A 57671-nucleotide genomic window follows, 5' to 3' on the forward strand; every position below is an offset into this window, starting at 1 on the left:
CAGTGCCGGCAACGTCGTTTCAGGCGGCTGTGCGACAGATACCCCACTGACTAATTTCCTGGCCGGCACTCGACGCTCCGCCACCAACGCCTGGACGTGCACTTACTCTTGCGCCGACTCAAATCAGATGACGGCGGAAGCCTACTGCCAGTGATCGGGGTGAATGAGCGGATAGTGCCGCCATTTCGTGATCCCAGTGCTATCGGCACTCGTTCCAAGGTGAGTGGCTCGGGCATCTGCCTGAGCATGATCGTGAAGAACGAGGCACCGGTGATCACGCGGTGCCTGTCTTCTGTGTTGCCGTTCATCGACCACTGGGTCATCGTGGACACGGGCTCCACGGACAGCACGCAGGACATCGTTCGCCGTTTCATGCAGGACATTCCCGGCACCCTGCACGAGCGGCCGTGGAAGAACTTCGCGCACAACCGCAACGAGGCCCTGGAGCTGGCCCGGCCGCACGCCGACTACCTGCTGTTCATCGACGCCGATGAGCAACTGCGCATGCCGGCGCAATACCGGTGGCCGGCACTGGATGCCGACGGCTACCTCTTCCAATGCCAGATGAACGGCTGGGAATACCAGCGCAACAGCATGGTGGCCACGCGCGTGGACTGGCGCTGGGAGGGTGTGCTGCACGAATACCTCACGGCCCCCTCGCACGGCCCATGGCAGACGCTGGCGGGCCCCGTCATTGAGGTGGCCCACGACGGCGCGCGCGGGCGCGATCCCGACACCTACCTGCGCGACATCGCGGTGCTGGAGCAGGACCTGCGCGAAGACCCGGACAACACCCGCAACGTGTTCTATCTGGCGCAAAGCTACCGCGATGCAAACCGCCTGCAGGACAGCCTGGAGTGGTACCGCCGCCGCGCCGGCATGGGCGGCTGGGAAGAGGAATCGTGGTACGCGCTGTTCCAGGTGGCGGTGCTGACCGAGCGCCTGCAGATGCCCGACAACGCGGTGCGTGACGCCTACCTCGCCGCCTACGCGCAGCGGCCTCAGCGCGCCGAACCCCTGTGCGAGCTGGCGCGCTATCACCGCCTGCGGTCGGAGTTCGCGCTGGCACACCTGTATGCCCAGCAGGCGGCACGCATCCCGAAGCCGGCGGACATCCTGTTCGTGGACGGCGCGGTGTACGCCTGGCGCGCGTTGGATGAGTTGGCCGTCAGCTCCTTCTATGCCCCCGGTGCGCAGGATCAGGGCCGGGACGCCTTGCGGCAACTGCTGCGGGAGCAGCGCTTTCCGGCATCGGAGGCCGCGCGCATGCAAGCCAATCGGACTTTCTACGGGCTGTAACGCCGGGCCGAACGCGTGTACCGGCTTGGCGGCGACGAGCCAGCAACCATGCACCGCGTAGCCTAACCGCGCGGCACCGTTCGCTATATTTTTTATAGCTACCAGCGCTTATCACATAAGCGCTAGAGCCTCATTTGATTCAAAATCCGCCGACACCGACTAGATCAGTGCGTGCCGGACCCTGATCGTGGTGCCCGCGCTGCACGCCGCCGTTCCACCCACGCGATCAGCTCACCCATGATGCCGCGGCGGAACGCCAGCACGCACACCACGAAGATCAGGCCGGTGACGATGGTGACCGATTCGCCCAGCGTGCGAAACCATTCCACTCCGCTGACGGCCGCCAGCAGGTTGCCCAGCTCGCCGATCTTGTTTTCCAGCAGCACCACCACGGCCGAGCCCACCAGCGGGCCGCTGAGCGTGCCCAGCCCGCCCACCAGCGTCATCAGCACGACGTGGCCCGACGATGACCAGTGCACGTCCGACAGCGTGGCAAAGCCCAGCACCAACGTCTTGAGCGCACCGGCCAGGCCGGCGATGGCGGCGGAGATGACGAAGGCCAGCAGCTTGAAGCGGTTGGTGTCGTAGCCCAGCGAGATGGCGCGTGGCTCGTTTTCCTTGATGCCCTTGAGCACCTGGCCGAAGGGTGAGTGGATGGTGCGCACGATGACCAGGAAAGCCACCACCACAACCACCAGCGCCACGTAATACATGGTCAGGTCGCTGGCCAGGTCGATCACACCGAAGAGCTTGCCGCGCGGCACGCCCTGCAGGCCGTCTTCACCGCCCGTGAAGGGTGCCTGCAGGCAGGCGAAGAACAGCATCTGCGCCAGCGCCAGGGTGATCATGGTTGAGTAGATGCCCTGGCGGCGGATGGCGAAAAAGCCCATTACCAAACCCAGCAGCGCGCCGGAGAGCAAACCGGCCAGCAGGCCCAGCTCGGGCGTGGCGCCCCAGGCCTTGACCACATGGCCGGTGACGTAGGCCGAGCCGCCCAGAAAGGCGGCGTGCCCGAACGACAGCATGCCCGTGTAGCCCAGCAACAGGTTGAATGCGGAAGCAAACAGCGCGAAGCACATCAGCTTCATCACGAAGACGGGATAGGCGCCCAGGAACGGCGCGGCGACCAAGCCGACGAGCAGCAGGCTGTAGCCGATGAGGGTGAGGTTCTTTTGGTTCATGCGATGGCCTCTTTTTATTTCTCTTTGCCGAAGAGGCCGGCGGGACGGATGAGCAAAACGATGACCATGATGACGAACACCACGGTGGATGAGCCTTCCGGATAGAACACCCTGGTGAACCCTTCGATCACACCCAGGCCCAGCCCCGTGAGGATGGAGCCCATGATGGAGCCCATGCCGCCGATCACCACCACCGCGAACACCACGATGATGAGGTTCTGCCCCATCAGCGGCGTGACCTGGTAGACCGGCGCGGCCAGCACGCCGGCGAAGGCCGCCAGCGCCGCACCGAATGCGTAGGTCAGCGTGATCATCACCGGCACGTTGATGCCGAAGGCTTCGACCAGGCGCGGGTTTTCAGTGCCGGCGCGCAGATAGGCGCCCAGCTTGGTCTTCTCGATGACGTACCAGGTGGCCAGGCAGACGACGATGGATGCCACCACCACCCAGGCGCGGTAGTTGGGCATGATCATGAAGCCCAGATTGGTCGCGCCTTCCAGCAGCTCTGGCGTGTCGTAACCCAGCCCCGACACGCCGTAGATGGAACGGAATACGCCCTCGATCAGCAGCGTGAGCCCGAGCGTCAGCAGCAGGCCGTACAGATGATCGAGCTTGTAGATCCAGCGCAGCAGCAGCCGCTCGATCACCACACCCAGCAACCCCACCACCAACGGCGCAACCACCAGCATCACCCAATAGTTCACGCCCAGATAGGTCAACCCCATCCAGGTGAGCAGCGCTCCCAGCATGAAGAGGGCTCCGTGCGCGAAGTTGATGACGTTCAGCAGCCCGAAGATCACCGCCAACCCCAGGCTGAGGATGGCGTAGAACGAGCCGTTGACCAGCCCCAGCAGGAGCTGGCTCAGCAAGGCCGGCAGGGAGACACCGAAGATTTCCATGGGATGGCGCGGGTGATGAAGGAAAGGGTCAGGTCAGATGAGCGGGTGCGAACAAGGCTGCAGCGGCGCGGCGTCCTACTTCCACAGCGCGCACTTGCTTTCGGCCTTGGTGGTGAACACCGTCTCGCCCGGCAACTTCTTGACGAGCTTGTAGTAGTCCCAAGTGCCGCTTGACTCCGATGGAGCCTTCACCTGCATCAGGTACATGTCGTGCACGTAGCGGCCATCGCCACGGATCGATCCCGAGCCGAAGAAGTCGTTCATCTTGGTGCCGCGCCAGGTTTCCATCACCTTGTCGGCATCGACCGTCTTGGCCGCTTCAACGGCTTTCAGGTAATTCATGGTGGCCGAATAGTCAGCAGCCTGTACTTCGGTCGGGCGACGCTTGGTCTTTTCCATGAACTTGTCGGCGAACTTTCGCGTCTCGTCGTTCAAGTCCCAGTACCAGCTGGTAGTGAACTGCAAACCCTCGGTGTTGCGCAGGCCCAGGCTGTGGATGTCGCTATAGAAGATCAGCAGGCCGGCCAGCTTCATGCTCTTGCCGATGCCGAATTCTTTCGCTGCCTTGATCGAGTTGACCGTGTCGCCACCCGCATTGGCCAGGCCCAGCACCTGGGCCTTGGAGTTCTGCGCCTGTAGCAGGAACGAGGAGAAGTCCGACGCATTGAGCGGATGGCGCACCGAGCCCACCACCGTGCCGCCCTTGGCCTTGACCACGTTGCTGGTGTCGGCTTCCAGTGCGTGGCCGAAGGCGTAGTCGGCCGTCAAGAAGAACCAGCTCTTGCCTCCGCTGTCGACCACGGCCGCGCCGGTGCCCTTGGCCAGCGCCACGGTGTCGAACGCGTAGTGCACGGTGTAGGGACTGCACTGCTCATTGGTCAGGGCCGAGGTAGCCGCGCCGTTATTGATGAACACGCGTTTCTTTTCCTGCGCCACCTTGGCCATGGCCAGCGCCGTACCCGAATTGGTGCCGCCAAAGACCATGGTCAGGCCCTGCGTGTCGATCCATTCGCGCGCCTTCGACGCCGCGATGTCGGCCTTGTTCTGGTGGTCGGCGGTCAGCAGCTCAATGGGCATGCCGAGCACCTTGCCACCGAAGTCGTCGATGGCCATCTGAATGGCGACCGCACCGTTCTTGCCTTCCACGTCGGCATACAGGCTCGACATGTCGGTGATGAAGCCGATCTTGACCTTGTCCTGCGCCTGGGCGGCGGACGCTGCGGCCAAGCCCATGGCGGCTACCAGCGCCAATCGTGTGAATTTCTGGTTCATGTCTTGTCTCCTGCTTGTGGTTTTATCGAGCCCGGCCGCGCTTTACTTCCAGAGCGCACACTTGCTGTCGGCCTTGGTGGTCCACACCTGATCGGCGGGCAGCTTGGCGACGACCTTGTAGTAGTCCCATGGCTCCTTGGATTCAGCGGGTGCCTTCACCTGCATCAGGTACATGTCGTGCGCAAAGCGCCCATCGGGGCGGATGGTGCCCTTGGCGTAGAAGTCGTCGATGGGCGTGGACTTGAGCTTTTCCATCACCTTGTCGGCATCCACGGTCTTGGCGGCATCGACGGCCTTGAGGTAGTTGATGGTGGCCGAATAGTCTGCCGCCTGGATGTCGGTGGGCATGCGCTTGGTCTTGGCGAAGAACTTGCGGCCGAACTCGCGCGCCTTGTCGTTCAGGTTCCAGTCCCAGCTGGTGGTCAACAACAGGCCTTCGGTGTTCTTCAGGCCCAGGCTGTGGATGTCGGTCAGAAAGACCAGCAAGCCCGCCATCTTCATCGTCTTGTTGATGCCGAACTCACGTGCGGCCTTCAGCGCATTGATGGTGTCGCCACCCGCATTCGCCAGGCCCAGGATCTGTGCCTTCGAGTTCTGCGCCTGCAGCAGGAACGAGGAGAAGTCCGACGCGTTGATCGGGTGCTTCACGGTGCCCACCACACGGCCGCCCTTTTCCTTGACCACCTTGGCGGTATCGGCCTCCAGGGCCGCACCGAAGGCGTAGTCGGCCGTCAGGAAGAACCAGTCTTTGCCGCCCTGCTGCACGACAGCGCCGCCGGTGCCTTTGGCCAGGGCCACGGTGTCGTAGGCGTAGTGCACGGTGTAGGGGCTGCACTGCTCGTTGGTCAAGGCCGATGTGCCAGCGCCGTTGACGATAAAGACGCGCCTTTTCTCCTGCGCCACCTTGGCCATGGCCAGACCGGTGCCGGAATTGGTACCGCCGAACAGCATGGTCAGGTTCTGCGTGTCGATCCACTCGCGGGCCTTGGACGCAGCGATGTCGGCCTTGTTCTGGTGGTCTGCAGTGACCAGTTCAATCGGCAGGCCCATCACCTTGCCGCCGAAGTCGTCGATGGCCATCTGGATGGCGACCGCGCCGTTCTTGCCTTCCACGTCGGCGTACAGGCTCGACATGTCGGTGATGAAGCCGATCTTCACCTTGTCCTGCGCGTGCACGGCCGAAGCGGCCAGGCCCAGCGCGCCCAGCACCATCACCAGCCGGGTGAGTTGGTTCTTTTGCATGTTGTTGTCTCCTTGAGGTGTGGATGGGTGGAATAGGGTGATCGATGGGTGCAGGAAATCACACGCCCAACAGTTCGTTGAGCACGGGCATGCGCGCTTCAAGCTCGGCAGCGCCGAACTGCAGCGCGATGCGGCCATGCTCCATCACGTAGAAGCGGTCGGCCAGCGGCGCGGCGAAGCGGAAGTTCTGCTCCACCATCACCACCGTGTAGCCCTTCTGACGCAGCGTGACGATCATGCGGGCCAGCGCCTGCACAATCACCGGCGCCAGGCCTTCGGAAATCTCGTCGAGCAGCAGCAGCTTGGCGCCGGTGCGCAGAATGCGCGCCACGGCCAGCATCTGCTGCTCGCCGCCCGAAAGACGCGTGCCCTGGCTATGGCGGCGCTCTGCCAGGTTGGGGAACATGGCATAGATCTCATCGACCGACATAGCCTGCGTGCCGGTCTTGAGCACCGGCGGCAGCAACAGGTTTTCTTCGCACGACAGGCTGGAGAAAATGCCGCGCTCTTCGGGGCAGTACCCCACGCCCAGGTGCGCGATGCGGTGGGTTGCCATGCCGATGGTTTCGACGCCATCGATCTTCACCGAGCCCTTGCGGGCGCCGGTCAGGCCCATCACGGCGCGCATGGTCGACGTGCGGCCGGCGCCGTTGCGGCCCAGCAGCGTGACCACCTCGCCGGGCTGCACCACGATGTCCACGCCGTGCAGCACGTGCGACTCGCCATACCAGGCTTCGAGATTGCGGATTTCGAGCGCGGGCTGGCCGCTGGTTGCTTGCGGGGCGGCCATCAGTGCGCTCCCTGCAATTGGCCGTCGGTGGTGCCCATGTAGGCCTCCATCACCAGCGGGTTGTTGGAGACCTCTTCGTACGGCCCTTCGGCCAGCACGGCGCCGCGTTGGAGCACGGTGATGCGGTCGGCGATGGTGGCGATGACCTTCATGTTGTGCTCCACCATCAAAATGGTGCGGCCCGCCGAGACCTTCTTGATGAGCTGGGTGACGCGGTCCACGTCTTCGTGGCCCATACCCTGCGTGGGCTCGTCGAGCAGCATCAACTCGGGTTCCATGGCCAGCGTGGTGGCGATCTCCAGGGCGCGCTTGCGGCCGTAGGGTAGGTTCACCGTCATCTCATCGGCCAGATCTTCCAGACCGACTTCACCCAGCAGTTGCATGGCGCGGTCGTCGAGCTGCCGCAGGCTGCTGGCGCTGCGCCAGAAATGAAACGACGTACCCAACTGGCGCTGCAGGCCGAGCCGCACGTTTTCCAGCAGGGTGAGATGCGGAAACACCGCAGAGATCTGGAAAGACCGGATGATGCCGCGCCGCGCGATCTGCGCCGGGTGTTCGCGGGTGATATCTTCGCCATTGAAGTGGATGGTGCCGGAGGTGGGCTCCAGGAACTTGGTCAGCAGGTTGAAGCAGGTGGTCTTGCCCGCGCCGTTGGGGCCGATCAGCGCGTGGATCGAACCCCGCCGCACGGCAAGGTTGACATCGCTGACCGCCGTGAAGCCCTTGAACTCTTTGGTCAGGCTGTGGGTTTCGAGAATGACGTCGCTCATGCGCTTGGGGCGGCTCCGTGGTGGGCGTTGACGGCGACCGGCCAATGAGCCGAAACGCTGTCCCCGCGGGGATGTTGCAGCGCATCGTAAGTCCGGCGCCCAAGGCCGGGACATGGGGCAAATGCCTATGTAGAAACGCTATGCTCGCCAACCCTGCCGGGGCTCAAATTCAGCGTGAGGCCCGGTGTCACGGCCAGCACAAAAGCGGATTCGTCTACGCTGAGTATCACCCGTGCGCGGGTGCGCAAGCCGCTGCCGGCAACAGCAAACCCCACCATCTGCACACCCGCATCCAGTTGCGCGGACACCTCGTCGCCTGCTTTGCCGCGCGACACGCGGGTGACGCGCCCAACCCATTCGTTCGGGCCGGGTTGCGCCCCGCCGCCCGCCGCCGCAGCCACCCGCACCGCGGTGGCCTTGCACAGCGCCTGCACCGGCAAACCCGGCGCCAGCCCCAGCAGTTCGGCGCTTTCACGGGTGATGCGCGAGCGCACGTCCAATGCCTGCGCCGCTACACCGTCGCCCCGCAGCTGCACCAGTACGATGGGCCCATGCATTTCCAGCGAAACCACCACGCACGGCCACTGGTTGCGCATGCTGGTGCGCACGGCCAGGCGGGCGACGGCCTGCGTGCCGCCCGCCTGGCCGGCGTCGATCTGCGCCAGGGCCTTGCGGCGGGCCTGCTCTACCGCATCGGCCGCCGTAAGCAGCTGGCGCCCCGCGTCAGTCAACCGCGCACCGCCGCCGCCTGAGCCGCCCACCAGCCGCTCCACCAGCGCCATGCCCGCCAGGTTGGTCAGCGTGTCGATGGCCTGCCATGCCGCCTTGTAACTCACGCCGACGGCGCGGGCGGCTTGGGAAATAGAACCGTCCTCACCGATGCGGCGCAGGATGTCGATGCGCCGGTCCGCCATGCCATGGCCCAGCGCGTCGGAGAACGCGACTCGTTTTTCTTGCATGCGCCCATCATGCCGCCACGGCCGACGCTCATGCGCGGGTGGGTCGGCGGATGGCTCGTTCAGCGGGGCGCTCCGGGGTTTCGGGACTGAAGCGGTGCATCCGCCCCACCACCGGGCTGACAGCACACCAGTTTGGTGCGCCGCACCAGTACGGTGGCGGCTGCCCCGCCCTGCCCCAGCCTCTGCTACGGGAAGATCGGCCGGGCACGAATCCTGCTGAAGCTACCGCGAAGCCCGTGGCAGTGCCGCCGCTGGCCTCGCAGCCTCCGCCAACGACGGCGGAACCCGAGCCAGCGCGGCTACCAGCCGCTTTGGCGATCGGCCGTTCCCAACCGACTTCATCCGCGTTCCGCGGGGGCCCCTGTCGCACGCCACTCCCTTCCAGCGGAGTCCAGCGCTGCGAACTGCAAGCCCTCGCGGTGCCAGGAAATGCAGGAATCCCACATGAAAATCATCGTAGTAGGCCACGGCATGGTCGGCCACAAGCTCCTGGAAGAGCTCGAGCAACTGAAGGTCAACGCCGAGGTGACCGTGCTGTGCGAGGAGCCGCGCCCCGCCTACGACCGTGTGCATCTGTCCGAATTTTTTGCCGGCAAGACGGCCGACGAGCTGTCTGTCGTGGAGCCCGGCTTTTTCGAGCGCAGCGGCTTCAAGCTGCGCCTAGCCGCACGTGCCGCATCCATCGAGCGCCGCAACAACACCGTGACGACGATGGACGGTGAGGTGCTGGAATACGACAAGCTGGTGCTGGCCACCGGCTCGGTGCCCTTCGTGCCGCAGGTGCCGGGGCGTGATCGGCCCCACACCTTCGTCTATCGCACCATCGAAGACCTGGAGGGCATGCGGGCAAGCGGCGCCCATTCCAAGACCGGCGTGGTCGTGGGTGGCGGCCTGCTGGGCCTGGAATGCGCCAAGGCGCTGCGCGACCTGGGCCTGGAAACGCATGTCGTCGAATTTGCCCCGCGCCTGATGACCGTGCAGGTGGACGACGGCGGCGGCCGCGTGCTGCGCACCAAGATCGAAGAGCTGGGCGTGCACGTACACACCGGCCGCAACACGCTGGAGATCACCGACGGCGCCATGGCGCGCCACCGCATGGTGTTTGCCGACGGCACGCACCTGGAAACGGACATGATCGTGTTCTCCGCCGGCATCCGCCCGCGCGACGAACTGGCGCGCCAGTGCGTGCTGGCACTGGGCCCGCGCGGAGGCGTGGCGGTGGACGACCACTGCCGCAGCAGCGACCGTGACATCTACGCCATCGGCGAATGCGCGTCGTGGAACGAACAGCTCTTCGGCCTGGTGGCGCCCGGTTATGACATGGCCCGCGTGGTGGCACGCCACATCGCCGGCCAGACGGACGCCGCCTTTGCCGGCGCCGACATGAGCACCAAGCTCAAGCTGATGGGCGTGGACGTGGCCAGCATCGGCGACGCGCAGGGCAAGACGCCGCACAGCCGCAACTACCAGTACATCGACGAGCGCAAGCAGATCTACAAGAAGATCGTGGTCAGCGAAGACGGCAAACAGCTGCTGGGCGCCGTGCTGGTGGGCAACGCCGACGAATATGGCACGCTGCTGCAGATGGCGCTCAACGGCATTGAGCTGCCCGACGAGCCTGAATTTCTGATCCTGCCCTCCAGCGACGGCAAGGCCAAGCCGGGCCTGGGCGTGGAGGCCCTTCCCGACACGGCCCAGATCTGCTCGTGCAACAACGTCACCAAGGGCGACATCTGCGCCGCCGTGGGCGATGGCACCTGCACCATCGGCGAGATGAAGGCCTGCACCAAGGCAGGGGCGACCTGCGGCGGCTGCGTGCCGCTCGTCACCCAGGTGATGAAGTTCGAGATGGCGCGGCGGGGCATGGCGGTGAACAACCACATCTGCGAACACTTTCCGCACTCGCGCCAGGAGATCTATCACCTGGTGCGCGTGGGCAACATCAAGAGCTTTGAAGACCTGTTGGCCCAGCACGGCAAGGGCCTGGGCTGCGATATCTGCAAACCCGTGGCAGCCAGCGTGCTGGCCTCGTGCTGGAACGATTTCGTGCTGAAAAAGGAACTGGCCGGCCTGCAGGACAGCAACGACTACTACCTGGGCAATATCCAGAAGGATGGCAGCTACTCCGTGGTGCCCCGCATGCCCGGAGGCGAGGTCACCCCCGACGGCCTGATCGCCGTGGGCCAGGTGGCCAAGAAGTATGGCCTGTACACCAAAGTCACGGGTGGTGCCCGCGTGGACATGTTCGGCGCACGCGTAGAGCAGCTGCCCGCCATCTGGGAAGAGCTGATCGCCGCGGGCTTCGAGTCGGGCCACGCGTATGGAAAATCGTTGCGCACCGTGAAAAGCTGCGTGGGCTCGACCTGGTGCCGCTACGGCGTGGACGACAGCATCGGCCTGGCCGTAGAGCTGGAAAACCGCTACAAGGGTCTGCGCGCGCCGCACAAGATCAAGTTCGGCGTATCGGGCTGCACCCGCGAGTGCGCCGAGGCGCAGGGCAAGGACATCGGCATCATCGCCACCGAAAAAGGCTGGAACCTCTACATCTGCGGCAACGGCGGCATGAAGCCGCGCCACGCCGAGCTGTTTGCCACCGACCTTTCCAAGGACGCGCTCATCCGCATGATCGACCGGGTGCTGATGTTCTACGTGCGCACCGCAGACCGGCTGCAGCGCACCAGCACGTGGCGCGAGAACCTCGAGGGCGGCCTGGACTACCTCAAGGATGTGCTTATCAAGGACAGCCTGGGCCTGGGTGCAGAACTCGAGAGCCAGATGCAGCACGTCGTGAACACCTACCAGTGCGAATGGAAGACCGCCGTGGCCGACCCGGCCGTGCGCCAGCGGTTCCGCTCGTTCGTCAACAGCGACAAGAAGGACGAGCACATCGTGTTCGTGGAAGAGCGCGGCCAGATCCGCCCCGCCCGCGCCGACGAGCGCAGCGATGCCGCCCTGGAAGAAGACGCCACCGCATGACACATGCCGGGCGCGTGCCTGACGCGCCCGCAGCCCCACAGGAAACCGCATCTATGACCACAGAAACCCTGCAGCTCACCGACGTCTGCGCCGCCGCCGACATCGTGCCCAACACCGGCGTCTGCGCGCTGGTGGAAGGCCGCCACATCGCCATCTTCCGCATCGGGCAAGACCAGTTCCATGCCATCGACAACGTGGACCCGCAGTCGGGCGCCAGCGTGCTCTCGCGCGGGCTCATCGGCAGCCTGGGCGAGCGCGTCGTCGTGGCGTCGCCGCTTTACAAGAACCATTTCGACCTGCGCACCGGCGAATGCGTGGAAGCTCCGCAGAACTCGGTGCGCGCGCACACGGTACGTATCGACGACGGACGCGTGCTCGTCGCGCTGTCTCAATGACCTGCCCTTCAATGCGCTCCCCTTCACCTATTTTTGATTGACCACACCATGGCCTATCTCGCTCCTTCCGAGTTCGTCGCCAAAATGGTGGACGCAGGCGAATCCAAGCTGCTGATGTCCACCCGCGACACACTCATCCGTTCCTACATGGCGGGCGCCATCCTGGCCCTGGCCGCCGCCTTCGCCGTGACGGTGACGGTGAACACGGGCAACGCCCTCGTCGGCGCGATGCTCTTTCCCGTCGGCTTCATCATGCTGTACCTGCTCGGGTTCGACCTGCTGACCGGCGTGTTCACGCTGGTGCCGCTGGCCGTGTTCGACAAGCGCCCGGGCGCCACCTGGGGCGGCGTGATGCGCAACTGGAGCCTGGTGTTCTGCGGCAACTTCGCCGGCGCCTCACCGTGGCGGTGTTCATGGCGATCATCTTCACCTTCGGCTTTTCAGAGGCGCCCAACCTGGTCGGCCAGAAGATCGGTCACATCGGCGAAGGCCGCACCGTGGGCTATGCCGCGCACGGAGCGGCGGGCATGCTGACGCTCTTCATCCGGGGCGTGCTGTGCAACTGGATGGTGTCCACCGGCGTGGTGGCGGCCATGATGTCCACCACCGTGTCGGGCAAGGCCATCGGCATGTGGATGCCGGTGATGGTGTTTTTCTACATGGGGTTCGAGCACTCCATCGTGAACATGTTCCTGTTCCCCATCGGACTGATGCTGGGCGGCAACTTCACGCTGATGGACTACCTGATCTGGAACGAGATCCCGACCGTGCTGGGCAACCTGGTGGGCGGCCTGACCTTCGTCGGCGCCACGCTGTACTCCACGCACTACAAAACCGCGCCCAAGCGCCGGTTGAACTAAGCCCACTTCTCCACGATGGCTCACGGCCTGCGTGTCACGCTCGGCCAGCACTCGCTGGCCGGTCCGCATGGCGCCAACCAGGACTTTCACGGCGCGCTGCTGCCCACCGGGCTCCTGCTCGCCAGCAAGGGCATCGCACTGGCGCTGGCCGACGGCATCAGCTCCAGCGATGTGAGCCAGGTGGCGGCACAGGCAGCGGTGCGAACTTTTCTCGACGATTACTACGCCACGTCTGAAGCCTGGTCGGTGCGACGCGCGGCTCAGCGTGTGCTAGGCGCCACCAATTCGTGGTTGCACGCCCAGACGCAGCGCGGCGAGGGCCGGTTCGAGAAAGACAGAGGCTACGTCTGCACCTTCACGGCGCTGATTCTCAAAGGGCGGCAGGCCCACCTGCTGCACGTGGGCGATGCGCGCGCATTTCGCCTGCACCGCCAGGCGCTGGAGCAACTGACCGACGACCACCGCGTGCGCATGTCATCGGTGGAGTCGTACCTGGGCCGTGCGCTCGGCATCGGCGCGCACGTCGAGATCGACTACCGCAGCTGGCCCGTCGATGTGGGCGATTTCTACGTGCTGGCCACCGACGGCGCCTATCAAGGCCTGGAGGCCGCCGACGTGCACACCGCGCTGGCCCTGCACCCGCACGACCTGGATGCGGCTGCCGCGTGGCTGACCGCACAGGCGCGCCAACGCGGCAGTGCGGACGACGCGACGCTGCAGCTGCTGCGCGTGGACGGCCTGCCCGCAGCCGATGCGCCCCTGCCGCACGCGGCGCGCGAAGGCCTGTCGCTGCCGCCTGCGCTGGCGCCGCGTGCCGTGTTCGAGGGCTTCACCATCGTTCGCGAGCTGCAGGTCAGCGCGCGCAGCCACGTGCATCTGGCGGTGGACGGAGCAAGCGGCCATGCGGTCGTGCTCAAGACCCCGTCGGTGGACCTGCGCGATCAGCCCGCCCATCTGGATGCCTTCGTGCTGGAGGAATGGGTGGCGCGCCGCATCGACAGCCCGCATGTGGTCAAGGCCTGGGCCGGCGAGCGGCCACGCAGCCACCTGTTCGTGGCGCTGGAATACATCGAGGGCCAGACGCTGGCGCAATGGATGATCGACCACCCCCGGCCCACGCTGGCCAGCGTGCGCGCGCTGGTCGAGCAGATGGCGCTGGGCCTGCATGCGCTGCACAGCCGCGAAATGCTGCACCAGGACTTGCGGCCCGAAAATGTGATGATCGACGCGCATGGCACCGCGCGGCTCATCGACCTGGCGGCGGCGCACGTCGCCGGGCTGGCGGAAAGCAGCACGGGCCAGCGCGCAGCCCCGGCGCCAGGCACGCTGCAGTACATGGCGCCCGAATACCTGCTGGACCGTGGCGGCAGCCCGCGCGCCGACCTGTTCTCGCTCGCGGCCATCGCCTACCAGATGCTGACAGGGCAGCTGCCCTACGGCCTGAACACATCGCGCGTGCGCTCGCCGCAGGATCTGCGCCGTCTGCGCTACATCCCTGTGCGCCACTTGCGGCCCGACCTGCCGGAATGGGTGGATGGCGTGCTCGCCAAGTCGCTGCACCCCGACCCGGCAAAGCGGCAGGAGGCAGCTTCTGAGCTGGCGCATGACCTGCGGGCACCAGCGCAGGCCTTCATGGGCCGGCGCAGCACGCCGCTCATCGAACGCAACCCGGTTTTGTTCTGGCAGGGCCTGAGCTTGTTGCTGGCACTGGGCTTGCTGGCGATGGCAGGCTGGCGTGTGCTGGCCGGCTGATTCGCAGCGGCGGGCAGGCCCACTGCGCGCACCCTGCTCTTTAAGCCGTATCGCGGGGCTATCGCAGCGTGCCGCCACACCCTCCTATGATTTGCCGCAATACAGAACAAGCTCCGAGAGGAAATCCACACATGCCAGCCAGCCTGCCGCTCACCCTTCCGGCCTCTTTCGCCGTCCCTTTTCCGCAGTGGCAGGAAGCGGGGGCTTACTGGGTTTTCGCCTCGTTGGTCGTGGTGATGTGCCAGCGCCTTGTGGAACATGCCGCCTCGGCGGTGGACTGGTCCAGCCGGCATATCAATGGCGCGCGCGCCGGCATGGCAATCGGCTGCATCGTGTGGGCGATGGACGTCGCGGGTTTCTTCATGTACGAAAGCGTGACTCCGCGCGGCCTGGACCTGGGCGCTGCGCTCGCATCGCTTTTGGTGATGGTGGCGAGCTGCAGGCTCACGGTGCCCGCGCTGAGCAGCAGCTCCAGCAAGCTGCACACGGCCGGCGCAGGCATCGGTCTGGCAGTGGGCGCCACGCTGGCTCACTGCGTGTTGGCCTACCCTTACGTCGAAGACTTCACGGCGCTGAACCCGCTGGCGGCTACGCTGTCCCTGGCACTGGCTGGGGCCATTTCTGTCTGCACGGCGCTGCGGCACCGGTCGGCGAAATTGAACGGCCTGACAGCCACCGGCGCCGCAGCCCGCGCCGCCGACTGGGTGCTGTGCGGCGGCGCCATCCTGGTGCTGCACTGGTTGCTGTGCAACATGTTTGCCATCCAGCTGGAACCGCTGGGCGTTGCCACGGAGACAGACCCGCTGCTGCTGGGCTGCGTGGTGCTGTTTGCTGCGATGCTGGCGCTGGACCAGCTGGTGACCATCCGCCACGACAAAGGCCGCCAGCAATTGCTGCGACAGGGCCTGCGCATGATGCGGGCGTCAAACACGCCGCTTACGCCGGAGCGCGATGCGCAGCTGTCACTCATTGCCGACCACCTGCGTGAACTACTGGTGCCGCGCCAGCTGGCCCTGCATTTCCAGCCCATCGTCAACCTGCGTGAAGAAACGCTGCACCTGGAGGCGCTGCTGCGCCTGCAACACCCGCGCCTGGGCGCCGTGAACCCCGAGCTGTTCTTTCTGGTGTGCGAACTGCATGGCGTGACCGCACAGGTCGACCGGCTCATTTTGCGCAACGCGCTGGACCACGCACGCGACTGGCAGCAGCGCAGCGGCCAGCAAGCCGTCATCAGCGTGAACGTGGCGCCGGTCACCTTGCTGGCGCCCGATTTCTCTGCGTGGCTGGCCAGGGAGATGGCCCAGCGCGGCCTGCCAGAACACTTGCTCAAGCTGGAGCTGACCGAGCACGCCATCATCGCCAGCGGCCCGGGCATGTCGCATGCCATAGGCCAGCTCAGCTCTGCCGGGGTGCACGTGGTAATGGACGACTTCGGCGCCGGCTATTCGTCGCTGGGCGTGCTGGCCGACCTGCCCATTGCCGGCATCAAGTGCGACCGGCTCTTCCTGCGCAAGATCCCGCAGGATCTGCGCCGCCAGGCGCTGCTGCGCCACGTGGCGGCCATGGCCCGCGAGCTGGGCCTGCCGGTGATTGTCGAAGGCGTGGAAACGGTCGAAGAACTGCGCATCGTGCTGGCCAGCGGCATCGACAGCATGCAGGGCTACCTGTTCGCCCGGCCGATACCGGCCGCTGATATTCCCCACTGGCTGGACCACACCGCGCCGGCCCGGATGGAAGCGATGGCAGAGCTGATCCACAACAAACCCGCGCTGAGCCAAGCCCCGCAAGAGACCCGCGTGCCCAGCGCCCTGGGCGTCGCCGGCAGCCTTTCGGCCGGCTGGTGAACGGAGCGGCCCCAGCGCACCGCATCGCATCGGCCGAGGCGGCGCAGAGCGGAAGACTTCAGACAGATCGGCTTTGCAGCGCGGCGACGACGCCGCGCCAGGCCGGCCTCAAGCCGCGCAGAATGCTCATCGTTTACCCTAATAGCTATAATATTGATAGCGTCAAACATAGACCGGATCAAGGGATTACACCGTCACACTCCCGTCAGACTCGCAATAGAGTGCTCCGTAGAATCTTGCGCTTGTAAAAGTTTGTCCGGCCCTCGCGGCGACCCCGCTGAACGACCGGCGTTATCTGTCCGAGCCTTTTTATTGGAGACACCATGCAGGCTTTACTACGCGTATCGCGAGGGATTGACTGGCTCAACACCTTCGTTGGCAAGTACGTCATCTGGCTCATCCTCGCTTCGACGGCCATCAGCGCCGTCAATGCAGTGGTTCGCAAGATGTTCAACATGAGTTCTAACGCGTTCCTGGAAGTGCAGTGGTATCTGTTCGCCGCGTCATTTCTGCTGTCGGCCGGCTACACCCTGCTGCAAGGCGAGCACGTCAAAGTGGACGTGGTCTCGAGCAGGCTCACCAAGCGCAAGCAGATCTGGATCGACATCTTCGGTTTCGTGGTGTTTTTGACACCCATGTGCCTGGCAGTGCTGTGGTTCAGCATTCCGTTCTTCATTAGCGCACTGAATTCTGGTGAGATGTCCAGCAACGCGGGTGGCCTCATCCGTTGGCCGGTGTACCTGATGCTTCCGCTGGGATTCACCTTGCTCTTGCTGCAAGGCTGGTCCGAGCTCATCAAGCGCATCGCATTCCTGAAGGGCTTGATCGAGGACCCCACCATCAAGGCGGGTGAAAAAAGCGCAGAAGAGGAATTGGCCGAATCCATTCGCAACCTGGCGGCAGCCGCCAAGGGCGCTGGAAAAGGCCAGGGCGCCAGCGTCCAATAAAGCGGCGGAGACACAACACCATGGAATTCCTGACCCATAACCTGGCCCCGATCATGTTCGCGGGCTTGATCTGCTTTTTACTGATCGGCTTTCCCGTGGCGTTCAGCCTGGGTGCCTGCGGACTGTTCTTTGCGTTCATCGGTGTCGAACTGGGCGTGCTGCCCGAGGCACTGCTGCAGGCCATGCCACTGCGCATCTTCGGCATCATGCAGAACGACACCTTGCTCGCCATTCCGTTCTTCACCCTCATGGGGCTGATCCTGGAACGCAGCGGTATGGCCGAAGACCTGCTCGACACGATTGGCCAGCTCTTCGGCCCGATCCGCGGCGGGTTGGCCCTGGCGGTGATCTTCGTGGGGGCTCTCCTCGCAGCCACGACCGGCGTGGTCGCCGCGTCGGTGATCTCGATGGGCCTGATTTCGCTGCCCATCATGTTGCGCTATGGCTACGACCGGCGCCTGGCCGCAGGCGTCATCGCTGCATCGGGCACGCTGGCACAGATCATCCCCCCATCGCTCGTGCTGATCATCATTGCCGACCAACTGGGCCGCAGCGTGGGCGACATGTACAAGGGCGCTTTCGTGCCGGGGCTGATGCTGACGGGCTTCTATGCTCTGTATGTCATCTTGCTGGCCTTCATCAAGCCCCAGTGGGTACCAGCGCTGCCTCCCGAGGCGCGCACCATGCGCCAGGACAACGGCAACAGCGGCGTGCCTTCCCTGCTGGTGCTGACCACTATCTGCGTAGTCGCATCGATCTACGTCGGCAAGCACATGCCTGAACTGCACACATGGTGGACAGGCGAGGCGGTGGACCGCGTTGCCCTCGACGAAACCATCGTAGTTGCCATGTGCTTCGGCGTGGGCCTGGCGTTCGTCGCCGCCATGATCAACAAGGTCACCCGCCTGGGCCTGCTGTCGCGCATGGCCGAACGGGTGACGTTCGTGCTGATCCCGCCGCTGCTGCTCATCTTCCTCGTACTCGGCACCATCTTCCTGGGCGTTGCCACGCCCACAGAAGGTGGCGCCATGGGAGCGATGGGGGCCTTCATCATGGCGCTGATACGCCGCCGGCTGACCTTCAAGCTGCTGCAACAGGCGATGTACACCACCACCAAGCTGTCGTGCTTCGTCGTGTTCATCTTGATCGGCGCCACGATCTTCGGTTTGACGTTCCAGGGCGTGGACGGCCCGCTGTGGGTGGAGCACCTGCTGACCGGGCTACCCGGAGGCCAGCTCGGGTTCCTGATCGTGGTGAACATCATGGTGTTCTTCCTCGCGTTCTTCCTCGACTTCTTCGAACTGTCGTTCATCATCGTGCCGCTGCTGGCACCGGTGGCGGACAAGCTCGGGATCGACCTGATCTGGTTCGGCGTGCTGCTGGCGATCAACATGCAGACCTCGTTCATGCATCCGCCTTTCGGCTTCGCACTGTTCTATCTGCGCAGCGTGGCGCCAGCAAAAGCCTACATGGACAAGATCACCAAAAAGATGATCGAGCCTGTGACCACCATGCAGATCTACTGGGGTGCCGTGCCATTCCTGTTCATTCAGATTCTGATGGTGGCACTCGTCATCGCGTTCCCGACCATCGTGTCGAGCGGGCTGGACGAAAAGGTCGTCTATGACCTGGACAAAGTGCGCCTGGAAATGGAAGCCGCCATGCCAGACCCGGTCTTCAACGATGACCCGACCAGCAACATGGATGGCGCCGCTCCCCCCGCGTCCGAGCCTGGCGCGGACGCCGACGACCCCATGAAGGCGATGGAAGAAGCGCTGTCGAACTCCGAGAAGAAGTGATCGCCACCGCCCTGATCTGAGCGCGCCGCCTCGGTTGTGCGCTCTGCAATTAAAGCCCCCGCCAGCTCCTAGCTCGCGGGGGCTTTTTGCATGCGCTGGCAAGACATTCATGCATTCGGTCCAGATCGGCCACTGCTGGGTGCACGGGTCACTGCACCCGTCACTGGCGTGGGCGGTTAGCGGCGCTTTGCCCTCCTGCGCACGCCATGCCGCGCCTGGACTGCAACCCTCGGCCCTGCGCAGCTCCTCCACCACTCCACCGTACAGAGACCCTCGAGCACAGGCACTACTTACTTTCGGCCGGCAAAAAAACAGGGCATGCCGCTGACGCGACATGCCCTGAAGAGATTGGGACGGTTCGCCCGGGCAGCCAGCCCGGGGCTCCAACACCCTGGCGGCTTACAGCTTTTGGGCCGACATGAAATTATCAAACCGCGCTTCGGCGAAGCGGAACCACAGGATCTGGTCACGCTGGAAGTTGCGGTAGTCGCCGTAGATCTTTTTCCAGTGCGGATTCTTCTCGGCGAGTTCGGCGTACACCTCCATCGATGTCTTGAACGAAGCTTCCAGCACGCTCTGCGGGAACGGTAAAACCTTGGATTTCGCTGCCACGAGTTGCTTGAGCGCGCCAGGGTTGCGCGCGTCGTAGCGGGCCTGCGTCGTCACATGGGCCTCATGGGCAGCCGCTTGAACAATGGCCTTGTTCTCTGCCGACAGCCCATCCAGCGCCTTCTGGTTGATGTAGAAATCCAGATTCAGGCTGCCTTCCCACCAACCGGGGTAGTAGTAGAACGGCGCAACCTTGTTCAGCCCCAGCTTCAAGTCATCGTAAGGACCGATCCACTCGGCCGCGTCGATCGTGCCTTTTTCCAGTGCCTGGTAAATCTCACCCCCGGCGATGTTCTGTGGCACGCCCCCCATGCGCTCGATCACACGTCCAGCGAAGCCGCCCACGCGGAACTTCAGACCCTTGATGTCCGCAGGCGTCTTCACCTCCTTCCGGAACCATCCACCCATCTGCGCGCCAGTGTTGCCACCCACAAAGTTGACGATGTTGTACTGCGCGTAGAACTCGCGCATCAGCTTGGTGCCGTTGCCGTCGATCATCCATGCGGTGAGCTGCCGCGAGTTCATGCCGAAGGGAATGGCCCCACCAATGGCAAACGCCTCGTTCTTGCCGAAGAAATAGTACGGCGCAGTGTGGGCCATTTCCACGGTTCCGTTCTGCACACCGTCGACCACGCCGAAGGCGGGCATCAGCTCGCCAGCCGCATGGACCGAGATTTCAAACTTGCCGCCCGACATCTCCTTCACGGCTTTGGAAAACACGTCTGCCGATCCATAAATGGTGTCGAGCGATTTCGGGAAGCTGGAGGCCAAGCGCCACCGCACTGCAGCTTGCGCATGCACGGCAGGTGCGACGCCAGCGGCCAACACACCGGCAATGCCGGCATTCTTGATAAGGGAACGACGATCCATGAGAACCTCCTGGGACTAAGAAAATAAAACGAGTGCCGGTCACGCGCTGTGGCGTATGGCGGAGCACTGACAAACAGGTAACGACATCCGTTGACGCAATGGAAGGCCTGCGCGCCATCACGGCGACACAACGAAATCCCGCCCGATTGAAACCTCGACACGTTGCGCGGGCGACCCCATGATGTATTCAGGCGGCGCCTCAGCGCTCAAGTGAACCAGCGCAGATCTTGATGCCGCAGGTCCTGAGTAAGCGCCATGGCTTACAGCTTCACGCCGGTCATGTAGTTGTCGAAGCGCAGTTCCGAATAGCGCGCCCACAGCAGCTGGTCGCGCTGGAAGGCCCGCATGTCCTGGTGGATCTTCTTGAACTCCGGCGACTTGGCTTCGTGTTCGGCGAACACTTCCATCGAGGCTTTGAAACCCGCGTCCATGACGTCCTTGGAAAAGGCTTTCAGCTGAGTCTTGGCGGCCACCAGTCGCTTGAGCGCAATGGGGTTGAACGCGTCGTACTTGGCCGTCATGTCGCGGGCGGCAACGGCCGTGGCAGCATCGACAATGGCCTGGAACTCGGGCGAAAGCGCCGCGTAGGCCTTGGAATTGATGAAGAACTCCAGCTCGGCGCTGCCTTCCCACCAGCCGGGGTAATAGTAGTAAGGGGCCACCTTGTTGAAGCCGAGCTTCTCATCATCGTAGGGCCCGACGAATTCGGTGGCGTCGAGCGTGCCCTTTTCCAGCGCCTGGTACACGTCCCCCGCCGGCATGTTCTGCGCGACAACGCCCAGCTTCTGCATTGCTTCGCCGAACAAGCCGCCGCCCATCCGCATCTTCAGACCCTTGAGGTCGGCAACTGTCTTGATTTCCTTGCGATACCAGCCGCCCATCTGCGTGCCGGTGTTGCCTGCGCTGCGGCTCTTGATGTTGTAGTTGGCATAGAACGCATCCATCAGCTTGCGGCCGTTGCCGTGCTCCATCCAGGCATCCATTTGCCGGGCGGTCAGCCCGAAGGGAACAGCACAGCCGAAGGCGAAGATGGAATCCTTGCCAGTGAAGTAATAAGGAGCGGTTTGCGCCATCTCGATGGTGCCGTTCTGGATCGCATCCACCACGCCGAAGGGAGGCATCAGCTCACCCGCGGCATGCACGGACACCTCAAATTTTCCGCCCGACAGCGCCTTGACGGTCTTGGCGAACATTTCCGCACTGCCAAAAATCGTGTCCAACGATTTGGGGAAGCTCGAGGCAAGGCGCCAGCGCACTGCGGTCTGGGCGTGCACTGCAGGTGCAGCGCCAGCAGCGAGCACGCCTGCGATACCAGCACTCTTGATGATGGAACGACGATCCATGGGGGTTATCTCCGGAAAAAAATGGCGTCCGCTCTGTCGCGCCATTGCGCGTGCCCAGAGGGTATGAGTGCTCTTGATGAGAAACCCATTGTAAAAACGGGCTCAGCCACAGCCGTTGCGGGTTTTCCCGCGAAAGGTGCCGGGAGCCTGACATGGCTCAGCTTTCTGCAAGCAATTGCGGCCCTCAGCACTGCGGCTGGCCTGCTGCAGCCACCGGCCGATGCATCGGCCGACGATGGCCGCGCATAAAAAAAAACCGGCGATGGCGCCGGTTCTGTCGAGGGATGCCGCAAAGGCGCAGGCGCTCAGAGAGAGCGCTTCGCCACCTCGCCGCCCCCCGCGAAGCGGGCGGTGATGGAGCGCTCGATGCCTGCCGCATCCAACCCCTGCAGCGCCAGCAGTTTGGACGGCTCGCCGTGCTCGATGAACGTATCGGGCAGTCCGAGTTGGAGTACCGGGCGCAGCACGCCCGCTGCGTGAAGCGCCTCGGTCACCGCGCTGCCTGCTCCACCCGTGATGGCGCCCTCTTCCACCGTCACCAGCGCTTCGTGGCTCTCGGCAATCTGCAGCAGCAATGCCACATCGAGCGGCTTGGCCCAGCGCATATTGACCACCGTGGCGTCCAACGCCTCGGCCGCCTGCAACGCGGGATACAACAACGTGCCAAACGCCAGGATTGCGATGCGCTGCCCCTCGCGGCGCACCTCGCCCTTGGCAAAGGGCAGGCCCTCCAGGCCTGCCAACGGCGCCACGCCTGCACCGCTGCCACGCGGATAGCGCACGGCCACGGGATGATCCTGCTCGAAAGCGGTGGTCAGCAGCTGGCGGCACTCTCGCTCATCGGCCGGGCATGCCATGCTCATGTGGGGAATGCAGCGTACGAACGGGATGTCGTAGGCGCCCGCGTGCGTGGCCCCGTCCGCGCCCACCAGGCCCGCGCGGTCGAGCGCGAAGACCACCGGCAAATTCTGCAGGGCCACGTCGTGAATCAGCTGGTCGTAGCCGCGCTGCAGGAAGGTGGAATAGATTGCCACCACGGGCTTGACGCCCTCGCAGGCCATGCCGGCCGCGAAGGTGACGGCGTGCTGTTCGGCAATGCCAACGTCGAAGTAGCGGGCGGGGAAGCGCCGCTCGAACTCGACCATGCCTGAGCCCTCGCGCATGGCGGGCGTGATGCCGACCAGGCGCTCGTCTTTCTCGGCCATGTCGCAGAGCCATTGGCCGAACACCTGCGTGAAGGTGGGCTTCGAAGCCGTGGCAGGTTTGACGATGCCCACGCTGGGGTCAAACTTTCCTGGGCCGTGATAGGCCACCGGGTCGGCCTCGGCCAGCTTGTAGCCCTGGCCCTTCTTGGTCACCACGTGCAGGAACTGCGGGCCCTTCAGACCCTTGATATTTTCCAGCGTGGGAATGAGCGAATCGAGGTCGTGTCCGTCGATGGGGCCGATGTAGTTGAAGCCGAACTTCTCGAACAGCGTGGCCGGCACGACCATGCCCTTGGCCTGCTGCTCCAGCCGCTTGGCCAGCTCCAAGAGCGGCGGCGCGTTCTTCAGCACGCTCTTGCCGACGTCGCGCGCCTTGGCATAGAACTGCCCGCTCATCAGCTGCGCGAGGTAGCGGTTGAGCGCGCCCACCGGCGGGCTGATGCTCATGTCGTTGTCGTTCAATATGACGAGCAGGTTGGCGTCGGCCACGCCGGCGTTGTTCAGCGCCTCGAAAGCCATGCCGGCCGTCATCGCGCCGTCGCCGATGATGGCGATGGCATGGCGGTCTTCGCCACGGTGGCGCGCCCCCAGCGCCATGCCCAGCGCGGCGGAAATGCTGGTACTGGAGTGCGCGGTACCAAACGTGTCGTACTCGCTTTCGGCGCGCTGCGGAAAGCCCGACAGCCCGCCCATCTGGCGCAGCGAGCCCATGCGGTCGCGCCGCCCGGTCAATATCTTGTGCGGATAGGTCTGGTGGCCCACGTCCCACACCAGCCGGTCGCGCGGCGTATCGAACACCGCATGCAGCGCCACCGTAAGTTCCACCGTGCCCAGGTTGGAGCTGAGGTGCCCGCCCGTCTGCGACACGCTGTGCAGCACGAAGGCACGCAGCTCGGCGGCCAGCTCCTTGAGCTCAGCACGCGACAGCCGGCGCAGGTCCGCGGGGTCATTCACCGTCTGCAGCAGAGGAAAGGAAGTCGTGGACATATGCTACTTTTTTTATAGCTGCCAGCGCTTATTGGATAAGCGCTAGAGGCCAATTTGATTCAAAATTCACACCAGAACAGTGGCGGTCGCCGTGCGCCGTCCAAGACAGGTCGCGCAGGGCCGGCCCCTTCGTCGCACGCTGTATTCACATCTTCTCAATGCGACCGGTTGACCACCATGTCAGCCAACGCCGCCATCGCACGCGTGTCGGGCAGGCCGCTATCTTGCAGCGCAGTGCGCGCTTCGGCCAGCAGCTCGTCGGCATGTGCGCGGGCGCGGTCCAGGCCTAGCAGCGACACGTAGGTGGGTTTGTCGCTGGCCGCATCCTTGCCGGCGGTCTTGCCCAGCGTGGCGGAATCGGCGATCACATCGAGGATGTCGTCCACCACCTGAAACGCCAGTCCCAGCGCGGCACCGTAGCGCATCAGCGACTCGAGCGCCGGCGCAGCGGCTTGGCCGCAGGCCGCGCCCATCACCACGCTGGCCTGCAGCAGCGCGCCGGTCTTCAGCCGGTGCATGTGGCGCAGCTGCGCTTCATCCAGGCCCACGCCGACGCTGGCCAAGTCGATGGCCTGGCCGCCGGCCATGCCTCCTCTGCCGGCCGCCCGCGCCAGCAGGCGGCACAGGTGTGCCTGCATCGCCGGGGGCACGCCGTCTTCGGGCGCCAGCAATTCAAACGCCAGCGCCTGCAGCGCGTCGCCAGCCAGCAACGCCTGGGCTTCGCCGAACTGCACATGCACAGTGGGTTTGCCCCGGCGCAGCACGTCGTTGTCCATGCACGGCATGTCGTCGTGCACCAGCGAATAGGCGTGAATCAGCTCCACCGCGCAGGCAGCGCGCAGCGCCGCTTCGGGCAGGCCGCCGACCGCGTCGCTGGCGGCCATCACCAGCAGCGGGCGCAGGCGCTTGCCGCCGTCCAGAACGGCATAGCGCATGGCCTGGCCCAATCCGGCAGGGGCTTCGCCGCACACCCAGCGGGACAAGGCAGCTTCCACGCGCTGCAGTTGCTGTGTGCTCCAGGTGTTCAGGTCGAAATCGGTCTTCGTCATCGCGCTCGCGCTCATTCCTGCGTCCACGGCTGCAGTGCGCCTTCGTCAAGCACCTTGATCTGGTCCTGCACGGCTTCCAGGCGGTTCCGGCAGAACGTCAGCAAGGCGGCGCCCCGCTGGTAGCCCGCCAGCATCTGGTCCAGCGGCAACTGGCCCGACTCGATGCGGCCCACGAGCTGCTCCAGCTCCTCCAAAGCAGCTTCGTAGCTGACCGGATCAGGACTGGGGGCGGGCTTGGGCGATGTGGCAGGAGCCTTGGGCATGGAGGGTGGAGGCGGCGGGGCGGCGCACTGTCAAAAAACGTTCGATTCTAGGCGCTGCACTCGGGGCGGAGCACCTGAGCGCGCGCTCTGGCGACACGACGCCCCAGCAGCGCCGCGCGCTGCCTGTGCAATACACATACCCTTCGGGCGGAAATAACCCCACCGGCTACAATCCCATTTCTTTCCATCGAACCGGCTGCGGGTGTTTTGCTCGGCCGGTTTCGCTTTTTTCACGTGCGCACCCGCACCTCCCTGTGGGGAGTCTTTAGGTCAGGTCTCGATGTCTGATTTAAGTCTTCAACTGCAGCAGGCCGCAAGCCAACTACCAGTTTCAAGCTACTTCGACGAAGCGCTTTTCCAGCGTGAGCTGGAAACCGTCTTCCAGCGCGGGCCCCGCTATGTGGGGCACGAGCTTTCCGTGCCCCATGCGGGCGACTACTATGCCCTGCCGCAGGAAAAGGAAGGCCGCGTGCTCGTGCGCAACGCCCAGGGCGGTGTCGAGCTGCTCTCCAACGTGTGCCGCCACCGCCAAGCCGTCATGCTCAAGGGCCGCGGCACGCTGCACGGCCAGGGCAAGGGCCACGCCGGGGGCAACATCGTCTGCCCGCTGCACCGCTGGACTTACGCGCCCAGCGGCGAATTGCTGGGTGCGCCGCACTTCTCGCACGACCCTTGTCTGAACCTGAACAATTACGGGCTGCGTGAGTGGAACGGCCTGCTGTTCGAAGACAACGGCCGCGGCATTCACGCCGACCTGGGCGAAATGGGCCCGCGCGCGCAACTCTCGTTCGAGGGCTTTTCGCTCGACCGCGTGGAACTGCACGAGTGCAACTACAACTGGAAGACCTTCATCGAGGTCTATCTGGAGGATTACCACGTCGGCCCCTTCCACCCCGGCTTGGGCAACTTCGTCACCTGCGACGACCTCAGCTGGGAGTTTGGCAAGCACTACTCGGTGCAGACAGTGGGCGTGGCCTCGACCTTCGCCAAGCCGGGCTCCGACGTGTACAAGACCTGGCACGACGTGCTGCTGAAGTACCGTGAAGGCAAACTGCCCGAGCGCGGCGCGATCTGGCTGACCTACTACCCGCACATCATGGTGGAGTGGTATCCGCACGTGCTGACCGTATCTACGCTGCACCCCGTCAGCCCCACGAAGACGCTGAACATGGTGGAGTTCTACTACCCGGAAGAAATCACCGCCTTCGAGCGCGAGTTCGTCGAAGCCCAGCAGGCCGCCTACATGGAAACCTGCATCGAGGACGACGAGATCGCAGAGCGCATGGACGCCGGCCGGCGCGCCCTATATGAGCGCGGCGACAACGAGGTGGGTCCCTACCAGAGCCCTATGGAAGACGGCATGCAGCACTTTCACGAGTGGTACCGGGCGCAGATGGGCGACGCCGTGCCCCAGCGGTGATCCTTCAAACCGTATCAAAACAATAGCTGCCAGCGCTTGCCAGACAAGCGCTGGCAGCTATTTTCATTACTAGATTCGAGTCAAGCACATGCAAGCCCTCTGGATGGTCCTGGCCGCGTTCCTTTTTGCGACCATGGGTGTGTGCGTCAAGTTCGCGTCGGCGCATTTCAACTCTGCCGAACTGGTCTGCTACCGCGGCCTGATCGGCATGGCCTTGCTCTGGGCGCTGGCTCGCTCGCAGGGCGTGACGATGGGCACACGCTACCCCGGCATGCACGCCTGGCGCAGCCTGATCGGCGTGACCTCGCTGGGCTCTTGGTTCTACGCCATCGCCCACCTGCCGCTGGCCACCGCGATGACGCTGAACTACATGAGCAGCGTGTGGATCGCTGCCTTCCTGGTGGGCGGCGCGCTGCTGACCTGGCGCCCCAGCGGCGCGCAGCCGCGCCCTCCCCTGCAGGCCACCCTGGTGCTGACCGTGATGGCGGGCTTTGCCGGTGTGCTGATGATGCTGCGACCCAGCATTGGCGACAACCAGGGCTTTGCCGGGCTGGTCGGCCTGCTGTCGGGCCTGACTGCCGCCTTCGCCTACATGCAGGTGATGGCCCTGTCGCGCCTGGGCGAGCCGGAAACCCGCACCGTCTTCTACTTTGCCGTCGGCTCGGCCGTGGCGGGCGGCGCCGGCATGCTGCTGACCGGCACGTCGGACTGGCCCGGCTGGCCCGCGCTCTGGCTGCTGCCCATCGGCGCGCTGGCGGCTGGCGGCCAGCTGTGCATGACGCGGGCCTACGCCCGCGCCCTTACGCCGCGCGGCACGCTGGTAGTGGCCAACCTGCAGTATTCCGGCATCGTCTTTGCCGCTTTCTTCAGCGTGGCGCTGTTCGGCGACGTGATCCCGCCCATCGGCTGGATCGGCATGGCACTGATCGTGGCCAGCGGTATTGTCGCCACCGTGCTGCGGGCGCGGGCCGCGCCGGGCGCTCCTGCGGAAGAGCACTAACCAATCGGCTGCCACCGGGCTGGCACCGGGCTCGGCCTGCGCACCGCACGTCCACGTCGCCAGACCGAACAGAACACCGGTGGCGGCACCGGTGCACTGTCTGGCGAACGCCCCGCCAAGGTGAACGACGGACAACCCGACGTCCGCAGGGCGCCGTCTGGCATGGGCCGCACCTGGGCGGTGCCACAATGGTCTGGTCATCGACTCAGCCGTTCCACCATGACCTCCGCCCACACCACGCTGATCTCCGTTTCCGAACTGCAAGCCCTGATCGACAGCGGCCGCCCGCGCATGGTGTTCGACTGCAGCTTCGATTTGATGCATCCCTCGGCCGGGGGTGCGCAATACCTTGAATCGCACATTCCCGGTGCCTTGCACGCGGACCTGGACCGCGACCTGAGCGCCAAGCACGGCGCGCCCGGTGCGGGCGGCGTCATCGTCGCGGCGGAAGGCGACGAACCCGCATCCGGCGGGCGCCACCCCCTGCCCAACCGCGAACGGCTGGCCACCTGGCTGTCGGGTATCGGCTTCACCAACGACATGCAGGCGGTGGTCTACGACCGCAATGGAGCCAACTACTGCGGCCGACTCTGGTGGATGCTCAAGTGGGCCGGCCATGACGCCGTGGCCGTGCTGGACGGTGGGCTGCAGGCCTGGGAGGCGGCGGGCAAGCCGGTGGCCAGCGGCGAAGAGCCGGCGCATTTCCAGTCCAACTTCCGGCTGGGACCGCCACTGCGCAGGCTGGTGACCGCCGATGAAGTGCAGAGCCAACTGGGCCAGGCGAGCCAGACCATCGTGGACGCGCGCGCCGCGCCACGTTATCGGGGCGAGGTGGAGCCGCTTGATCCGGTGGCGGGCCACATTCCGGGCGCACTCAACCGCCCCTTTGGCCAGAACCTGGGGGCTGACGGCCTGTTCAAGCCGGCGGACCAACTGCGTGCCGAGTTTGACGCCCTGCTGCAGGGCCGCCCCGCCGCCAGCGTGGTGCACCAGTGCGGCAGCGGCGTGAGCGCCGTGCCGAACCTGCTGGCCATGGAAGTCGCCGGCCTGGGGCCGACCGCGCTGTTTGCAGGCAGCTGGAGCGAGTGGTGCAGCGACCCGGCCCGGCCGGTAGAGCGCGGCTGATCCGCCTGGTCGCCCACGCAGCCATTTCCTTGCCACTTCGCCCCGCCCATCCATGCGCGCCGTCTGCTACTTCGGCCCCGCCCGTCGCAACGGCAATCTGGCTGTACCGCCTGAAAGCCTGTTGGCCGCCTGTGCGGAATACGCCCACCGCAGCGGCCTGACCGGGCTGCTGGCGGTGGCCGAGGGCTACTTTCTGCATTTTCTGGAGGGCGACGATGCCGCCGTGCGCGGGTTGCTGGCGCGCACCACCGCGTACTGGAACCATGAGGCGCCCACGGTGCTGTTCACCCAGCGGATCAACGAGCGCACCTATGACCAGTGGAGCGTCGCGCTGGTGCAGTCGTCGTCGGCCGCTGCAAGCGACACCAGCGAGCGCCTGGCCACCATTCGCGGCTTTCTGACCAGCCAGCGGCTGGCGGCGGTGACCGACGCGTTCCGCTACTTCCTGACGCCCAATCGCGCGCCTCGGCCAGCCGCCGCGCAGGCCGGCCACAGCGGTACAGGCGGCTCAGGCGGCTCAGGGGCGGTCAAGCAAGTGGCTGTTTTCAGCAATTCCGTGTTGTGGTTTCACCCCATCTTCAGCCATCTGGCAGACCGTTTCGGCACGCAGGCCTGCTCGCTGAAAATTTCCGACACCGGCCGCAATGCCGATACCTTTCCGCTCGACTACGCCGACGTGGCCAGCGACGCGACCGGTGCCGTGCGGCTGGTGGGCATCAGCGAAAGCCTGCTGGGCTCTACGCTCGCGTCGCCACTGCTGCGCAACGTCGACCTGGTCGTCTTTCTCATGCGCCGCAGCGGGCATGGCAGCGACACCGAATTCGTCACGCGGGCGCTGGCCCACCCCATGGTCCGCCAGGCGCATCCCGAGGTGTTGTTCATCACGCCACCAGGGCGTACTGAGTTGTCTGCAGCGCTGCGCGAACTGGCCCAAGCCGTTGGTTTCGCGTCCACCGAAACCGCCGGGTCGGTGCTGGCGGGCGGGCCGATCTGGGCGGCCATGCAAGCACGGCTGTCGGTGATGCAGCCCCGCCCCGTGGTGCGCCGCGGAGTGGCGCTGGACATCGACCTCTCGGAGCCCTGGCCGCCCGTCACTGCACGCTGAATCCGGAGGTGGGGTCTGGATGTTTTTAGCGCCGCAGTTCAGCGCTGCTGGCGCATCGGCATGCGGTCGACCTCGTCGAACACCGCCTGCAGGTCGACATCGGCGCCTTGCTTCATCTTGACGCCCCCATCCTTGCCCACCAGCAGGAAGGTGGCAGGCCCGCGCGCATCGACTTGAAGGGCTTTGAGCAGCGCCTCGGTCTGTTGGGGCGTCAGGGCCCGGTCGTTGCGGGTGCCCTTGCCCGACACCACCGTGTACAGCGCCATGTCGCGCTCACGAAAGGCCTCGCGGGCAGCCGTTTCCTTCAAGGCCGATCGCACCTTCGCAAGCAATGGGTCGCCCTCTTGAGGAACCACTACCACCACGGGCCGCGTCTTCCAGCGCTCGGCGATCAGCGGGTTGCTGTCGGCCAAGGCGGCGCTGGCGGGCAAGGCCAGGCCCAGGGCAATGGCTGCGTGTTGCATCAATTTCACGGGTTGGCGCTTCATGCGGCCAGTCTGGACGGGCTCGGCTGCACAGTGCGTCGGACATCTTCGCAACGCGCACGCCGCGGGTGTTCGCCGGTGCGGTTTTTTACAGCTCGCCACTGGAGGCTCTGCCAACATGCGCCTCTCTCGTTACATCAGGAGACTGGCTATGAAATACGTCGATGGATTCGTGGTCGCAGTACCGGCTGCCAACAAGCAGCGCTATCTGGAGCTGGCTACCCGCGCTGCCGAAGTCTTCAAGCACTATGGCGCCACACGCGTGGTGGAGTGCTGGGGCGACGATGTACCGGACGGCAAGCTGACCGACTTTCGCGGCGCGGTGAAGGCCGAAGAAGGCGAGATCGTGGTGTTCTCCTGGATCGAATATCCGTCGCGCGAAGTGCGTGACCGGGTCAACCAAGAGGCCATGAAAGACCCGCGCATGAGCGGCATGGAAACGGACATGCCGTTCGACGGCCAACGCATGATCTTCGGCGGCTTCGTTCCGGTGCTGGATGCCTAGAACATCGAGGCGCGCGTCGCTGAGCGCGTGAGGCGAACCGCCTTCCCGTACAAAGCGCCGAAAGCGTTTTTTCCATCGCTTTCCGAATGCGAACCATTCGCAAGCTCTAGAATGCAGCGGCCCGCGCCTGCCGCGCGGAGCCAGCCATGCGCGAGCTGACCAGTCACGGCGCCCCGCACCAGTCAACGGGCGGCGCGGCAACGTGAACACACGCGGGCCAGCTAATCCATTTCCATGCCAAAAATGCCTGTAGCGCTTGATAGATAAGCGCAGATAGCTATTTTTTTCATAGCGCACTGCAGGCCAGCGTTTTCGTTTTTTCAACCCTTCGGAGCCTTCTTCATCATGAACCGACGCATCACCCCGCTGATCCCTGCACTGCTGCTTGCCACGCTTGCCGGCGGCGCCCAGGCCCACCAGGTGTGGATTGAGGCCAGCGGCAACCAAGCGCGCCTGCATTTCGGTGAATACGCCGACAACCTGCGCGAGACCTCGCCCGGCCTGCTCGACAAGTTCGACGGCGTGCCGGTGCTGGAACAGCGCGCAGGCGGCCAGACGCAGCGCGTGCAAGGCCAGCGCACGGCCAGCGCGTTCACCTATGCCCTGCCCGCCGCGGCCGACACGCTGGTGACCGAGGCACCCTACCCGCTCATCGACCGCAGCAAGAACAACAACCAGGCCGCCCTGCTGTGGCGCCCGGCCGCACGCTGGGTGGCCAGCCTGAACCAGGCCGTGGCCCCCACCGCCGCGCTGGACGTGGTGCCCACCGGCAAGCCCGGCGAGCTGCGCGTGACCTACAACGGCGCGCCGCTGCCCAAGACCAAGGTCACGCTGGTGTCTCCATCGGGCTGGTCGCGTGAAGCCGCCACCGGAGCGGACGGCGCGGTGCAGTTCGCACTGCCCTGGAAGGGCCAGTACGTCGCCGAAGTGCACCACAAGGACGCCACGCCGGGCGAGCGCGCAGGCCAGAAGTACGGCGAATCCAGCTTCGTGACCACGCTGTCGTTCGTGCAGGCCACTGGCGTGGAATCGCCCGCACTGCCGGCCGCCCCTGCCAAGTGATCGCCTCTGTGGGGCTGTGGCGCCCCGCTGGGCAAGATCTGAATGAAATAGGCCTCTAGCGCTTATTCAGCAAGCGCTAGCAGCTATTTTTTCAATAGCAAACTAGCGCCCAAAGATCATTCGCAGCCCCAGGCCCACGAACACCGCACCCGCCACCCGGTCCAGCCACAGGCCGGCGCGGGGGCGGCGGTTCAGCCAGGCGCCGATGGTGCCGGCAAAGTAGCCCAGCAACCCGAACAGCATGGCCGCCTGCGCCGTGAACAACAGCCCCAGCAAGCCCAGCTGCAGGCCCACGTCGCCCTGCGCCGGCACCACGAACTGCGGCAGGAACGACAGAAAGAACAGCACCACTTTCGGGTTGATGGCATTGGCCAGCATTCCCTTGAAGAACAGCGCCCGCAGCGATTGCACCGGCGCACCGGAGGCATCGACCCGCGCGTTACCCGTGCCACCCGTACTGCGGAGTGCCTGCACACCCAGCCACACCAGATACGCCCCGCCCGCCCACTTGAGCGCGGTGAAGGCCCAGGGCGATGCCGCGATCAGCGCGCTGACGCCCACCACCGCCAGCACCGTGTGGCTCAGGCACCCCAGAGCGCAACCCAGCCCGAACACGATGCCGCGCAAGCGCCCGCGCGACATGCCCATGCCGAGCACCATCAGGTTGTCAGGGCCGGGCGTGGCGGTGATCAGCACGGCGGCGAGCAGGAAGGCGAGGGTCTGGGCAAGTGTCAGCATTGGGCAATCATAGTTTCATGCCCCCTTCCACACCTCAATGACAACGGCCCGCAACCGGCGCCAAGCGGGCGCTGATTGCGGGCCGTTGCAGGCTGGCGGACCGTCTGGTCCGCCGCGGATCACACGTTGGTGATCGACACCGCGCGGGTGTTCAAGTGCGCCTCGATGGCCTCCGGGCCGCCTTCCGATCCGTAGCCCGAATCCTTCAGGCCGCCGAAGGGCAGCTCGGCCGACGGCGTGGCCGGCTGGTTGATCCACAGCATGCCCACTTCCAGGCGCTGCGACAGCAGATGCGCGTGCTTGAGCGAGCTGGTGAACGCGTAGCCGGCCAGGCCGTAAGGCAGGCGGTTGGCTTCGGCGATGGCGTCTTCGATCTTCTCGAAGCCGCGCACGGCAGCCACCGGGCCGAAGGGCTCTTCGTTGAAGATGCGGGCCGTCAGCGGCACGTCGTTCAGCACGGTGGGCTGAAAGTAGTTGCCTTCGCTGCCGATGCGCTCGCCACCGGTGGTGACCTCGGCACCCGTCTGCACGGCATCGGCCAGCAATTCAGCCATGGCCGTCACGCGGCGCGGGTTGGCCAGCGGGCCCATCTGCGTGCCGTCGGCCAGGCCGTCGCCCACCTTCAGGCCTTGCGCGTGACGCGTGAGCGCCGCGACGAAATCCTTGCGGATGCTTTCATGCACCAGAAAGCGCGTGGGCGAAATGCAGACCTGGCCCGCATTGCGGAACTTGGCGCCGCCCGCGGCCTTCACAGCCAGTTCCACGTCGGCGTCGTCCGCCACGATCACCGGCGCGTGGCCGCCCAGCTCCATCGTCACGCGCTTCATGTGCTTGCCGGCCAGCGCCGCCAGCTGCTTGCCCACCGGCGTCGAGCCCGTGAACGTGACCTTGCGGATGATGGGGTGCGGGATGAGGTAGTTCGAGATTTCGGCCGGGTCGCCATACACCAGGCCCACCGTGCCCACCGGCACGCCCGCATCGGCGAATGCGCGGATCAGCTCGGCCGGGCTGGCCGGGGTTTCTTCCGGCGCCTTCACCAGAATCGAACAACCCGCGCCCAGCGCGGCGCCCAGCTTGCGCACCACCTGGTTGATCGGAAAGTTCCAGGGCGTGAACGCAGCTACCGGGCCCACGGGGTCTTTCAACACCAGCTGGCGCACGTTCAGGTTGCCGCGCGAGGGCACGATGCGGCCATAGATGCGCATGCCTTCGTCGGCAAACCACTCGATGATGTCGGCGGCCGCCATGGCTTCGCCCTTGGCTTCGGCCAGCGGCTTGCCCTGCTCTTGCGTGAGGATGCGGCCGATGGTCTCGGCGCGCTCGCGCATCAGGCCGGCGGCGCGGCGCATGATCTTGGCGCGCTCCACGGCGGGCAGGTCACGCCAGGCTTCGAAACCCTTTTGCGCCGCCTCCAGCGCCCGGTCCAGGTCGGCCTTGCCGGCATGGGCCACGCGGCCGATTTCCTGGCCGTTGGATGGGTTGTGCACGGCGATGGTCTTGCCGTCGGCCGCGTCCTGCCATTGGCCGGCGATGAAGAGTTGCGTGTTGGGATAGGTCATTCAACTAGCTCCTGATGGGGTTTTGAAGGGGGAGAAGACGAGGCGGGTGCCGGGCGGTTCGGGAGCCCCAGGACCGCGCCTGTCTGCGGCGAGCCATGCATCGCGGCAAGCGCGATGGCAACCGATGACTATAGGCCGGTTGCCGCCCCTGCGCAGGCGTTCGCGCGACAACCCTTTGTAAGCAACCGCCGCGAAAGAACGGCGCGGCGAATGACGGCAGCACGCAACGCCGGCCCTCTGAGACCGTATTCTTTAATGCGAAAAGTTCTCAACCGCAATTAGAATTCCGGATTGGCCTGCGTCGGCATGTCCCTGTGCGAGCCATCTCTCATTTCTGACCTAGCCACCCGCTGCCGCTTGGACTTTCGGGAAGCCAACTCTTCCACGCCGTGTCGTTGCCGGCAACGACGGAAAGCCATGCATGCGCTTGTTCCCCTTGAATGCCCTCACCACGGCCGCTCTACTTGCGGCCGCAGCAGCCGCTGCCACCGCGCACGCCCAGACGGCTGCGCCCACCGCGCCCGGCGCAGTCCTGCCCGAGGTCAAGGTCACCGATGCGCCCCAGGGCGAAGCCACCGAAGGCTCGGGCCAGTACATCACCCGCGAGATCAGCGTGGGCAAGCTGGTGCAGTCGCCGCGCGAGACGCCGCAGTCGGTCAGCGTGATCACGCGCCAGCGCCTGGATGACCTGAACCTGACCAAGCTGGAAGACGCCGTCAAACAGACCACCGGCGTGAACGTGACGCGCCTGGACGGCGCGGGCAACTACAACAGCATCCAGTCGCGCGGATTCGACATCGGTGCGGTGCTGCTCGATGGCGTGCCCATTCCGCAGGGCGCCAACTTCGCCACCGCCATGGACACCGCCATCTACGACCGCATCGAGGTGCTGCGCGGCCCGTCCGGCCTGCTGCAGGGCGCAAGCGAGCCCGGCGGCACCATCAACCTGGTGCGCAAGCGCGCGCAGTCGGCGCTGGGGCTGAACGCCAACGTATCCGCCGGTTCGTGGGGCATGCGCCGCGCCGACGTGGACCTGACCGGTGCGCTCAACGCCGCCGGCACGCTGCGCGCCCGCGTGGTCGCCGTGAAGGACGACCGCGACAGCTACGTGGACACGCTCAAGAACGACAAGACGTTGGGCTACGGCACGCTGGAGCTGGACATCACCGCAGACACGACGCTGTCGGTGGGCCACACGCGCCAGAAAATCCGCGCCACGGTGGACCAGGGCCTGCCGGCCTATGCCGACGGGCGCCTGCCCGACGTGCCGCGCTCCACCTTCGCAGGCCTGGTCGCCAACCGGCAGGACCTGGACAGTACCGATACCTTCGCCGAGCTGGAGCACCGCTTGGCGGGCGGCGGCATGGTCAAGTTCGCAGCGCGCGACGTGCACCGTGAATCGCTCTACCAGTCGGCACGCGCCAACTCGGTGCTGGCGGCCAATGGCAACTACCAGCTGCAGAAGGTCAACTTTCAGCAGGACGTGCAAGACCGCAACTACGATCTGTACGTGACCTCGCCGCTGTCGCTGCTGGGCCGCACGCACCGCTTTCTGCTGGGCATGAGCCACACGGAAAACGAAAGCCTGGACGGCAATTCGGTCTTCGGCCAACCCAGCACCGCCAACCTGTTCAACCCGCAGTACGACCTGCCTTACCCGTCCATCACGCTGCCGGGCTACCAGACGGCCACGAAACGCACCGAAAACGCGCTGTACGGCCAAGCCCAGATCAGCGCGACGGATCGCCTGAAGGTGCTGGCCGGCGCGCGCCTGTCGTGGGCCAAGGCCGAAACACGCACGCTGAGCACGGGCCAGAACACGGCCACGGCCGACCCGGGGCGGCAGTTCATTCCGTTCGTGGCGGCCATCTACGAACTCAACGAGAACCTGTCGGCCTACACCAGCTATGCCGAAACCTTCGTGGTGCAGTCCAACCTGGACCGCGCCGGGCAGTTGCTGACGCCGCGCTCGGGCTCGCAGATCGAGGCGGGCGTGAAGGGCGAATTTTTGAACAAGCGCCTGCAGGCGCATTTCGCCGTCTTCCGCATCCTGGACAAGGACCGCGCCGTGGCCGACCCGGACGTGACAACGGCATCGGTCGCGGGCGGCAAGGTGCGTGCGCAAGGCTTCGAGACCGAGGTGAGCGGCCAGGTCGCGCCCGGCTGGGACATGCTGGCCGGCTACGCCTTCACCGCCACCAAGTACCTGCAGGCGCCGGTCGCGCAGCAGGGCCAGGTGTTCAGCCCCATCACGCCGCGCCACAGCGTGAACCTGTCCACCCGCTACGCCTTTCGCAACGCCACGCTGCAGGGCCTGAGCGTGGGCGGCGGCTTGAACTACCGCAGCGAATTCTTCGCGCAAAGCGGCGCGCTGCGCATCACCTCGGGTGACTACACGCTGTTCAACGCCCAGGTGGCCTACCAGATCAACGACAAGCTGGCGGTGAGCCTGAACGTGGACAACCTGTTCGACAAGAACTACTACGAGAAGGTGGGCAGCCTGGGCCGCCAGAGCTTCTACGGCGAGCCGCGCCGCGTGACGGTGGCGCTGAAGGCGCGCTACTGATCGGTTGGGTGCGCGCGGCGAGGCGGTTCATGGCGGTTGATTGTTGCGGGTTAACGACCTGCCAACGCACGCCGTCGGGCGAGGGCTGCCGTCAGAGCGAGCCACCGCCCGGCATCCATGGCATTGATTTTTAATAAAAACAGGCTGTAGCGCTTATTCCATAAGCGTATACAGCTATCAATTACACAGCAAACGGCATGCTCCGGCGTTCAGCACCTGGGGTGTACCGCAGCCATCCCTCGGCCATCCGTTGCCCCACGCCATCGGTCGTTCAACCCTTTGCATCCCTCACACCATGTCCTCTGCACACACTCGTCCTCTTCAGTGCCCGCGTGCCCGGCGCTTGCCGCTGGCCCGCATGGTGCCCACGTCGATCGCGCTGTTGTGCGCGATCGCCGCATCGCCCGCCCGCGCCCAGGCCACGAATGAACCCGTGGCGGAATCCACGCTCGCGCCGGTGACCGTCAAGGCCGGCGCCGAGCAGGAAAACCCCACCGCGCCGGTCAGCGGCTTCGTCGCCAAGCGCGCGCTGTCGGCCACCAAGACCGACACGCCACTCATCGAAACGCCGCAGGCCATCAGCGTGATCACCCGCGACCAGATGGAAGCCCAAGGCGCGCTGACCCTGCGTCAGACCACGGCCTACACCGCCGGCATGGTGTCCAACTATTTCGACAGTCGGCAAGACACCTTCAAGGCGCGCGGCGGCGACGTGACGCAGTACCTGGACGGCATGGTGCGCTTCATCGGCTACTGGAACGACACGCGGCCTGACCCCTACACACTGGAACGCGTGGAGTTTTTGCGCGGCCCATCGTCGGTGCTGTACGGCCAGGGCAGCGTGGGCGGCGTGCTCAACCTGACCAGCAAGCGCCCGCAGGCCGAGCCGCTGCGCGAGGTGCAGGTGCAAGTCGGCAGCCATGCGCGCAAGCAGATCGCCGCCGACATGACCGGCAAGCTCACCGAAGACGGCCAGTGGCTCTACCGCCTGGTGGCCGTGGGCCGCGACAGCGATACGCAGGTGAACCATGTGCGCGACGACCGCCTGGTGATCGCCCCCTCCGTGACCTGGAAGCCCAGCGCAGCCACCTCGCTCACGCTGCAGTTCACGCACCAAAAGGACAAGAGCGGATCGCTGATCGGCTTCTTCCCATGGCAAGGCACGCAACTGCCGAGCCGCTACGGGCAGATTCCCACCTCCACCTTCATCAGCGAGCCGGGCTGGGACCGCTACAACTCCGAAAGCACCACCTGGGGCTATCTGTTCAGCCACCAGATCGACAGCACGTGGACGATGCGCCAGAACCTGCGCCGCAGCGTGGGCGAGGTGGACTACCGCACGCTGTACACCAGCTTTGCCGCCAACGCCGCACTGGGCCGGCCCGCTCGCCCGGTGTTCAACGCCGACGAGCGCACCGTGCTGCGCGACGCCTCGTGGACGCTGGGCAGCTCGCGCATGCTGCTGGTCGATACGCAGGTCGAAGGCAGGCTGAGAGTGGGTGACACCGAGCACGTGTTGCTGGGCGGCATCGACGTGCAGCGCAACAATTGGGGCCAGCAGACCTGGCGCGCGCTGGCGCCCTCCATCGACGTGTATGCGCCGGTGTACGGCAACTTCACCACGCCGTCGGCGTCGGCCCTGACGCGCGTGCCCAGCGTGGAGCAGCGCCAGCTGGGCTTCTACGCGCAAGACCAGATCAAATGGGGTGCATTCACGACCACACTGGGCCTGCGACACGACCGCGCCCAGAGCGACACCGAAGGCCGCCCCGCAGCGGCTGGCGACGACAAGGCCTGGACCAAGCGCCTGGGCGTGACCTACCAGATGGCCGGCGGCTGGGCGCCTTATGTGGGCTATTCAGAATCTTTCCAACCACTGGGCGGGGCTGACTTCTACGGCACCGCGTTCAAACCCCAGCGCGGTGAACAGTGGGAAGCCGGCGTGAAGTGGCAACCCGAAGGCCGGGGCCTGTCGGCCTTCGCTGCCATCTACCAGCTTCAGGAAAAGAACCGCAAGACCAACGACCCCACCAACCCGCTCAACAGCCTGCAGATCGGCGAAGTGAAAACCAAGGGCTTCGAGACCGAGATGACCGCCAGCCTGGCCCGCAACTGGGACTGGACCGTGGGGTATGCCTACACCGACGCCGTCATCTCGCGCAGCAATGCCGGCGACCAGGGCCTGCCCGTGGCCAGCGTGCCCAAGCACACGGCGTCGAGTTGGCTGATGCACCGCTTCGCCGCCGAAGGGCGCGGCGGCTGGACCGTGGGCGCCGGCCTGCGCTACACCGGCTCGCAGTGGAGCGGCACCAGCGCCATCACCACGCCATCGGCGCTCATCACCGACGCCCTGGCCGCCTACGACGCCGGCAGCTGGCGCCTGGCCTTGAACGTGACCAACCTGACCGACAAGGTGCAGATCACCCAGTGCCTGGCACGGGGCGACTGCTTCTACGGCCAGCGTCGCACGGTCACGATGACGGGTACGTATAGGTTCTGACAGCGAGCATGCCCCCCGCTGGAGCTGATGCCTGCGCGCCCTGCACGCACTAACTGCACGCAAGCGCTGCAGGCTGTGAATCAAACCGCAGCAAAAACCAGCGCTAGCGCTTGACCGAGAAACCTCAAAAGCTATCGAAACGAGAGCAAAAGCCAAGGGCCCCTGCCGCGTTGCGGACAGGGGCCCTTTTCATTGCGTAACGGTGCAAAGGCGCACCGGGGGTGAAATCAACCGCGCTGCCACCCAAAACTGCGGCCCATTCGCTGGGTGCGCCATGCATTCAGCCCAGCCGCAGCCGCCACCAACAGAGACAACAGCAGCACGCCCCATTGCGACAGCGTGGGGATGCCGACCGCGCCGCCACCGCCGACGGCCAGCGCCAGTGCCACACCGCCTGGGTCAGAAATGGTGCCGTTGATCACCAGATCATCATCACCCGAACCGCCATCGGTGAACGCCAAGCTCACTGTGTTGCCGTTGATGGTTGCGCCAGCGAGGACATGCCAGTGGGGCGCGTTCTGGCTCGGCGTGGGGCCGTACTTCATGTACACACCGCCCGCTGGAAACGGTTGCGGGTAGGTGAGCGTGACCGTTACCGCCGCCCCGTTCGGGCAGCCGTCCACCACCACATCGAACAAGCCTTGGTTGAAGGTGTAACCCGAAATGCTACCGGGCGGAGGCGAGGCAGCCGATCCCGTGAGCGCAATGAAATCCGCACGGTCAAAACCGCAGCCCGCGGGGCCTGCCAGACTGGCTGTGACAAGGCCTCCTCCGGCTGGGCTGTTTCCCGTTGCTGTCGTCGGACGCGACCGCGTCACGGTCACCGTATAGGTTTTGGTGGTGACCGCATCGGGTGCAGTGACGACCACCGTGATAGCCGTATCACCAAAGCCCAGCGCAATCGGAGCCGACGCAGCGCCGCTGGCAGTGGGCACGCCATTCACAGTGGCGGTGCCGCCCACAGCCGTGGGGGTGATCGCCACTGACGCAGCGCCAGAAGGGACTGTGGCCGTGTAGTTGATGGTGGCGCTGGCGAATGCAGGACTCAACGTGCCGCTGGACAAACTCAACGCAGACAAATCAGCATTCGACGACACGGCGCGGGTGACGGTGACGGTGTAGCTGCGCGGCGAGCCGTCCTGTGCCGTCACGACGACGATGATGAGATTGGCGCCCACGTTCAATGGGATCGCACCCGAGGCCGCGCCGCTTGCGACAGTGACGCCGTTGACGGTAACGGAGGCGCTGCTGTCAGCCACGGTGGGAGTGAAGGTGATCGCGGTGGTCGTGTTGGGCACGGTGGCGGTGTAGGTTTGCTGGGCCGCGCTGAACACGGGGTTCAGGGTGCCGCTCGACAGCGCCAGCAAGGCCAGGTCGTTGTTGGTCGAGATCGCGCGCGTCACGGTGACCGTGTAGGTCTTGGTCGTGCTGTTCTGCGCGGTGACGACGACCGTTACCGTGTTTGAACCGGTGTTCATGGCGATGGCGCCGGAGGGGTTGCCGCTGGCCACGGTCGCGCCGTTGACCGTGACGGTGGCGTTCGGCTGGTTGGCCGTCGGCGTGACCGTGATGCTCGCGGTCGCGGCCGCGATCGACGCGGTGTAAGAGGTGGTACCGGATGCGAACGCGGGGCTTAGGGTGCCGCTGGACAAGGTCAGAGCCGACAGGTTGGCGTCGCCCGAGCCGGCGCGGGTCACGGTCACGGTGTAGGTCTTGGTCGTGCTGCCGTCTTGGGCCGTAACGATGGTGGTGACGATGTTGGCGCCGACCGCCAGCGCGATGGCGCCCGAGGCGTTGCCGCTGGTGGTGGCCACGCCGTTGACGGTGACCGAGGCGGTGGGGTCTGCCACGGTCGGGGTGACGGTGAGCGAGGTGGTGGCGTTGCCCACGCTGGCCGTGTAGCTGGTGGTGCCGGCGGCGAAGGCCGGGCTCAGGGTGCCGCTCGAGAGCGACAGCGTGGACAGGTCGGCGTCGTTCGATGGCAGGGCGCGGATGATGTTCAGGGTGTAGCTTTTGGTGGCGCCGTTCTGGGCGGTAACGACAACGGTCACCGTGTTACTGCCCGGATTCATCGGGATGGCGCCCGAGGCGGTCCCGCTGGCGACGGCTACCCCGTTGACAGTGATGCTGGAGGTGTTGGCGGCCGCGGTGGGGGTGATGGTGATGCTGGAGAAGCCGGCCGCGAGGGAGGCGACATAGCTGGTCGTGCCCGACGCGAACACCGGGCTCAGGGTGCCGCTGGAGAGATTCAGCGCGGACAGGTCGTTGTTGGACGAGGCGGCGCGGGTCACGGTCACGGTGTAGGTCTTGGTGGTGGTGCCGTCCGCCGCCGTCACGACGGTGGTGATGGTGTTACTACCCACTGCCAGTGCAATGGCGCCCGACGCATTGCCGCTGGTGGTGGCCACGCCGTTCACGGTGACACTGGCGCCCGCGTCGGCAACCGTGGGGGTGACGGTGAGCGAGGTGGTGGCATTGCTGACGCTGGCCGTGTAGCTGGTGGTGGCCGCCGCAAAAACGGGCGCCAGGGTCCCGCTGGACAACGACAGTGCAGACAAGTTGACGTTGGCAGAGGCGGCCCGCGTCACGGTGATGGTGTAGCTGAGCGGCGTGCCGTTCTGCGCAGTCGCCGTGACCGTGATGGTGTTGGCACCCACTGCCAGCGCAATGGCGCCCGATGCGTTGCCGCTGGCGGTGGACACGCCGTTGACCGTGACACTGGCGGTGGCGTCGGCCACGGTGGGCGTGACGGTGATCGACGTGGTGACATTGCTGACGCCGGCCGTGTAGCTGGTGGTGCCAGACGCAAACACGGGGGCCAGGGTGCCGCTGGACAGGCTCAGCGCGCCGAGCTGCGCGTTGCCCGACGTCGCAGCGCGGGTGACCGTGGTGGTGTAGGTCTTGGTGGTGCCGTCCTGGGCGGTCACGACGGTGGTGATGGTGTTGTTGCCCACTGCCAGAGCAATTGCCCCCGACGCATTGCCACTGGTGGTGGTCACACCATTGACAGTGACGCGCGCTGTGGCGTCAGCCACGGTAGGCGTCACGGTGAGCGATGTCGTGTTGAACGGCACTCCGGCAGTGTAGGAAGTGGTACCCGAAGCGAACACAGGGCTCAGTGTGCCGGCCGACAGCGCCAGGCTGGAGAGGTTTGCATTGCTGGATGGCGGAGCAGCGCGTGTGATGGTGATGGTGTAAGTCTTTGTGGTTGTGCCGTCCGTTGCCGTGGCGACGGTGGTGATGGTGTTACTGCCCACATTCAGGGCGATGCTGCCCGAGGCGGCACCGGTGCTGACAGTCACACCGTTGACAGTCACGGTGGCGCCCGGGGTATCGACGGTGGGCGTGATGGTGGTGCTGGTGGTGGCATTGCCTACGGCCATCGTGTAGCTGGTGGTAGCCGCATCAAAACCAGAGTTAAAGCTCCCTGCCGACGCTGAGAGCGCGGTCAGATCTGCATTGCCGGTCGGGTTCACAAAAACGAAAGTATTGAAGCCTTCCCGAAACAGCGTATTGGGCGTACCAATGCCGCCATCGCTCGTAATGCGGATCTCATCGATATTGCGGAATCCTGCTATTGGCAAGTTGATGACGGACGAGAGACCGCTGGGGTCAGCTGTGAATTGCGAGGTAGCGCCTGGTGCTCCGTTGCGGTAGGCAGTCGCGGTATATATGGAGCCAGCGCCTTGAGCGTCCTGCATGCGAAAGCTGGACACACCAAACAGACGGTTCAACTGACTTTTGATAATGAGCGCTCCAACGGTCGTCCCCGTATCAAAAATCAGCATCGAGCCGCCGGGGCCGCCCAGGTTGAAATTTGTGACATTGCCGGTGGGAGTGTTGCCCGCGTTGGCAAAGTAAATCTCATATTCGATATTTGGAAAAGAGAACTGGGAATTGGGGTTGCTGTCCAAGAACTTTGTCACGGTGAAGCTGTTGTTGTCCAGGTTCGCCGCGATCGAAAAGGTGCCGGCCACCGTCGCCAACACATGGCGGTAAGCCGGAAAGTCCAGCGGAGTGCTGCGCAGCGGGCCTGTGAGACTTTCCAATAACCAGTCGCCGTCCAAAAGGGCATTACCCGTCAGGTTGGCGGACGCGGCCACATGCGCCCCTGTCGCCTCGCCCAGCATGTTGATGAACCGCTGCCCCTCGCTGCCCTGCGCCACTTCGCAGCCGTACAACAGCAAGTCCGCATCAGGTCGCAGCGATGAGCGAATACGCGCCAGGTCGCCGCTGCGCTCCATCAAGGTGTCCCGATCCAGCGTCAATGAGCCCAGATCCAGCGCGCCGCTGGCACCGTGTGAAATGAGATGCACCGCAGCTAGCTGCTGTCGGTCTTTGAGCGCATCGGCCATCTCACGCAGACCATCAGCCTTGGCATCGAGTACGACAACCTCCAGCGAGGCACTCGCGCTGTCCCTCAATTGCTGGTAGTCCGGCACATTGTTCACAATAAACAAGATGCTGGAGGGCTCACTGACTGGTGCCTTGTGCGCCGCAGCCTGGGCAGACGTGACGTTACTAAGCAGCCATCCAAACAACGCGATGAAACAAAACGCCCGCCAGTAGGCGAAATTCCGGGTGATTTTTTTCATGGGGCCTGCATTGCAACAATCAGTAAGTGCGCGCAGTAAATCACGATATACCGGAAACAACCACATTTTAATTTCGCAACGGCCACGGCACTTTCTATGGTGCAGCGCCGTCAAGGCATCGCTCGCGCCATTCAGCTGAAAACCAGACCCATGACTCTTGTACTGGCCTTTCACACACTACCGTCCCGGCTCACCACCAGCGCTGATGTCATCCCTGATCGAAAATTACGCATCGGCGAAGACACCGATCAGTTCTGCGGGGCTGGCGGGGGTTTCTTCCGGTGCATTGACCGGGGTGGAGCGGCGGACAGCGTGCGCCCCCTCGTTGATGCGGCAGCTTCATAGCGTGAACACTGTCAAGGCCCGCGGGGGCTGAGCCTGGTTGCGCAGCGTGCGGCGCTTCGGCAGACTCAGCGTGAATGGTGGGTATCTATCCAACGACTACCGCGAAGCTGCGGCCAACTTGGCCGGCGAGTCATCGCCCCAGCCCCCGCCCAACGCGCGAATCAACCCCACCGTCGCCGTCTGCTGCGCCGTGCGTACCTGCAGCGCCTGGCGGCGGTTGCGTAGCTCGCTGCGGCGCGCGTCCAGCAGTTCCAGCTGGCTGACCAGGCCGTTGCGGTAGCGCGAGTCGGACAGTTGCGTGGCGCGCAGGGCCGACTGCACAGCGCGCTCTTGCGCCTCGGACTGGCCGGCCAGCAGGCGCAGGGCGCCCAGCTGGTCTTCGACTTCGCGGAACGCGGTGAGCACCTGGCCCTTGTGCGCCGCCATGGCGCCTTCCAGGCGGGCGCGCGCGCCCTCTTCCTGCGAGGCGCGCTGGCCGCCGTCGAAGATCGGCAGCGACAGCAGCGCACCAATGCCCCATGACCGGGCCGACCACTTGAAGAGGTCGCCCAGTTCGGGCGACGCGAAGCCGCCGTTGCCCGTGAGCGTCACCGCCGGAAACCACGCCGCATGCGCCACGCCCAACCGCGCCTGCGCAGCGAGCACCGATGCCTGCGCGGCGGACACGTCGGGCCGGCGCGCCAGCACGGTGCCCGGCACGCCTGCCGGAATCACAGGCAGCGTGGCCTCGCGCGCCACAGACGGCACGGTGAAGCCGGTGGCGACTTCGCCCAACAGCACGGCGAGCGCGTTGCGCAGCAGCACCTGCTGGCGTTCCAGCGCCAGCGCTTCGGATTCGGTGGATGCCACTTCCGTCTGCACACGCGCCAGGTCCAGCTCGGCCACATCGCCGGCCTGATAGCGGCGCTGCGTGAGCCGCAGCGTGCCCTGGTAGGCGTCCAGGCTTTCCTGCACCAGTGCGCGTTCGGCCTGCAAGGCACGCAGTTGCAGATAGGTCTGCGCCACGTCGGCCTGCACCATCAGGCGCGTGCTTTGCAGCAGGGCATCGCGCGCCTGGGCATCGAGCCGCGCGGCATCGCTGGCCTGGGACAGACGCCCGAACAGGTCGAGCTCGTACGACACGTTCAGGCCGGCCGTGGCCACCGTTGCGGGCGTCGGCCCGTTGGTGGTGTTGGCACCGGCCTGCCGCGCCACACCGGTGGACGCACCCAGCTGCGGCGCGCGGTTGGCATCGGCCGAGCGCAGCAGCGCGCGGGCTTCGGCCAGCCGGGCGGCCGCCTCCTGCACGCTGGTGTTGCCGTCAGCGGCACGGCCGACCAGGTCGTTCAGCACCGGATCCTGAAAACCCAGCCACCAGGCGCCGCGCGGCTGCGCCTCCGCCGGGTCGGCAGTGGTCCAGTGGTGGGCCGTGTCGGCCACGCTGAAGCGGGTGGGCACGGCCACGCCGGCATGCTCGGGCTGCGGGGTGACGGGCGTGCCCATGCAGCCGGCCAGCACCAGGGCCGCCACCAGCGGCACCAGCCGCACCGCCCGGCGCGCAGTGACGGCCGAGGTATCGAAAGAAGACAACATCAGATGGGCATTCATTGCAAAGACTCTCTTGCTCATTCGTCATGGCCGCGCGGCGCTGCCAGCACGGGGTGGGCCGTGGCGCCAGGGCCGCCGGCGGAAGGCTCGGTCAATGGCGCCACGTGGCTGCCGTGCTGCTGCAGCGGCCGGTTGCCCGCCATGCGGCGCAGCACCACGTAGAACACGGGCGTGAGGAACAGGCCGAAAGCCGTCACGCCGATCATTCCGGCGAACACCGCCACGCCCATGGCGCTGCGCATCTCGGCGCCGGCGCCGGTGGACAGCACCAGCGGCAGCACGCCCATGACGAACGCCAGCGACGTCATCAGGATGGGGCGCAGCCGCAGGCGGCTGGCCTCGATGGCGGCCTGCACCGGCGTGCGGCCGGCGAACTCCAGCTCGCGGGCGAACTCCACGATCAGGATCGCGTTCTTGGCCGATAGCCCCACCAGCACGATGAGCCCGATCTGCGTGAACACGTTGTTGTCGCCCCCGGAGAGCCACACGCCCGTCATGGCGGCCAACAGGCCCATGGGCACGATCAGGATGATGGCGATCGGCAGCGTCAGGCTTTCGTACTGCGCGGCCAGCACCAGGAACACCAGCAGGATGGCAATGGGGAACACCAGCACGGCGGAGTTGCCGGCCAGGATCTCCTGGTAGGTGAGTTCGGTCCACTCGAAGCCGATGCCCTGCGGCAGCGTCTCGGCGGCGATGCGCTCGATGGCGGCCTGCGCCTGGCCCGACGAGAAGCCGGGCGCGGGCCCGCCGTTCACGTCGGCAGCCAGAAAGCCGTTGTAGCGCATGGCGCGCTCAGGGCCGAAGCTGGGCTCGACCTTCATCAACGCCGACAGCGGCACCATCTCGCCGGTCGTGGAGCGCACCTTCAACATGCCCACGTCTTCCGCACGCGCCCGGTAGGCCGCATCGGCCTGCACGCGCACGCTGTAGGTGCGACCGAACTGGTTGAAGTCGTTGGCGTACAGGCTGCCCAGGTAAATCTGCAGCGTCTCGAAGATGTCGGTCACCGGCACGCCGAGCTGGCGTGCCTTGGTGCGGTCGATGTTGGCGTACAGCTGCGGCACGTTGACCTGCCAGCTGGTGAACAGCCCCGCCAGCTCCGGCGTCTGGTAAGCCTTGGCCATGAAGGCCTTCACGGCCGCGTCCATGGCGTCATAGCCCAGCGATGCGCGGTCTTCGATCTGCAGCTTGAAGCCGCCCGTGGTGCCCAGGCCCGCCACCGGTGGCGGCGGGAACATGGCGATGAACGCCTCCTGGATGCTGCCGAAGGCCTGGTTCAGCTGGCCCGCGACGGCGCCGCCGCTCTGGTCGGCACGCGTGCGCTCGGCAAACGGCTTGAGCGTGACGAACACGATGCCCGAGTTGGAGCTGTTGGTGAAGCCGTTGATCGACAGGCCCGGGAAGGCGATGGCGTCTTCCACGTTGGGATTGGTCTTGACGATCTCGCCCATGCGGCGGATCACGTCCTCGGTGCGGTCCAGCGTGGCGCCGTCGGGCAGCTGCGCAAAGCCCACCAGGTACTGCTTGTCCTGCGCGGGCACGAAGCCGCCCGGCACGACCTTGAACAGGCCCCAGGTGGCGGCCACCAGAACGGCGTAGATCACCAGCATCAGCGCCTTGCGGCCAATGACGCGCTTGACGCCGCCGCTGTAGGCCTCGGAGCCCCGATGAAACACGCTGTTGAAGCGGCGGAAAAACCCGCCCAGCACCTTGTCCATGCCGCGCGTGAGCGCGTCCTTGGGCTCATGGTGGCCCTTCAGCAAGAGCGCGCTCAGGGCGGGCGACAGCGTGAGCGAGTTGATCGCCGAGATCACCGTGGAGATGGCGATCGTCACCGCGAACTGGCGGTAGAACTGCCCCGTGAGGCCGCTGATGAACGCCAGCGGCACGAACACCGCCACCAGCACCAGCGCGATGGCGATGATGGGGCCAGACACCTCGCGCATCGCGCGGTAGGTGGCCTCGCGCGGGGTCAGGCCCGCCTCGATGTTGCGCTCCACGTTCTCCACCACCACGATGGCGTCGTCCACCACGATGCCGATGGCCAGCACCAGGCCGAAAAGGCTCAATGCGTTGATCGAAAAACCCAGCAGGTGCAGCACGGCGAACGTGCCCACCACCGACACCGGCACGGCCAGCAGCGGAATGATGGAGGCGCGCCAGGTCTGCAGGAACAAAATCACCACGACCACCACCAGCGCCACGGCCTCCAGCAGTGTCTGGATGACGGACTTGATCGATGCCCGCACGAACTGTGTCGGGTCATAGGCGATGCGGAACTCCACGCCCTCGGGCATGTTCTTTTGCAGCTCGGCCATGTTGGAGCGCACGTTGGACGAGATGTCCAGCGCGTTGGAGCCCGGGGCCTGGAATACGCCCATGCCTACGGCCGGGTCGTTGTTGAGCAGCGAACGCAGCGAGTAGTCGGCCGCGCCCAGCTCCAGGCGGGCCACGTCGCGCAGGCGCGTCACGGCGCCGTCGCTGCCGGTCTTGACGATGATGTCGCCGAACTCTTCTTCGGTCGTCAGGCGCCCCTGCGCGTTGATCGACAGCTGCATGTCCACGCCCTTGAGGCCGGGCGACTGCCCCACCACGCCGGCGGCGGCCTGCACGTTCTGGCCACGGATGGCGGCCACCACGTCGCCGGCCGACAGCCCGCGCTGCGCGACCTTCTGCGGGTCGAGCCAGGCACGCATCGAATAGTCGCCGCCGCCAAAGATCTGCACCTGGCCCACGCCCTGGATGCGGGCCAGCCGGTCCTTCACGTTGAGCACGGCGTAGTTGCGCAGGTAGTCGATGTCGTAGCGCCCGTTGGGCGAGACCATGTGCACGACCATGGTCAGGTCGGGCGCGCTCTTGACGGTGGTGATGCCTAGGCGGCGCACTTCCTCGGGCAGGCGCGGTTCGGCCTGCGAGACGCGGTTTTGCACCAGCTGCTGCGCCTTGTCCGGGTCGGTGCCCAGCGCGAAGGTCACGGTCAGCGTCATCACGCCGTCGGTCGTGGCCTGGCTGCCCATGTAGAGCATGCCTTCCACGCCGTTGATGGATTCCTCCAGCGGCGTGGCAACGGTCTCGGCGATCACCTTGGGATTGGCGCCGGGATAGGTGGCGCGCACCACCACGGAGGGCGGCGCGACCTCGGGGTATTCGGAGATCGGCAGGGCGCGCAGGGCGATCAGCCCCGACAGGAAGATGAGCACCGACAGCACCCCGGCGAAGATGGGGCGGTCGATGAAAAATCGAGAGAGATTCATGGTGTTCTTGTCTTGATTCAAGTCCGCGATTACGCGATCAGGCGGCAGGCTGCTTGGCCACCGTGCGCGCCTGCTTGCCCTCGCCCGCCAGCTCGGCCTTGGTGGCCATGGGTACGTCCTGCGGTGCAAGGGCGGCGCCGGGGCGCACGCGCTGCAGGCCGTTGACGACGATGCGCTCACCGGCCTTCAGGCCCGAGGTGACCATGCGCAGGCCATCGACCGGCGCGCCCAGCTGCACTTCGCGGTACTCGGCCTTGTTGCCCTCGCCCACCACCATCACGAACTTCTTGCTCTGGTCGGTTCCCACGGCGCGCTCGTTGATCAGCACGGCCTGCGTGCTCTTGACCTGGCCCATGCGGATGCGCGCGAACTGCCCCGGCATGAGGGCGCCGTCCGCGTTGTCGAACACGGCGCGCACGCGCACCGTGCCGCTGCGCGCATCAACCTGGTTGTCAATCAGCTGCAGGTGGCCGGTGTGCGGCGTGCTGCCGGCCGTGCCGGTGCCCATCTGCACGGGAATGCTTTCGATCAGCGTGCGTGCGCTCTTGCCAGTGCGCAGGCCGTCCAGCGCGCGGGCGACGATCTGCTCGTCGGTGTCGAAGCTGGCGTAGATCGGGCTGACCGAGACCAGCGTGGTGAGCACCGGCGCGCCTGCACCCGAAGCCACCAGGTTGCCCACGGTGACTTCGATGCGGCCCACACGGCCGGCGACCGGCGCGCGCACCTGGGTGTAGCCCAGGTTCAGGCGCGCGGTCTGCAGCGCGGCCTGCGCGGCGCGCAGGTTGGCGTCGGCCTCGCGCTGCGCGTTCTGGCGCTCGTCATGCTCGCGCTGGGCAATGGCGCGCTCGTCCCACAGGCGGGTGGCGCGCTCCATTTCGCTGCGGGTGTACGACACGCGCGCCTGGGCCGCAGCCACCTGCGCATCGGCGCGATCGACGTCGGCCGCGAAGGGCGCTGGGTCCACGGTGAAGAGCAGGTCGCCCTGCTTGACCAGCGCGCCTTCGCGAAAGTGCACGGCCTGCACGGCGCCGGCCACGCGCGGGCGAACGTCCACACGCTGCACGGCTTCAAGCCGGCCGGAAAACTCATCCCACAAAGAGACATGCTGCTGCACCACGGTGGCCACAGACACCGGCATGGCGGGCGGCGCAGCACCGGCACCGGGCGATTCGGCGTGCGATGCACTCAGGCCGAACAGCGCACCCCCGGTGGCGGCAATGGCTGCGGCGGCGCCGGCAGCGGTCCACCAGCGGCGGGCGGGCGAGAAAAGGGGCGATGGCTTCTTCATGGTGATTCCTCCGTGTCTTTCAAATTTCAAATCAGCAAAATCAAAAAAATGCGGGCAAGGCTTTCCCCTCCGGCACACGGGGGCCGGAAAACGGTCGATTCAGGGAAGCAGTGCGATCGGCAGGCGTGCGGAGTGTCAGACCTAAAGCAAGGTTGAGGTCAAGCAGCAGGCATTGCCGGCGATGGTGGTGTAGGGCTATGTCACTTCGGTGCCGAACATCGTGTGGCCTCGAAGAACTGGCGAAACTGTTCTTGCACCTCAGGCGCGCACGCGCACCTGCGTGGGTCGGGTTGCAGCAGGGCCTCGGGCCACTGCGCTGCCTTGTTGAAGACATGGCGCGTGACCTGCTGGCCTGCGGCTTGCAGCCGTGCGGCATAGGCAAAGGCTTCGTCGCGCATGGGGTCGTCGCTGCCCACTAGCACCAGCGTGGGGGGCAGCCCGGCCAGGCGCTGAGCTGCGCCGGGCACGGCATAGGGGTGCTCGGCATCGCGCGCGCAGCCCAGAAACTTCAGCCAGCCCTCAGACCACTTGCAGGCCGTGGCGTCGCCGGTGGCAGCGCGTACCGATGGCGTGCCCACGCAAGGGTCGAGCATGGGCGACAGCAGAATCTGCCCGGCCAGCGGCGGGTGCGACTGGTCGCGCGCCATCAGCCCCACGCCCGCTGCCAGGTTGCCGCCGGCCTCTTCGCCCGCCAGGTACACCAGCGCGCCCTGCCCGGCCAGCCGCGTGCGGTGCTTGAAGGCCCACTTGAGCACGGCATAGCCGGTTTCCAGCGGCTGCGGAAAGGGCGTGAGCGGGTAGGCCACCGACACCACCAGCGCGCCTGCGGCCTCCAGCAGCCCGGCCACGGTGCCGCCGTTGTCGAGATCGCCCGAGACGAAGGCACCGCCATGAAAGTGCACCACCAGCGGCAGCGTGGTGCGCGCCTTCTTGCGGCCGTAGATGCGCACGTCCACCTCCTGCCCCGGAGCCACCGCAATGGTGGAATCGGCGCAAACGGATGGCAGTGGCAATAGCGATGAAGAAGGCGATGGTTTGGAGGACATGGTGGGTACCGAGCAAGGGCCGGGTGATAGGAAATGTAGCGACGCCTGCACAACCGATAAACGAGCCAAACACCATTGCTCTGTTTCCAATAACGGAACAATGGGCACCGTATCGGCGTGTGAGAATTCTTCTGCCCCCAAAGGGGCAGAGAAGGGAAAAGGCAAGCCATGGACCAGATACAGGCCATGCGCATATTCGCGCGGGTGGTGGAAGCGGGCACGTTCACGCGTGCGGCGGATTCGTTGCAGTTGCCCAAGGCCACCGTCACCAAGCACGTGCAGGCGCTGGAGGCGCGGCTGCGCGTGAAGCTGCTCAACCGCACCACGCGCCGTGTCACGGTCACCGCCGACGGCGCCGCGTATTACGACCGCACCGTGCGATTGCTGGCCGACTTCGACGACATCGAGGCCAGCATGAGCCAGGCCCGCGCCAACCCGCGCGGTCGCCTGCGCGTGGACGTGGGCACGTCGGTGGCCCGGCTGCTCATCATTCCGCGCCTGCACGAGTTTCAAGACCGCTACCCCGACATCCAGATCGACCTGGGCGTGAGCGACCGCACGGTGGACCTGATCGGCGACAACGTGGACTGCGTGATCCGCGGCGGCGAACTGGCGGACCAGTCGCTGGTGGCGCGGCGCATCGGCAACCTGGAATTCATCACCGTGGCCTCGCCCGGCTATGTGGCGCAGCACGGCACGCCCCAGCACCCGCTCGAGCTGGAAAAGGAAGACGGGCACCGCACCGTGATCTATTTCTCGCCCGTGTCCACGCGCCGCTACCCGCTGGAATTCCACAAGGATGGCGAGGTGCTGGAGATTGCCGGCTCATCGCAGCTGGCGGTGAACGAGAGCAATGCCTATGTGTCGTGCCTGGTGGCTGGACGCGGCATTGGGCAGATCACCACCTTCCAGGCGCAGCACCCATTCGCGCAGGGCGAGCTGGTTCGCCTGCTGGCCGACTGGTCCCATCCGTTGATGCCGGTGTACGTGGTGTACCCACCCAACCGGCACCTCAGCGCCAAGGTGCGCGCTTTCGTGGACTGGGCAGCCGAGCTGTTCGCCAGCGACCCGCATACGCAGGCCCGGTGACGGCCGGCACTGCTGCCGCCGCAGCTCTTTTGCTATTATTTATATAGCACAAAGCGCTTGATGAATAAGCGCTAGAGGCCAATTTCATTACATATTTTGGTGGCATCACCCAAAGGCGTATGCTCGCCCGCCATGACCGATACACCCACCCCTGCACCCGCACCCGAGCCACCACCCCCATCGCCACCTGCTCGCGCCAAAGACCCGCTGCACGGCGTGACTCTGGAGTCCATGGTGGTCGCGCTGCACCAGCACTTCGGCTGGGAAGGCCTGGCCGATCAGATCCCCGTGCGCTGTTTTCAAAGCGACCCCAGCGTGTCGTCCAGCCTGAAGTTCTTGCGCAAGACCCCGTGGGCGCGCGAGAAGGTGGAGAGCCTGTATCTCTTCATGCTGCGGGAACAGCGCCGCATGGCGCAGCGCTGAAAGCCTGCGCATTGGCGACGGCCATCGGCATCTGGTGGGCCTGCTTCGTCCACTTGTCGCAAGCCGCTGGAATGGCAGCGGTGACGCCCGCACAGTGACATCACGGACGGCAATGTGCCGCCCGCCATGTCCAACGGGAGAGCCACCATGAGTCATTTGTTCCAACAGAATTCCGCGCGCCTGAATGGCCGCCGCCCTGCCCTGCGATCGGTACTTGCCGGTGCGTCGTTGATGCTGCTGGCGTCTTTGGGCGCCACGGGCGCGATGGCGCGGCAGCCGTCGTCGCCAGCACCATCGCCGGCATCACAGTCATCGCAGGAAGGGGCTGGATCATCGCCCGCCACCGCCCCCCTCACCCGGGCACAGGTGATTGCCGAGCTGGAGTGCGCGCGCGCCTCGGGCGAGCTGGAAGCCGCGATGTTGAATTCGTACGGCCTGCCCACCCACCAGCCAGCGACCACGCGCGCAGCCAGCAGCGCTTCGTGCGGCGCGGCAGCAGCAGCGACCGCCGCCGCCCCACGCTGATCAGTTCGGCACAGGCACCAGGAAGTCGCGGCTGATACCCGCACCCAGCTCGTTCACACGGTCCAGGAACTGCGTCAGATAGGCGTGCAGGCCGGTCGCCAGAATCTCGTCGATACGCCCGTAGCGCAGGTCGGCCAGCAGGCGGCCTGCCTTGCGCTGTGTTTCGCGCGACTGGTCGTTCGACACCACGGCCAGGTTCTCGGCCACTTCGTGCAGGCTGGCGTGCAGCGAGCGCGGCATGTCGCGGCGCAGGATCAACAGGTCGGCCACACGCTCGGGCGTGATCACGTCGCGGTACGCCTTGCGGTACACCTCGAAGGCCGACACGCTGCGCAGGATGGCGCTCCAGTGATAGAAGTCGAACTCCGGCGTAGCGCGGCGCGGGTTCTGCACCGAGCCGTGGAAGTCACTCTGCACCGCGTGGAACTTCACGTCCAGCAGCCTGGCCGTGTTGTCGGCCCGCTCCAGGAAGGTGCCCATGCGCAGGAAGTGGAATGCCTCGTCCTGCAGCATGGTGCCCAGCGTGACGCCGCGCGACAGGTGCGAGCGGTACTTCACCCACTCGAAGAACTGCGCCGGGTCGCGCTCGAACACGCCGCCGTCCAGCTGGCGGCTCAGCTCCAGCCAGGTCTGGTTCTGCGTTTCCCACACCTCGGTGGTGAGCGCGCCGCGCACCGCGCGGGCGTTTTCGCGGGCCGCGCGAATGCACGACACGATGGACGACGGGTTGTTGCCGTCATGCACCATGAAGTTCAGCACGCCGGCCGGAGTGACCTCGCCATGCTTGGCGGTGTAGGCAGGCATCAGCTCGCTGATCGACAGCAGGCCTTGCCAGCCCTCTTCCGATACGGCGGCGGATTGCGGCAGCAGCGACGTCTCGTAGTTGACGTTCAACATCCGGGCCGTGTTCTCTGCCCGCTCTGTGTAGCGAGACATCCAGAACAAATGGTCGGCAGTGCGACTCAGCATGCAGCCTCCTCGGGCAGAGAACCCGGCACGCGCTGCGCGCGCCCGCAGTGTTGTGGTGAAAGCCCGCCTGCGGCAGGCTTTTCTGCCCGCTCTGTGTAGCGAGACATCCAGAACAAATGGTCGGCAGTACGACTCAGCATGCAGCCTCCTCGGGCAGAGAACCCGGCACGCGCTGCGCGCGCCCGCAGTGTTGTGGTGAAAGCCCGCCTGCGGCAGGCTTTTCTGCCCGCTCTGTGTAGCGAGACATCCAGAACAGATGGTCAGCAGTGCGACTCAGCATCTCAAACTCCTCCCAGCGATTGCGTCATGCCGCCCATGGTCTGGGTCTGGGTCATGCCGCCGATGGTCTGCGCGGGCGCAGGAAACGGCACGGGGGGGGCGGCGCTGTCTTCGCCCAACACCCAGGTGTCCTTGGTGCCGCCGCCTTGAGAAGAGTTGACGACCAGGGAGCCTTCCTTCAGCGCAACGCGCGTCAGGCCGCCGGCAGCCATCTGTACCTTCTGGCCCGACAGCACGAAGGGCCGCAGGTCGATGTGGCGCGGCGCAATGCCGGATTCGACATACGTCGGGCAGCTGGACAGCGACAGCGTCGGCTGCGCGATGTAGCCGGCCGGGTTGGCGACCAGCGCGGCGCGGAATTCCTCGATCTCGGCCTTGGTGGCAGCAGGCCCGATGAGCATGCCGTAGCCCCCTGCGCCATGTACTTCCTTCACCACCAGTTCGTGCAGATGGTCGAGCACGTACTTCAGGTCGTCGGGCTTGCGGCACATCCAGGTCGGCACATTGGCCAGGATGGGTTCTTCGCCCAGATAGAAGCGGATCATCTCCGGCACGTACGGGTACACCGACTTGTCGTCGGCAATGCCGGTGCCCACTGCGTTGCAGATGGCCACATTGCCTGCGCGATACGCGTTCATCAGCCCGGCGCAGCCCAGCGTGGAGCTGGACCGGAACACCTGCGGATCGAGGAAGTCGTCGTCCACGCGGCGGTAGATCACGTCGACCCGCTGCAGGCCGCGCGTGGTGCGCATGTAGACGAAGTTGTCCTTGACCACCAGGTCTTGCCCTTCGACCAGTTCCACGCCCATTTGCTGGGCCAGGAAGGCGTGTTCGAAATAGGCGCTGTTGTACATGCCGGGCGTCAGCACCGCCACCGTGGGCTCGGCCGCGCCGGCGGGGGCGCTGGCGCGCAGCGTGTCGAGCAGCAGGTCGGGGTAATGCGCCACAGGCGCCACCTTGTGCAGCGAGAACAGCTCAGGAAAAAGCCGCATCATCATCTTGCGGTTTTCCAGCATGTACGACACGCCGGAAGGCACGCGCAGGTTGTCTTCCAGCACGTAGTACACGCCGTCGCCGTTGGCGTCTGCCGCACGCACGATGTCGATGCCGGCGATGTGCGCGTACAAATCGCGCGGCACATTGACGTCCACCATTTCAGGCCGGAACTGGGCGTTGCCGAGGATGAGATCGGAGGGCACGATGCCGGCGCGGATGATGTCCTGGCCGTGGTAGACGTCGTGGATGAAGCGGTTGAGCGCAGTCACGCGCTGCACCAGCCCCTGCTGCATGCGCGACCACTCGTGCGACGGAATGATGCGCGGAATCAGGTCGAACGGAATCAACCGTTCGGTACCAGCGCCTCCCTCGTCCTTGGCGCCATACACCGCAAAGGTGATGCCGACGCGGCGGAAGATCATCTCCGCCTCAGCGCGGCGCGCCTGCATCGCTTCTTCTGCCTGTTTGCCCAGCCATTGGCCGTAGCGTGTGTAGTGTTCTCGCACGTCGCTGCCTTGAAACGGCAGCGAGGCGTACATCTCGTCGAACTTCTGCATAAAAGCGGTGCCTCCTGCAGCCAGCATAGCAAGTTGTGCGCCCGCATTCCGCCAGACGGATGACAGAAGTTTGTCCATGGCGCTGTAGGAGGCCCGGCCGCCGGCCGCCGGCTGGCGGCGAACGATCATCGAACGCGGTGCGACTGCATTGCCCGATCAGCCATCCTCCGCATCCGGCTGAACGCCATCCATCGCGTGGTGCCAGTAACGGCGCATCTGCACCCGTTCGCAACGGACCTGCGCCGGCGTGACCGACGACCAGCCGATGGCGCCGCAGCGGTCGGTGCGTACCAGATCGATGCCACGCTCGGTATAGCGGGCCGCCACGTCGGGCGCCGGGTGGCCGAAACGGTTGCGGTAGCCGGCCTGCACCAGCGCGGTGCGCGGCGCCACGGCCTGCAGGAACGCAGCGGTCGACGAGGTGCGGCTGCCGTGGTGCGGCACCAGCAGCACATCCGCACGCAGGCGCGGCGCTTCGCTGGCGACAAGCGCGGCTTCTTGCGCGCGCTCGATGTCGCCGGCCAGCAGCACCGAGGCACCCGGGCCTGTGGCCGACACCGCAGCGGCCTCGATGCGCAGCACGCAGCTGTGCGTATTGGGCTTTCCCACGCTCAGGTCGTCGCCTGCCGGCGGAAACAGCAACTCGAAGCGCACACCATCCCATTCCCAACGGTCGCCAGCACGGCATGGCGCCACGGCGCGCACGTGCTGCAGCGGGTGGCTCGCTTCGATGGAGCCCAGCACGTCGGCCTGCGGCTGCTGGCCCAGCACGGCCGCCGCGCCACCGGTATGGTCGATGTCGCGGTGGCTCAGCACCAGGCGGTCCAGCCGCTCGCCCGTGGCGCGCAGCAGCGGCACCAGCACACGCTCGCCCGCGTCGCTGTCCTGGTGATAGCGCGGGCCGGCGTCGTACAGCAGCGCATGACCGGCAGTGCGCAGGATGACCGCCTGGCCCTGGCCCACGTCGGCGGCCAGCAATTCGAACTGGCCCGGCGCCGGGCGCGGCGGCTGCCACCACAGCGCGGGCAACAGCAACGGCAGGCCCAGCAGCCGCACGGCCCAAGGCAGCCGCAACGCCAGCAACGTGCCCCCGGCGACGGCTGCCGCGCCCGCCCAGAGCGGCGCAATCGCCATCGACAGCTGCGCCCAAGGCCACGCTGCCAGCCACTGCAGCCCCGCCGACATCGGCCGCACGGCCCATGCGGCAGCGTCCCACAGCGGCGCCCACAGCACACCGCCCAGCGCCAGCGGCGTGACCACCAGCGTGGTCCACGGAATGGCCACCAGATTGGCCAGCAGCCCGACGACGGACACCTGCCCGAACAGCAGCAGGCTGAGC

Annotated in this window: 43 protein-coding genes and 1 pseudogene (1 of these 44 running past the window's edge); 19 read left to right on the plus strand and 25 right to left on the minus strand. The window is 65.7% G+C overall.

What is annotated here, in order from left to right:
- Positions 1–246: 246 nt before the first annotated feature.
- Entirely contained in the window at positions 247–1299 is a 1053-nt protein-coding gene (locus RQI28_RS11585; protein WP_311222748.1) for a glycosyltransferase, read from the plus strand.
- Positions 1300–1463: 164 nt separating this feature from the next.
- On the opposite strand, the gene RQI28_RS11590 is transcribed toward RQI28_RS11585, so the two are convergent.
- The 7 genes from RQI28_RS11590 to RQI28_RS11620 all read right to left on the minus strand — a co-directional run bounded on the left by RQI28_RS11590 (position 1464) and on the right by RQI28_RS11620 (position 8412).
- Positions 1464–2480, minus strand: a complete 1017-nt coding sequence (locus RQI28_RS11590; protein WP_311222749.1) for a branched-chain amino acid ABC transporter permease — start codon at positions 2478–2480, stop codon at positions 1464–1466.
- A 14-nt stretch (positions 2481–2494) separates the two neighbouring features.
- Complete coding sequence (locus RQI28_RS11595) at positions 2495–3379, minus strand: branched-chain amino acid ABC transporter permease (protein ID WP_311222750.1); 885 nt, start codon at positions 3377–3379, stop codon at positions 2495–2497.
- Between the two features lie 75 nt (positions 3380–3454).
- On the minus strand, positions 3455–4651 hold the full coding sequence (locus RQI28_RS11600) for an ABC transporter substrate-binding protein (RefSeq protein ID WP_311222751.1): 1197 nt from the start codon (positions 4649–4651) through the stop codon (positions 3455–3457).
- A gap of 42 nt (positions 4652–4693) precedes the next feature.
- Complete coding sequence (locus RQI28_RS11605; RefSeq protein ID WP_311222752.1) at positions 4694–5893, minus strand: ABC transporter substrate-binding protein; 1200 nt, start codon at positions 5891–5893, stop codon at positions 4694–4696.
- Between the two features lie 58 nt (positions 5894–5951).
- Positions 5952–6683: an ABC transporter ATP-binding protein gene (locus tag RQI28_RS11610; protein ID WP_311222753.1), complete on the minus strand. Its 732-nt coding sequence runs from the start codon at positions 6681–6683 to the stop codon at positions 5952–5954.
- Positions 6683–7453 (minus strand): ABC transporter ATP-binding protein, encoded by a 771-nt coding sequence (locus tag RQI28_RS11615; protein WP_311222754.1) that lies wholly within the window; start codon positions 7451–7453, stop codon positions 6683–6685. Before RQI28_RS11615 ends, RQI28_RS11610 begins: the two co-directional genes overlap by 1 nt.
- A gap of 125 nt (positions 7454–7578) precedes the next feature.
- Complete coding sequence (locus RQI28_RS11620; protein WP_311222755.1) at positions 7579–8412, minus strand: TOBE domain-containing protein; 834 nt, start codon at positions 8410–8412, stop codon at positions 7579–7581.
- Between the two features lie 444 nt (positions 8413–8856).
- Between RQI28_RS11620 and nirB the strand changes: the two genes are divergently transcribed.
- From nirB to RQI28_RS11655, 7 genes and pseudogenes are all read left to right on the plus strand, one after another.
- The gene (nirB, locus tag RQI28_RS11625; protein WP_311222756.1) at positions 8857–11388 is read left to right on the plus strand and encodes a nitrite reductase large subunit NirB; all 2532 of its coding nucleotides are present in this window, start codon (positions 8857–8859) and stop codon (positions 11386–11388) included.
- Between the two features lie 53 nt (positions 11389–11441).
- Positions 11442–11783, plus strand: a complete 342-nt coding sequence (gene nirD, locus RQI28_RS11630; protein ID WP_311222757.1) for a nitrite reductase small subunit NirD — start codon at positions 11442–11444, stop codon at positions 11781–11783.
- Between the two features lie 48 nt (positions 11784–11831).
- Positions 11832–12643: pseudogene (locus RQI28_RS11635) on the plus strand (formate/nitrite transporter family protein).
- A 15-nt stretch (positions 12644–12658) separates the two neighbouring features.
- Positions 12659–14395 (plus strand): protein kinase domain-containing protein, encoded by a 1737-nt coding sequence (locus RQI28_RS11640; protein ID WP_311222758.1) that lies wholly within the window; start codon positions 12659–12661, stop codon positions 14393–14395.
- A 131-nt stretch (positions 14396–14526) separates the two neighbouring features.
- Positions 14527–16239 carry an EAL domain-containing protein gene (locus RQI28_RS11645; RefSeq protein ID WP_311222759.1) on the plus strand — a complete coding sequence of 571 codons (1713 nt, stop codon included), beginning with the start codon at positions 14527–14529 and terminating at the stop codon, positions 16237–16239.
- A 323-nt stretch (positions 16240–16562) separates the two neighbouring features.
- Positions 16563–17186 (plus strand): TRAP transporter small permease subunit, encoded by a 624-nt coding sequence (locus RQI28_RS11650; RefSeq protein ID WP_311222760.1) that lies wholly within the window; start codon positions 16563–16565, stop codon positions 17184–17186.
- A 20-nt stretch (positions 17187–17206) separates the two neighbouring features.
- Positions 17207–18985, plus strand: coding sequence for a TRAP transporter large permease subunit (locus RQI28_RS11655; protein ID WP_311222761.1), 1779 nt, complete (start codon positions 17207–17209; stop codon positions 18983–18985).
- 399 nt (positions 18986–19384) lie between these two features.
- On the opposite strand, the gene RQI28_RS11660 is transcribed toward RQI28_RS11655, so the two are convergent.
- From RQI28_RS11660 to xseB, 5 genes are all read right to left on the minus strand, one after another.
- Entirely contained in the window at positions 19385–20464 is a 1080-nt protein-coding gene (locus RQI28_RS11660) for a TRAP transporter substrate-binding protein DctP (RefSeq protein WP_311222762.1), read from the minus strand.
- Between the two features lie 260 nt (positions 20465–20724).
- A complete protein-coding gene (locus RQI28_RS11665; RefSeq protein ID WP_311222763.1) occupies positions 20725–21807 on the minus strand; it encodes a TRAP transporter substrate-binding protein in 1083 nt (360 codons plus the stop codon).
- A 305-nt stretch (positions 21808–22112) separates the two neighbouring features.
- Positions 22113–23999, minus strand: coding sequence for a 1-deoxy-D-xylulose-5-phosphate synthase (gene dxs / locus RQI28_RS11670; protein WP_311222764.1), 1887 nt, complete (start codon positions 23997–23999; stop codon positions 22113–22115).
- Between the two features lie 155 nt (positions 24000–24154).
- On the minus strand, positions 24155–25063 hold the full coding sequence (locus tag RQI28_RS11675) for a polyprenyl synthetase family protein (RefSeq protein WP_404976901.1): 909 nt from the start codon (positions 25061–25063) through the stop codon (positions 24155–24157).
- Positions 25060–25311, minus strand: a complete 252-nt coding sequence (gene xseB / locus RQI28_RS11680; protein ID WP_311222766.1) for an exodeoxyribonuclease VII small subunit — start codon at positions 25309–25311, stop codon at positions 25060–25062. Before xseB ends, RQI28_RS11675 begins: the two co-directional genes overlap by 4 nt.
- Positions 25312–25591: 280 nt before the next feature.
- Between xseB and RQI28_RS11685 the strand changes: the two genes are divergently transcribed.
- The 4 genes from RQI28_RS11685 (at position 25592) to RQI28_RS11700 (ending at position 29961) form a co-directional block, all read left to right on the plus strand.
- Positions 25592–26731 (plus strand): aromatic ring-hydroxylating dioxygenase subunit alpha, encoded by a 1140-nt coding sequence (locus RQI28_RS11685; RefSeq protein WP_311222767.1) that lies wholly within the window; start codon positions 25592–25594, stop codon positions 26729–26731.
- Between the two features lie 88 nt (positions 26732–26819).
- On the plus strand, positions 26820–27731 hold the full coding sequence (locus RQI28_RS11690) for a DMT family transporter (RefSeq protein WP_311222768.1): 912 nt from the start codon (positions 26820–26822) through the stop codon (positions 27729–27731).
- A gap of 219 nt (positions 27732–27950) precedes the next feature.
- Positions 27951–28856: a sulfurtransferase gene (locus RQI28_RS11695; RefSeq protein ID WP_311222769.1), complete on the plus strand. Its 906-nt coding sequence runs from the start codon at positions 27951–27953 to the stop codon at positions 28854–28856.
- Positions 28857–28908: 52 nt separating this feature from the next.
- On the plus strand, positions 28909–29961 hold the full coding sequence (locus tag RQI28_RS11700; RefSeq protein WP_311222770.1) for a BLUF domain-containing protein: 1053 nt from the start codon (positions 28909–28911) through the stop codon (positions 29959–29961).
- A gap of 38 nt (positions 29962–29999) precedes the next feature.
- Here RQI28_RS11700 and RQI28_RS11705 read toward each other — a convergent pair whose 3' ends face one another.
- Positions 30000–30449 (minus strand): DUF4174 domain-containing protein, encoded by a 450-nt coding sequence (locus RQI28_RS11705; RefSeq protein WP_311222771.1) that lies wholly within the window; start codon positions 30447–30449, stop codon positions 30000–30002.
- Positions 30450–30597: 148 nt separating this feature from the next.
- Here RQI28_RS11705 and RQI28_RS11710 point away from each other — a divergent pair, with 148 nt between their 5' ends.
- Both RQI28_RS11710 and RQI28_RS11715 read left to right on the plus strand, forming a co-directional pair.
- Positions 30598–30951: a DUF1428 domain-containing protein gene (locus RQI28_RS11710; RefSeq protein ID WP_311222772.1), complete on the plus strand. Its 354-nt coding sequence runs from the start codon at positions 30598–30600 to the stop codon at positions 30949–30951.
- A 345-nt stretch (positions 30952–31296) separates the two neighbouring features.
- On the plus strand, positions 31297–32013 hold the full coding sequence (locus RQI28_RS11715; RefSeq protein ID WP_311222773.1) for a DUF4198 domain-containing protein: 717 nt from the start codon (positions 31297–31299) through the stop codon (positions 32011–32013).
- 102 nt (positions 32014–32115) lie between these two features.
- Here the strand turns inward: RQI28_RS11715 and RQI28_RS11720 are convergent, their stop codons facing one another.
- The gene (locus tag RQI28_RS11720) at positions 32116–32751 is read right to left on the minus strand and encodes a LysE family translocator (RefSeq protein ID WP_311222774.1); all 636 of its coding nucleotides are present in this window, start codon (positions 32749–32751) and stop codon (positions 32116–32118) included.
- A 119-nt stretch (positions 32752–32870) separates the two neighbouring features.
- Entirely contained in the window at positions 32871–34310 is a 1440-nt protein-coding gene (locus RQI28_RS11725; protein WP_311222775.1) for an NAD-dependent succinate-semialdehyde dehydrogenase, read from the minus strand.
- A 421-nt stretch (positions 34311–34731) separates the two neighbouring features.
- On the opposite strand from RQI28_RS11725, the gene RQI28_RS11730 reads away from it, so the two are divergent.
- Entirely contained in the window at positions 34732–36876 is a 2145-nt protein-coding gene (locus RQI28_RS11730; RefSeq protein WP_311222776.1) for a TonB-dependent siderophore receptor, read from the plus strand.
- Between the two features lie 358 nt (positions 36877–37234).
- Positions 37235–39376, plus strand: a complete 2142-nt coding sequence (locus RQI28_RS11735; protein WP_311222881.1) for a TonB-dependent siderophore receptor — start codon at positions 37235–37237, stop codon at positions 39374–39376.
- Between the two features lie 227 nt (positions 39377–39603).
- On the opposite strand, the gene RQI28_RS11740 is transcribed toward RQI28_RS11735, so the two are convergent.
- From RQI28_RS11740 to RQI28_RS11760, 5 genes are all read right to left on the minus strand, one after another.
- The gene (locus RQI28_RS11740; protein ID WP_311222777.1) at positions 39604–44145 is read right to left on the minus strand and encodes an IPTL-CTERM sorting domain-containing protein; all 4542 of its coding nucleotides are present in this window, start codon (positions 44143–44145) and stop codon (positions 39604–39606) included.
- 267 nt (positions 44146–44412) lie between these two features.
- On the minus strand, positions 44413–45888 hold the full coding sequence (locus tag RQI28_RS11745) for an efflux transporter outer membrane subunit (protein ID WP_311222882.1): 1476 nt from the start codon (positions 45886–45888) through the stop codon (positions 44413–44415).
- A 32-nt stretch (positions 45889–45920) separates the two neighbouring features.
- The gene (locus RQI28_RS11750) at positions 45921–49160 is read right to left on the minus strand and encodes an efflux RND transporter permease subunit (RefSeq protein WP_311222778.1); all 3240 of its coding nucleotides are present in this window, start codon (positions 49158–49160) and stop codon (positions 45921–45923) included.
- 37 nt (positions 49161–49197) lie between these two features.
- Positions 49198–50448: an efflux RND transporter periplasmic adaptor subunit gene (locus RQI28_RS11755; protein ID WP_311222779.1), complete on the minus strand. Its 1251-nt coding sequence runs from the start codon at positions 50446–50448 to the stop codon at positions 49198–49200.
- Positions 50449–50648: 200 nt separating this feature from the next.
- Complete coding sequence (locus tag RQI28_RS11760) at positions 50649–51494, minus strand: alpha/beta hydrolase (protein WP_311222780.1); 846 nt, start codon at positions 51492–51494, stop codon at positions 50649–50651.
- 168 nt (positions 51495–51662) lie between these two features.
- Between RQI28_RS11760 and RQI28_RS11765 the strand changes: the two genes are divergently transcribed.
- From RQI28_RS11765 to RQI28_RS11775, 3 genes are all read left to right on the plus strand, one after another.
- Positions 51663–52583: a LysR family transcriptional regulator gene (locus RQI28_RS11765; RefSeq protein WP_311222781.1), complete on the plus strand. Its 921-nt coding sequence runs from the start codon at positions 51663–51665 to the stop codon at positions 52581–52583.
- 132 nt (positions 52584–52715) lie between these two features.
- Entirely contained in the window at positions 52716–53006 is a 291-nt protein-coding gene (locus RQI28_RS11770; RefSeq protein WP_311222782.1) for a VF530 family protein, read from the plus strand.
- A 147-nt stretch (positions 53007–53153) separates the two neighbouring features.
- The gene (locus RQI28_RS11775) at positions 53154–53531 is read left to right on the plus strand and encodes a hypothetical protein (protein ID WP_311222783.1); all 378 of its coding nucleotides are present in this window, start codon (positions 53154–53156) and stop codon (positions 53529–53531) included.
- Here RQI28_RS11775 and RQI28_RS11780 read toward each other — a convergent pair whose 3' ends face one another.
- The 5 genes from RQI28_RS11780 to RQI28_RS11790 form a co-directional block, all read right to left on the minus strand.
- Positions 53532–54500, minus strand: a complete 969-nt coding sequence (locus RQI28_RS11780; RefSeq protein WP_311222784.1) for an alpha-E domain-containing protein — start codon at positions 54498–54500, stop codon at positions 53532–53534. It abuts the gene before it with no gap.
- Positions 54494–54640 (minus strand): alpha-E domain-containing protein, encoded by a 147-nt coding sequence (locus RQI28_RS19730; RefSeq protein WP_311230733.1) that lies wholly within the window; start codon positions 54638–54640, stop codon positions 54494–54496. Before RQI28_RS19730 ends, RQI28_RS11780 begins: the two co-directional genes overlap by 7 nt.
- Positions 54634–54780, minus strand: coding sequence for an alpha-E domain-containing protein (locus RQI28_RS19735; RefSeq protein WP_311230733.1), 147 nt, complete (start codon positions 54778–54780; stop codon positions 54634–54636). Before RQI28_RS19735 ends, RQI28_RS19730 begins: the two co-directional genes overlap by 7 nt.
- Position 54781: 1 nt before the next feature.
- Complete coding sequence (locus tag RQI28_RS11785) at positions 54782–56332, minus strand: circularly permuted type 2 ATP-grasp protein (protein WP_311222785.1); 1551 nt, start codon at positions 56330–56332, stop codon at positions 54782–54784.
- A 156-nt stretch (positions 56333–56488) separates the two neighbouring features.
- Positions 56489–57671: the 3' portion of a DNA internalization-related competence protein ComEC/Rec2 gene (locus RQI28_RS11790; protein ID WP_311222786.1), read on the minus strand. It continues 1367 nt past the right edge of the window; only the last 1183 of its 2550 coding nucleotides appear in the window; its start codon lies beyond the right edge, outside the window; its stop codon occupies positions 56489–56491.

The sequence above is a fragment of the Acidovorax sp. WCS2018Noco2-16 genome (genome assembly GCF_031843945.1).
GTDB lineage: Bacteria > Pseudomonadota > Gammaproteobacteria > Burkholderiales > Burkholderiaceae_C > Paracidovorax.

Coding starts and splice junctions, on each gene's coding strand:
- RQI28_RS11765 (WP_311222781.1), top strand. CDS start 51,663: ATGGACCAGATACAGGCCATGCGCATATTCGCGCGGGTGGTGGAAGCG.
- RQI28_RS11640 (WP_311222758.1), top strand. CDS start 12,659: ATGGCTCACGGCCTGCGTGTCACGCTCGGCCAGCACTCGCTGGCCGGT.
- RQI28_RS11700 (WP_311222770.1), top strand. CDS start 28,909: ATGCGCGCCGTCTGCTACTTCGGCCCCGCCCGTCGCAACGGCAATCTG.
- RQI28_RS19735 (WP_311230733.1), bottom strand. CDS start 54,780: ATGCTGAGTCGCACTGCTGACCATCTGTTCTGGATGTCTCGCTACACA.
- RQI28_RS11720 (WP_311222774.1), bottom strand. CDS start 32,751: ATGCTGACACTTGCCCAGACCCTCGCCTTCCTGCTCGCCGCCGTGCTG.
- RQI28_RS11665 (WP_311222763.1), bottom strand. CDS start 21,807: ATGGATCGTCGTTCCATCATCAAGAGTGCTGGTATCGCAGGCGTGCTC.
- RQI28_RS11715 (WP_311222773.1), top strand. CDS start 31,297: ATGAACCGACGCATCACCCCGCTGATCCCTGCACTGCTGCTTGCCACG.
- nirB (WP_311222756.1), top strand. CDS start 8,857: ATGAAAATCATCGTAGTAGGCCACGGCATGGTCGGCCACAAGCTCCTG.
- RQI28_RS11615 (WP_311222754.1), bottom strand. CDS start 7,453: ATGAGCGACGTCATTCTCGAAACCCACAGCCTGACCAAAGAGTTCAAG.
- RQI28_RS11600 (WP_311222751.1), bottom strand. CDS start 4,651: ATGAACCAGAAATTCACACGATTGGCGCTGGTAGCCGCCATGGGCTTG.
- RQI28_RS11590 (WP_311222749.1), bottom strand. CDS start 2,480: ATGAACCAAAAGAACCTCACCCTCATCGGCTACAGCCTGCTGCTCGTC.
- RQI28_RS11785 (WP_311222785.1), bottom strand. CDS start 56,332: ATGCAGAAGTTCGACGAGATGTACGCCTCGCTGCCGTTTCAAGGCAGC.
- RQI28_RS11645 (WP_311222759.1), top strand. CDS start 14,527: ATGCCAGCCAGCCTGCCGCTCACCCTTCCGGCCTCTTTCGCCGTCCCT.
- RQI28_RS11750 (WP_311222778.1), bottom strand. CDS start 49,160: ATGAATCTCTCTCGATTTTTCATCGACCGCCCCATCTTCGCCGGGGTG.
- RQI28_RS11685 (WP_311222767.1), top strand. CDS start 25,592: ATGTCTGATTTAAGTCTTCAACTGCAGCAGGCCGCAAGCCAACTACCA.
- RQI28_RS11620 (WP_311222755.1), bottom strand. CDS start 8,412: ATGCAAGAAAAACGAGTCGCGTTCTCCGACGCGCTGGGCCATGGCATG.
- RQI28_RS11675 (WP_404976901.1), bottom strand. CDS start 25,063: ATGAGCGCGAGCGCGATGACGAAGACCGATTTCGACCTGAACACCTGG.
- RQI28_RS11730 (WP_311222776.1), top strand. CDS start 34,732: ATGCGCTTGTTCCCCTTGAATGCCCTCACCACGGCCGCTCTACTTGCG.
- RQI28_RS11755 (WP_311222779.1), bottom strand. CDS start 50,448: ATGAAGAAGCCATCGCCCCTTTTCTCGCCCGCCCGCCGCTGGTGGACC.
- RQI28_RS11725 (WP_311222775.1), bottom strand. CDS start 34,310: ATGACCTATCCCAACACGCAACTCTTCATCGCCGGCCAATGGCAGGAC.
- RQI28_RS11690 (WP_311222768.1), top strand. CDS start 26,820: ATGCAAGCCCTCTGGATGGTCCTGGCCGCGTTCCTTTTTGCGACCATG.
- RQI28_RS11650 (WP_311222760.1), top strand. CDS start 16,563: ATGCAGGCTTTACTACGCGTATCGCGAGGGATTGACTGGCTCAACACC.
- nirD (WP_311222757.1), top strand. CDS start 11,442: ATGACCACAGAAACCCTGCAGCTCACCGACGTCTGCGCCGCCGCCGAC.
- RQI28_RS11770 (WP_311222782.1), top strand. CDS start 52,716: ATGACCGATACACCCACCCCTGCACCCGCACCCGAGCCACCACCCCCA.
- RQI28_RS11705 (WP_311222771.1), bottom strand. CDS start 30,449: ATGAAGCGCCAACCCGTGAAATTGATGCAACACGCAGCCATTGCCCTG.
- xseB (WP_311222766.1), bottom strand. CDS start 25,311: ATGCCCAAGGCTCCTGCCACATCGCCCAAGCCCGCCCCCAGTCCTGAT.
- RQI28_RS19730 (WP_311230733.1), bottom strand. CDS start 54,640: ATGCTGAGTCGTACTGCCGACCATTTGTTCTGGATGTCTCGCTACACA.
- RQI28_RS11660 (WP_311222762.1), bottom strand. CDS start 20,464: ATGGATCGTCGTTCCCTTATCAAGAATGCCGGCATTGCCGGTGTGTTG.
- RQI28_RS11695 (WP_311222769.1), top strand. CDS start 27,951: ATGACCTCCGCCCACACCACGCTGATCTCCGTTTCCGAACTGCAAGCC.
- RQI28_RS11735 (WP_311222881.1), top strand. CDS start 37,235: ATGGTGCCCACGTCGATCGCGCTGTTGTGCGCGATCGCCGCATCGCCC.
- RQI28_RS11655 (WP_311222761.1), top strand. CDS start 17,207: ATGGAATTCCTGACCCATAACCTGGCCCCGATCATGTTCGCGGGCTTG.
- RQI28_RS11595 (WP_311222750.1), bottom strand. CDS start 3,379: ATGGAAATCTTCGGTGTCTCCCTGCCGGCCTTGCTGAGCCAGCTCCTG.
- RQI28_RS11710 (WP_311222772.1), top strand. CDS start 30,598: ATGAAATACGTCGATGGATTCGTGGTCGCAGTACCGGCTGCCAACAAG.
- RQI28_RS11610 (WP_311222753.1), bottom strand. CDS start 6,683: ATGGCCGCCCCGCAAGCAACCAGCGGCCAGCCCGCGCTCGAAATCCGC.
- RQI28_RS11780 (WP_311222784.1), bottom strand. CDS start 54,500: ATGCTGAGTCGCACTGCCGACCATTTGTTCTGGATGTCTCGCTACACA.
- dxs (WP_311222764.1), bottom strand. CDS start 23,999: ATGTCCACGACTTCCTTTCCTCTGCTGCAGACGGTGAATGACCCCGCG.
- RQI28_RS11585 (WP_311222748.1), top strand. CDS start 247: ATGATCGTGAAGAACGAGGCACCGGTGATCACGCGGTGCCTGTCTTCT.
- RQI28_RS11775 (WP_311222783.1), top strand. CDS start 53,154: ATGAGTCATTTGTTCCAACAGAATTCCGCGCGCCTGAATGGCCGCCGC.
- RQI28_RS11760 (WP_311222780.1), bottom strand. CDS start 51,494: ATGTCCTCCAAACCATCGCCTTCTTCATCGCTATTGCCACTGCCATCC.
- RQI28_RS11605 (WP_311222752.1), bottom strand. CDS start 5,893: ATGCAAAAGAACCAACTCACCCGGCTGGTGATGGTGCTGGGCGCGCTG.
- RQI28_RS11745 (WP_311222882.1), bottom strand. CDS start 45,888: ATGTTGTCTTCTTTCGATACCTCGGCCGTCACTGCGCGCCGGGCGGTG.